This window comes from Mesorhizobium sp. WSM4871 (assembly GCF_055811295.1).
On sequence record NZ_JBVVPU010000008.1, the window covers coordinates 220,471 to 276,241 of the forward strand.

The window sequence follows — 55,771 nt, forward strand, 5'->3', positions numbered from 1 at the left end:
AGGCCGAAGCTGCCAATCTCCCCCCTTGAGGGGAGAATGTCCGGCAGGACAGAGGGGGGCCGCCTGGCGCGACGCAATTTCGTCGGCACGCCCTGATGTCACCAACGCCCCTCTCCACCGCCAAAACCGACTTCCCCTGGTGGCTTGCTGCGGCGATCGCACTCGCGCTGGCCGCAGCCGTCTTCATCGCCGCCAGCGATCTTTACGCCCAGGTCTTCGCCACCGTCGCCAAGGGCATCGGCATCACCGTCTTCGTCACCGTCGTCGCCTTCGCGCTGGCCTCGGCGATCGGGCTCGGCATTGCGCTGATGGGGTTGTCCAACTCGCGATGGCTGCGCCAGATCGCTCGCTTCTATGTCGAGATCATTCGCGGCGTGCCGATCCTGGTGCTGTTGTTCTGGATCGCCTTTGCCGGTGCGCCGGCCTTCGTCGCGGCGTGGAACGCGGTGACCGCGCCGCTGCAAAGCGCCGGCCTGCTCGGTGAACTCATGGTGCGCGACGTGTCGCTGCTGTGGCGCGCCATCATGGCGCTGACCATCGGCTATTCCGCCTTCATTTCGGAAGTGTTCCGCGCTGGCATCCAGGCGGTCGAGAAAGGCCAGATCGAAGCGGCGAAGGCGCTCGGGCTGACACGCGCGCAACGCTTTCGTCTGATCGTGTTTCCGCAGGCGATCCGCACCATCCTGCCGCCGCTCGGCAACGACTTCGTCGCCATGGTCAAGGATTCCTCACTGGTCTCGGTGCTGGGAGTGGCCGACATCACCCAGATGGGCAAGATCTACGCCGCCGGCTCGTTCCGCTTCTTCGAGACCTATTCCATCGTCGCCTATATCTACCTCATACTGACCGTCGGCCTGTCGCTGGCCTTGCGCGCGCTGGAGAAACGGCTACGCCGCCAGCACGAGGAATAGAAGACATCAGGGGGAAGCCAATGCGGGAGAATCCCATGATCATCGACAAGGCCAATGCCGCGCTGGATTCGGTCTACACCGCCGAGACGCCGGAAGCCTTGGCTGGCGCCTATGCCGCATGGGCCGCGACCTATGACAGCGAGACCGCCGCGCTCGGCTATCTCCTGCCGTTCCTGATCGCCGCTTGGGTGGCGCGCCATGTGCCGGCGGGCGAAGGGCCGCTGCTCGACGCCGGCTGCGGCACGGGCCTGTCGGGGCCATCTCTGAAGGCGCTCGGCTATGACGACATTGCCGGGCTCGATCTCTCCGACGACATGCTCAAGATAGCCGGCAGCCGGCAGGCCTACAGCGAGCTGAAGAACGCGATGCTCGGCGGACCGCTGCCCTGGCCGGACGGCCATTTCCGCGCCTTCTTCTCGACCGGGGTGTTTACCATCAGCCACGCCCCGGCCTCCGGCCTGCATGAACTGGTGCGCATCACAAAAAAAGGTGGCCACGCCATCTTCACCGTGCGCGACCAGGTTTTTGCGAGCGGCGGGTTTCAGGCTGTGTTCGGCGAACTGGAGCGGGCGAAGAAATGGCGGCCGGTCGAGGAAAGTCCGTGGTTCCGCTGCTATGCGATCGCCGAGCCGGACGCGTTGGTCAAGACGTTCGTGTTTGAAGTGGTTTGAGTAAGCCTGGCGGTTGTTCCTCTCCCCACTCCGCGGGGCGAGGAACCCAGGCTCTGCGAAGGCGGCCGCGATTGCCGAAAACCCAAAACATTGATATGAGCCACGCCATGGAAGAGCTTTTTGGCGATCCGGCCTACAAGGGTTTCGTGCTGCAGGACAGAAAACGCCTGCCGTCGCGTTTCTCCGCGCGCGTTTCTGGTGCGCTGACCAGTCGACTTCGCTGAACCGTTTTTCGCCGGGCCGGCCCGGCGCCTGCCCCTTCCCATTTTCATATCGACGGATTTACGCAAATGAGCGCACCGCGCACCCTCTATGACAAGATATTCGACGACCATGTCGTCGACCGCCAGGACGATGGCACCTGCCTGCTCTATATCGACCGCCATCTCGTCCATGAAGTGACCAGCCCGCAGGCCTTCGAAGGCCTGCGCATGAGCGGCCGGAAAGTCCGGCATCCGGAAAAGACGCTGGCCGTGGTCGACCACAATGTATCGACCTCGCCGGAGCGCAAGTTCGGCATCAAGAACGAGGAAAGCCGCATCCAGGTCGAGGCGCTGGCCAGGAACGCCAAGGATTTCGGTGTCGAATATTATTCCGAGAACGATATCCGCCAGGGCATCGTCCACATCATCGGGCCGGAGCAGGGCTTCACGCTGCCGGGCATGACCATCGTCTGCGGCGACAGCCACACCTCGACGCATGGCGCGTTCGGCGCGCTGGCGCATGGCATCGGTACGTCGGAGGTCGAGCATGTGCTGGCCACGCAGACGCTGATCCAGCGCAAGGCCAAGAACATGCTGGTGCGCGTCGACGGCGTACTGCCGGAAGGCGTCACCGCCAAGGACATCATCCTGGCGATCATCGGCGAGATCGGCACCGCCGGCGGCACCGGCTATGTCATCGAATATGCAGGCGAGGCGATCCGCTCGCTGTCGATGGAAGGCCGCATGACGATCTGTAACATGTCGATCGAGGGCGGCGCGCGCGCCGGCCTGATCGCAGCGGATGAAACGACCTTCGCCTATGTCAAGGACAAGCCGCGCGCGCCCAAGGGCGAGGCGTGGGATGCAGCACTTGCCTACTGGACGACGCTGCAGTCCGACGAGGGCGCGCATTTCGACAAGGTGATCGTGCTCGACGCGGCCAAGCTGCCGCCGATCGTCTCCTGGGGCTCCTCGCCCGAGGATGTCGTGTCGGTGCAAGGCATCGTGCCGAACCCGGACGACATCCCTGATGAGAACAAGCGCACCTCCAAGCAGCGTGCGCTCGACTATATGGGCCTGACGCCGGGAACCAAGATCACCGACATTTCGCTCGACCGCGTCTTCATCGGCTCCTGCACCAACGGCCGCATCGAGGATCTGCGTGCCGTCGCCAAGGTGGTCGAAGGCAAAAAGGTCAGCCCGCATGTCGCCGCCATGATCGTGCCGGGCTCCGGACTGGTCAAGGAACAGGCGGAGGCCGAGGGTCTCGACAAGATCTTTGTCGCCGCCGGCTTCGACTGGCGCGAGCCGGGCTGCTCGATGTGCCTGGCCATGAACGACGACCGGCTGAAGCCGCATGAGCGCTGCGCCTCGACCTCGAACCGCAATTTCGAGGGCCGGCAAGGTTTCAAGGGCCGCACCCATCTGGTGTCGCCGGCGATGGCGGCGGCAGCAGCGATCGCCGGTCACTTCGTCGACATTCGTGACTGGAAATAGATCTGGCGTGACTGGAAATAGATCTGGCGCGGCTGGAAACAGCTCCGAACTTCATCTGTGAGGCATGAACATGCAAAGACCCGAGCCGAAACCGGTTCGGGCGTTAGCCTCAGCCAGGGCGTCTGACGAATTCGTGGAATTCCTCGCGCCGGCCGGGCTCATCCTTGGCGACGACCAGCGCCAGCTCAAGTTCGTCGAACAGCCTGAACCATTCGTCCCATTCGACCAGTTCGTAGCCGCCGGCATTGATCGGTCGTTCGGCCTCGTCCTGGTCCTGATAGGCATGCTGGCCGAAGACCAGTCTTAGCATCGCCTGGGTTCCGGTTTCGGGCGACACGTCCACAATTGCCGGAAATCCAGCGCGAGCGGCAGTCCATGAACGAATTGCCTCGTGATCGGTCAGCATGATCGTGTCGGCCATCGAAGCTTCTCCCTTGAGGACAAATGATTGCTGTCGGGAAACGCCAACCGCCGTTCTCCAGTTCCGCGCGCGATACAAACTCGGCTTGCCGCATATTCGAATTTGCTTAACCGCTTGTTTGGTCTTCCGCCTTAAGGTCTTCGCGTAAGCGAGGGGAAGTCATAGTCCTTTGGACACCGGTCTGCTGATAGCGTTGCTCAACCCGACGATCGCGCTGGCGCTCGGCGCGTCGTTCCTCGTTCTATGGCTGTATCAACGCCATCGCCCCTATCTGATCGCACTTGCCGCGGCCTACTCGCTCTCGGCGGCCGGCTTCCTGTTTCAGGCCTTCACACTGCCCATCGGCCTGATGCCATCCAAGTTGCTCTCCATTACATGCTTCAGCCTTGCCGCCTGCTGTTTGTGCAGCGCGGTGGTGGCGCGCTATGGGCGGCGCGTGCCCTATGTGGGGATCGGCGTCCTGTCGGGCGGCGGGCTAGCCGCTCTCTGCTGGTTCATGTTCGCCCAGCCCGATCTCACCTGGCGGATCCTGGTGATCAATTTCGCGTTCGGCGGCCTCAGCCTGCTCGTTGCCGCCGAACTGCGCGTGGTGCGCAACGAGGGTCCGACGGAAATGATCCTGTTCGTGCTGTCGCTGCTTTCCGGGCTCAACTTCTTCGTGCGCACCTTGATCGTCATCATCGCGCATGGACGGTTCGACAACTATGCCGAGCTCTACACCTCGTCCTACTGGACGACGGCGCTTCTGTCGCATGCGCTGCTGTCGCTGCTGATTGCGCTTTGCCTGATCTGCGCGGCCGGGCTCGACGTGGTGAAGGCGCTGAAGACCGAGACCCACACCGATTCGCTGTCGGGCCTGCTCAACCGCCGCGGCTTCGAGGAGCGCGCGACGCTGGTCCTTCAGCACTGCATCACGGCCAGGTTGCCGGTTGCGCTGGTGCTTGCCGATCTCGATCATTTCAAGGCGCTCAACGACCTGCATGGGCATGCGGCGGGCGATCGCGTGATCGCCGATTTCGCCGCCAAGTTTCGGACGGCCGCCGGCGCGCGCGGCGTTGCCGGCCGTATCGGCGGTGAGGAGTTCGCGGTGTTGCTGCCGCTGAGCGACCTTGCCGCGGCAAGACTGTTCGCCGAAGCCGTGCGCACGCTGCATTCGGCGGGCAGCGTTGACGGCCTGCCTCTAGGCACCAGGGTGACCGCGAGCTTCGGCGTCGCGGCCCGCACCAGCCACGAAGGGCTGGAGTTGTTGATGCACCGCGCCGACGAGGCGCTCTACGAGGCCAAAAGAAGTGGCCGCGACAGCGTGCGCCTGTTCCAGGAGCGACCAGAAATGGTTGTCGTTCCGGCGGCGGCGCTCAAGGCCGGCTTATCCTCGGCCTAAAGCCGGATGATCTCAGGCCAAGTCGCCCTGAAATCTGAACCTGGCTCTAAATCAAAGAGATAGAGCATGATGTCGTCCGAAAGCCGCTTCACACTTTTCGGCGTCATGCTCCAGAGCTGCCGTTAACGTCTTTTTCGGCCATCGGTGATTTGCTGTCGCGCCTGGGGGCGTGGAAAACCATATGGGCGGCGCAAACTTCATCCTTGCAATCAACCTGTTCGTCGCAGGCATGCTGGCAGCGGCCTTCATGGCGATCACGCTCTACGATGTGGGGCGGGCGTCGGCGCGCTGGCTGGCCTTCGGATATCTGCTCGGGATGGCCTACTATGCCATCGAATTCGCCATTCCGGTCTTCGACAATGCGCGGCTCGCGGTCGTCGCGGGCTTCTCGGTTTTCCTGGGCGCCACCATCGCCTTCAATGGCGGGCTTGCCCATAAATACCAGGTGGCGCCGCCGTGGACGCCGATGCTGGTCTTTTTGGTAGCGGCCTCCATCGCCGTCTATGCCGTGCAGGATCTGCCGCGTCAGTCGCTGGTCCGCATGATGGCCTACCAGCTTCCCTATGCCGTCATGCAATTCGTCGGCCTCGGCGTCGTCTGGTCGTCCAGGCAAAGACGCGACCGGCTCGACCATGTGCTGATGGCCGTTCTGGGCGCCAGCGCCCTGCAATTCGTCTCAAAGCCGTTCATTGCCGCCGCGCTGGGCGGCTGGGGCGCCAATCCGCAGGCCTATCTGCGGAGCAATTACGCCCTGGTGTCACAGTCGCTCGGCACCATGTTCGCCCTGGCGATCGCGCTTCTCATCCTGGTCATCATGGTGCGTGACGTGCTGGCCGAGGTCAGGTCGCGATCGGAGATCGACACGCTGTCAAGGTTGCTCAACCGCGGCGGGTTCGAGCGCCATGCCGAGCGCGCCATGCGTGAGGCCGCGCGCAAGGGTATTCCGGTCACGCTGGTCATCGCCGATCTCGATCATTTCAAGAATATCAACGACAATTTCGGCCATGCATCCGGCGACCGGGTCATCGAGGCCTTTGCCGGTCTGCTGCGCGAGGCGGCAGCCGACCATCACGTCGCCGGCCGCCTCGGCGGCGAGGAATTCGCCATTATCCTGCCGGGAACCAACCTCGCCGCCGCCCGGCTCTTCGCCGAAGGCACGCGCAATACGTTCGGCACGCTGCCAGTCGAAGGGCTGCCGCGGAATCATCGCTGCACGGCAAGCTTCGGTGTTGCCGAACTTCAGCCAGGCGAAGATTTCGCCGGGCTGACGCAGCGCGCCGACGAAGCGCTCTATCAGGCCAAGCGCGGCGGGCGCGATCGCGTACGCATCTCGCTCGGCCCGGTCCAGCCGGTCGCCAATACGGGGTAGGGGCGTAGAGGTTAACGGCAGGGGCTGAGTTCGGGCATCTCGCCGTCGGAAAGGCCATACATATAGCTGCGGCCTTTCACGAAAACCGGCGGCCTGTAGCAGTCGCGGCCGGAGACATCGTCGGGCTCGTTTTCATAGACGACGCTCGGCTGGCCGGCGCCGGTGTAGTCCGACAATTCCTTGGCCAGCTTGCCCTCACCGACGAGGATGCGCTTGTAGCCGGCGGCGCTCTCAATGACGAGATTTCCGAAGGAATCGGCATAGACTCGGTCGCGATGGCCTTCCGCGAGCGCCGGCACGGCGAAGCCGGTGGCCAACGCCACCAGGACAAGCGCCGGAAGGCGCGATCTGCCTGAATTCAAACGCATGGCATCCCTCCTTAGTTAGGGGCAAAGCCTCCTCGAATCAGAAATTAACCTTTTATTAACCTTTGTTAAGAGGTTAACCTCGTTTGACCCAAGGTCTCGGCAAACATGGTTAATATCCGGCGGCCCGGATGGCTGCGGCCATCATTCGGCCATGCTTCCCCGCACCATCGCCGCCGGTGTCGAGGCGCAGAAGGCATGTCGCTGGGCGACCTTGATCTGGCATGGCCGCTGATGGCTGCGTGAGGAGGACAGCGTATGGCGTTATACCGGACGGTTCGGATGACGCTTTTTCTGTGCCCATTGCTGATCGCCGCGGCCTGCGTCCCGCAGACCAATGCGCCGAAGGCTGGAACCTCGGCTGCCGCTGCAGCCGATGTGACGGGGCCGCAGCCGCGTACCGCGACCTACAATTGCGCCGATGGCGGCAGGATGACCATCCAGAATCTCGGCTCGTCGCTGCGTGTGGTCGGGCCGGATGGCATCCCTGAAGAGTTTGCTGCTTCGCCCGCCAACCAGAACAGCCGCTACCAGGAACCGGTGACACATGACGCAGTTGTGATCGACGGACGAGAAGCGCTGGTGATGAAGAGCGGGTCGACACCCCGGACCTGCACAAGATAACGGCGGTTTGCCGCACTGCAGCGAACATTGCGTCGGCTCTCGGTCGCGCCCTAATCGATTGAAGCAAAGAGCGCCGCTTTTGTCAGACTAAATTACGTTTTCGAAACGGTTTTCTGGCTTTGACGCGGTGCAAAAAGAGCATTAGAAACCGGCTGTCCGAAGTCGCAACCGGAAGCGGTAATGCCGCATTTCCACCTGGGGCTCCAGAGACGCCGAACTGGGGGAGCCATGAGCAAATCACCAGCCACCCGCGCAACTGCCAGACGTGAACGGCCGCTTTCGCCGCATCTGAGCGTCTACCGGCCGCCGGTCACCATGACGATGTCGATCATCCATCGCATCACCGGCGGCGCGCTGTATTTCGGCACGTTGCTGGTTGCTGTCTGGCTGATGGCGGCGGCGAGCTCGCAAGCCACCTTCGACTGGGTCAACTGGGCGTTCGGCTCATGGCTGGGGCGGCTGGTGCTGTTCGGCTACACCTGGGCGCTGATGCACCACATGCTGGGCGGCGTGCGCCATCTGATCTGGGACACCGGCGCGGGCCTGGAAAAGCACACCGCGTCGAAGATCGCCTGGGCGACGCTGGCCGGCTCGATCTTGCTGACGCTGCTGATCTGGATCGCTGGCTACATGGCGCGGGGAGCCTGAGATGAGCGGCACCAACACCGACATGCGCACGCCGCTGGCCAAGGTCCGCGGCCTCGGCTCCGCCCGCGAGGGCACCGGGCATTTCTGGCGGCAGCGGCTGACGGCGATCGCCAACGTCCCGCTGATCCTGTTCTTCATCGGCTTCCTGATCGCGCTCAACGGCCATGGCTATATCGAAGTGCGCGCGGCGCTCGCCAATCCGTTCGTGGCGCTGGTCCTGGCGCTGGTGCTCATCTCCGGCCTCTACCATATGCGGCTCGGCATGCAGGCCATCATCGAGGACTATGTTCACGGCGAGGGCATGAAGCTGGCGTTGATCGCGCTCAACACATTTTTTTCCATAGCGGTCGGCGTCGGCTCGCTCTTCGCCCTGCTCAAACTGGCATTCGGAGGCTGATTTGGCCAAGGACGCGAAATCAGCCAACCCGGCAGGCTATACCTATGTCGACCACAAATTCGACGTGGTGATCGTCGGCGCCGGCGGCGCCGGCCTGCGCGCCACGCTCGGCATGGCCGAGCAGGGCCTGCGCACCGCCTGCATCACCAAGGTGTTCCCGACGCGCTCGCACACGGTTGCCGCGCAGGGCGGCATCGCCGCCTCGCTCGCCAATATGGGTCCCGACAACTGGCAGTGGCATCTCTTCGACACGGTCAAGGGCTCGGACTGGCTAGGCGACATCGACGCGCAGGAATACATGGTCCAGCAGGCACCCGCCGCCGTCTACGAGCTCGAGCATTACGGCGTGCCGTTCTCGCGCACCGAGGAGGGCAAGATCTACCAGCGGCCGTTCGGCGGCATGATGATGAATTTCGGCGAGGGGCCGCCGGTACAGCGCACCTGCGCCGCGGCCGACCGCACCGGCCACGCCATGCTGCACACGCTCTACGGCCAGTCGCTGAAGAACAACGCCCAGTTCTTCATCGAGTATTTCGCGCTCGACCTGATCATGGAGCCGGACGGCACCTGCACCGGCGTCGTCGCCTGGAATCTCGACGACGGCACCATCCACCGCTTTTCGGCCAAGATGGTGGTGTTGGCGACCGGCGGCTATGGCCGCGCCTATTTCTCCGCCACCTCGGCGCACACCTGCACCGGCGACGGCGGCGGCATGGCGGCACGCGCCGGGCTGGCGCTGCAGGACATGGAGTTCGTTCAGTTCCACCCGACCGGCATCTACGGCGCCGGCTGCCTGATCACCGAGGGCGCGCGCGGCGAGGGCGGCTATCTCGTCAATTCCGAGGGCGAGCGTTTCATGGAGCGCTACGCGCCGTCGGCCAAGGACCTGGCGTCACGCGACGTGGTCTCGCGCTGCATGACGCTGGAGATCCGCGAAGGCCGCGGCGTCGGGCCGAAGAAGGACCATATTTTTCTCCATCTCGACCATCTCGATCCGGCGGTTCTGCATGAAAGGCTGCCCGGCATTTCGGAATCGGCAAAGATCTTTGCCGGCGTCGACCTGACCAAGGAGCCGATCCCCGTGCTGCCGACGGTGCACTACAATATGGGCGGCGTGCCGACCAATTACTGGGGCGAGGTGCTCAACCCCACTGCCTTGAACCCGGACCAGGTGTCGCCCGGGCTGATGGCGGTCGGCGAAGCCGGCTGCGCCTCCGTCCACGGCGCCAACCGGCTGGGCTCGAACTCGCTGATCGATCTGGTGGTGTTCGGCCGCGCGGCGGCGATCCGCGCCGGCCAGGTGATCGACCGCACATCGGCGATCCCATCTCCCAACGAAGCTTCGGTCGAAAAGATCATGGATCGCTTCGACAGGCTCCGCCACGCCAACGGCTCGACGCCGACGGCGGTGTTGCGCGAGAAGATGCAGAAGGCGATGCAGGAAGACGCTGCGGTGTTCCGCACGCAGGACTCGCTGGACAGCGGCTGCAAGCGCATTTCGCAGATCTGGGGCGAGCTTGGGGATATCAAGGTGTTCGACCGCTCGATGGTCTGGAACTCCGATCTGGTCGAGACGCTGGAACTGGAAAACCTGATGGCCAATGCCATCACCACGGTCCAAGGTGCCGCGGCGCGCAAGGAGAGCCGTGGGGCGCATGCGCGGGAAGATTTCTCGGCTCGCGACGACGCCAACTGGCGCAAGCATACGCTCGCGCGGCTCAGCGAAGACGGCGAGGTGACGCTCAGCTACCGGCCGGTGCATACCGAACTGCTGCTCAAGGAAGCGGACGGCGGCATCAACCCGGCCAAGATCGCGCCCAAGGCCAGGGTATATTGAGATGGTGCCTAAGCTCGTCATCCGAAAGGGTTTGAGGTAATGGTCGAACTGACGCTCCCCAAGAATTCGCAGATCAAGCAGGGCAAGACCTGGCCGAAGCCGGAGGGCGCCACCAATCTCAGGGAATATCGCATCTACCGCTGGTCGCCGGACGACGACGAGAATCCGCGCATCGACACCTATTTCGTCGACATGGACGATTGTGGGCCGATGGTGCTCGACGCGCTGCTCTGGATCAAGAACAAGATCGACCCGACGCTGACCTTGCGCCGCTCCTGCCGCGAAGGCATTTGCGGCTCCTGCGCCATGAACATCGACGGTTCCAACACGCTGGCCTGCACCAAGGGCTGCGACGACATTTCCGGCGCGGTCAAGGTCTATCCGCTGCCGCATATGCAAGTGGTCAAGGACCTGGTGCCCGACCTCACCAATTTCTATGCCCAGCACGCGTCGATCGAGCCATGGCTGAAGACGGTATCGCCGCAGCCGGCAAAGGAATGGCTGCAGAGCCATGAGGACCGCGAAAAGCTCGACGGGCTTTACGAGTGCATTCTATGTGCCTGCTGCTCGACCTCCTGCCCGAGCTATTGGTGGAACGGCGACCGCTATCTCGGCCCGGCGACGCTGCTGCAGGCCTATCGCTGGCTGATCGATTCCCGGGACGAGGCCAAGGGCGAACGGCTCGACAATCTCGAAGACCCGTTCCGCCTCTATCGCTGCCACACCATCATGAACTGCGCCCAGACCTGCCCCAAGGGGCTCAACCCGGCCAAGGCGATCGCCGAGATCAAGAAGATGATGGTGGAGCGAAGGGTGTAGCCGGACCGGGTGCCTGGGTGATAACAGTCGCCAAGATAATCTCATCCGTAGCGATCCTTCGCACCCCCCTCTGTCCTGCCGGACATCTCCCCCGCAAGGGGGGAGATCGGCAGCTTCAGCGCTTCGCTTACTCCTGCAACGCTGGAGATTGGCGAAAGCCGCGATGACGGCCAATCTCCCCCCTTGCGGGGGAGATGCCCGGCAGGGCAGAGGGGGGTGCTGTCCCTCCAGCCTCAGAAGGATAGCCAATCCTATGACTGACACCGACCTTCCCATCCTCTCCCCCGCCGAAGCGCGTGTGCTCGGTTGCCTGATCGAGAAGAAGGAACTGACGCCCGACATCTATCCGCTGACGCTCAATGCCGCGCATCAAGCCGCCAACCAGAAGACGGCGCGCGAACCGGTGATGGCACTGGAGCTCGGCGAGATCGCCAGGGCATTTGGCCAGCTCGAGCAGAAAGGTCTGGTCAGGCGCGCCTTCGCATCGCGCGTCGAGCGCTATGAGCACACTGTCGCGCAGCACTTTTCGCTGACCTCGTCGCAGATCGCGGTGATCGGCCTGCTGCTGTTGCGCGGCGCGCAGACGGCGCATGAATTGCTGGCGCGGGCCGAGCGCATGGCGCGGTTCTCTTCCATCGAGGCGCTTCGCGGCGACCTCGACCTTCTGATCGGCCGCAGGCCACCGCTGGTTCAGTTGCTCGACCGGGCGCCGGGCCAGCGCGAGGAGCGCTACGTGCATCTGCTGAGCGGGCCGGTGGAGGTGTCGGCTGTAGCGGCGCCATGGCAAGCGCCTCGGCCGGCGTCCGATCTCGAAGGCCGGGTGCGTGCACTGGAGGATGAGGTCGCCGCACTGCGCGCGAAGCTGGAAGCGCTGAGCGGCGGAGGCTAACAAATCATTCGAGATGTCGGAGGGACAGCGCCCCCCCTCTGTCCTGCCGGACAGGGGGGCGAAGGATCGCCCACTCGCCGAAGGCTGGGCTTCAACCCAACCTGGCGTCGAGCGAGACATTTATGGCGCCGAGCGCCTTCGACACCGGGCAGCCCGCCTTGGCCATTTCGGCCAATTCCTTGAATTTCGCCGCATCGATGCCCGGCACCTTGCCGACCACGGTGAGCGCGCTGCCAGTGATCCCGGTGCCGGGAACCAGCGTGACCACCGCCTTGGCGTCGAGTTCGTCGGCGGGTGTGCCGTTCTCGGCGAGGAAGTGGGAGAATTGCATGGCAAAGCAGCCGGCATGGGCGGCGGCGATCAGCTCTTCCGGATTGGTGCCGGATTTGCCGCTCTCGTCCTCGAAGCGTGCCTTGAACGAATAGGGCGTGCCCTTCAGGGTGCCGCTCTGGGTGTCGAGCGTGCCCTTGCCCTCCTTGAGATTGCCTTTCCAGACGGCGTTTGCGGTGCGGTCCATGAAATCCTCCTTGATTGTCCGGGTTGCGCCGGCCGGGCGGCGGCGTTCTTCACGACTATAGCGCCGGCGCGGTCGAAGACCACCGGCTCTTTTGCGCAGTCGCGCAAAGCTGGGCGGCGGGGCTGAATTTTTTCTTAAAAAAATGCGCATGCAAAAATGTCGACTTCCATCGGCCTCGGCCGTCCTGCGGGCGGTCGCGGATTTCGCGGCCGGATGGAGGTCATATGGACAATCTGTTTTTCGCATTGTGGAAGAGCCCGGGCCGCAAGCCCGAACGACGGGAGGATTGCTGGTTGCATCCGCCGCCTTCCGGTCTCGGCCGGCTGCTGGCGGCGGTCGCCATCATCGGGGTCGCCGTATGTCTTCTTGACCATTCGGCAGGCAAAGGTGCGGCTGACACCGTGGTGTCCGCATCCTTTGGTTTCTCGCAACAAGGGAGATAGACATGAAATATGTTTGCCTGGTCTACGGCGAAGAAAAAGATCTTCACGCCATGACCCCGGACAGGTTGGCTAAGCTCGATGCCGATTCGCTTGCTTACGACAGGTCGTTGGACCAGCGGGGCAAGCTGATCATCGCGCAGGCGCTGCAGTCGGTGAAGACGTCGAAGTCGGTGCGGCGGCGCAAGGGCAAGCGTCTGGTCACCGATGGTCCGTTCACGGAGACCAAGGAGCAATTGCTCGGCTTCGTCATGATCGAGGCCGGGGATCTCGACGAGGCGCTGGAGATCGCCGGCGCGATTCCGCTGGCCGAGATCGGCACCATCGAGGTCAGGGCGATCTACAACGTGCCTGGTTCCTAGACAGAAGCCGCTTTGAAGGAACGCCCCGGATTCTTCGATGGGCGCAACTTTTGCGTGTTGAAGCCAAACGCCACTTCTCTTATCCTCACCGAGGCTTGGGGGAATTTGGCATGCCTTTCCTGATTGCAGTACTTGGCCTGCTGGGCGCGGCGGCGTTCTGGTGGTATCGGATGAAGGCCATGAACGACGCCGCACGTGAAGTTGCCGACGTCGTTGGGCGTGTGCAAGGCAATATCAGGCGCAAGAAGCTGCGCAAGCAGGCGGCGCTTTCGCCGCTGACGGCGATCGATGATCCCGTCGTGGCCGCCGCCACGCTGATTACCGCCATCGTGTCCGAGAACGGCCCCGTGCTGCCGGAGCGAGAAGCTATCATTCGTTCGGTGATTTCGGAGATCGCAGACACCAAGAAAAAGATGGACGAGGCGGTGGTCTACGCCAAATGGGCGGCATCGCAGATCGACGACACCACGATCGTCATCGACAGACTGGCGCCGTTCCTGCGCGAACGTCTCGACGTGGCTGAGCGAAACGATCTGCTGCAGATGCTGAACCGCGTGGCCCAGACCGGCGAGCAGCGACTGCAGATATCCGACCAACGCATGCTGCGGTTGCGTCAGAAACTCGGCTTCGAGGTCAACTAGGGTGTGCTGATATTCAGGTGATGCCGGCCTGCGAATGGCGGCTTCCTGCGCTTCCGGTGCTCACGTACCCAAAAGTACGCTCCGCTCCGGTTCTCGGAATCCGCCATTCTCGACTCGGCCTGACCTGAATCTCAACACACCCTGGCCTGTCGCGAGTCGGTCAGATGGCCTCGCCCTTCAGCAGCCTTGGCGTGTCGCCAGACAATCCCGATGCCTGGCGGATGAAAAAATCCTTCAGGCGCGGCATGCGCTCGACCAGGCCGAGGCCGATGTCGCGTACGGCGCGCAGCGGGCCGATGTCATTGGAAAACAGCCGGTTGAGCACGTCGGTGGTGATGCCCATCTGCACCGTGTCGAAGCGCCGCCACTGCTGGTAGCGCTCGAGCACGTCCAGCGCGCCGATGTCCTGGCCGAGCCGGTCGGCCTCGACCACCACTTCGGCCAATGCCGCGACATCCTTGAAGCCGAGATTGAGGCCCTGGCCGGCGATCGGATGGATGCCATGGGCGGCATCGCCGACCAGCGCGATGCGGGGTGCTGCGAAGGCGCGGGCAAGCGTCAGGCCGAGCGGCCAGGCGCGCGGCTTGTCGGCGACGCGGATTTCGCCGAGCTTCAGGCCAAAACGCAGTTCGAGTTCATGCTCGAAGACGAGATCGTCGCCATCGACCAGCTTTTGCGCATCCTCTGTCCGTTCCACCCAGACGATCGACGAGCGGTTGCCGTCCTTGCCAGGCTTCAGCGGCAATGTGGCGAAAGGGCCGGCCGGCAAGAAATGCTCTTCGGCGCGGCCATTGTGCGGGCGCTCATGGGCGACGGTGCAGACGATGCCGGATTGGCCATATTCCCATTTCACCGTCTTGATGCCGGCCATGTCGCGCAGCTTCGAATTGACGCCGTCGGCGGCGACCAGCAGCCGCGCCTTCAGCGTCGCGCCATCGGCAAGATGCACGGTGACGCCGGCGCCGCTCGGCTCGAAGGCGTTGACGGCGACGCCCTCGATAATGTCGATGCCGAGTTTTTCCGCACTGCCGCGCAAGGCGCCGTTCAGATCCCGGTTGGCAACCATATGGGCGAAGGGTTCGCCAGGCGCGACCTCGCCGTCGAAAGTGAGAAACACCGGGCGCACCGGATCTGCCGTGCGCGAATCGGTGACGATCATCTCGGTGATCGCCTGCGCCTCCGGCGCGATCTTCGCCCAGACGCCGAGCTGGTCGAGCATGCGGCAGGCGGCGGCGGCGATGGCCGAGGCGCGGCCGTCCTTTTGCCAGACGCCGGCTGGTGCGGCGTCGACGACGGCGATGGCGAGGCTCGGGCGCGCCTGTTTCAGCGATACCGCGGCGGCAAGCCCGACATAGCCGGCGCCGGCGACCAGAACGTCGAGCGAGTTTTTTGCGTTCGCCTTGCGGTCCACCATGGCAAATTCCCTTCCGGCCAAATTCGTTCCGGCCTTGACTGCCCGCCATTCCTGTCGGAAACCGCCATAACACTTTTGCTGCAAGGGCGCGAAACATGACGGCGGCCATGGACGAGCTTCTCGACATTCTCAACCTCGAGAAGCTCGAACACAACCTGTACCGTGGTCGCAGCCCCAAACTCGACTGGCAGCGGATTTTCGGCGGCCAGACCATCGCCCAGGCGCTGGTCGCGGCGCAGCGAACGGTCGAGCCCGAACGCCACGTACATTCGCTGCACGGCTATTTCATGCGGCCCGGCGACACCAAGGTGCCGATCATCTACGAAGTCGACCGCATCCGCGACGGCGGCTCCTTCACCACGCGCCGCGTCGTGGCTATCCAGCATGGCCAGGCGATCTTTTCGCTGGAGGCCTCGTTCCAGCAGGACGAAGTCGGCCTCGAACATCAGGTGCCGATGCCGCTGGATGTGCCGGCGCCCGACACATTGCTGTCGCAGCGCGAATTGCTGGGCAAGTTCGGCGAGGCCGTGCCCGACGGCATCAGGCGCTACTGGGAGCGCGACCGGCCGATCGAGATGAAGCCGGTGATGCTGAAGCACTATACCAGTCGCGAGAAACTGGAGCCGAAGCAGAACATCTGGATACGCACCACCGGCCCGGTGCCTGCCGACCGCGCTATCCAGGCAGCCGTGCTCGCCTACCTCTCCGACATGACGCTGCTCGACACCTCGACCTTCGCGCATGGCCGTGCCATCTTCGACCGCGACATCCAGGCGGCAAGCCTCGACCATGCCATGTGGTTCCACCGCACCCATCCGCTCGACGACTGGATCCTGTACACGCAGGACAGCCCCTCGACGCAGGGATCGCGAGGCTTCACACGCGGTTCGCTGTTTGCCCGGGACGGCACGCTGATCGCCTCGGTTGCGCAGGAAGGCCTTATCCGGCTGAGGCGCTCGCCTGCGCAATAGGCATTTTCAAAAAATTGCCTATTTTTTAATCAATCGCAGTGCCGCAACTCTGAACAGTCGGCTGCTGATGGCCGTCTAATCTCTTTGTTTACAACAGGTTAATTGGCTGCTTCGGCAATTGGCACGGAGCTTGAATCCTCGTGGGCACTCTCCGGCTCTCACGGGATCGGCGAAGTCGTGCAAACGCGGGGGACCCGCAACAGCAAAGGGTGAAACCTTATGAAAATCGTGATGGCAATCATCAAGCCGTTCAAGCTCGACGAGGTGCGCGAAGCGCTCACCGCAGTCGGCATCCAGGGCCTGACCGTCACCGAAGTCAAAGGCTACGGGCGTCAGAAGGGACACACTGAAATCTATCGCGGGGCGGAATACGCAGTCAGCTTCCTGCCGAAGATCAAGATCGAGGTCGCGGTGGGCGGCGACATGGTCGACAAGGCCGTCGAAGCCATCACCGCCGCGGCCAAGACCGGACAGATCGGCGACGGCAAGATCTTCGTCTTCGGCATCGACCAGGCCGTGCGCATTCGCACGGGCGAAACAGACACCGACGCGCTTTGAGCCGCGCACGTATTCCAATGGAGAGTTCAATGAATATTTCTTCCACCTTGAAATCAGCGGCGCGCACCGCGCTGCTGGGCGCCGCCACGCTCGCGGCGCTGGGCACGGTTGCGGCCTTCGCGCAGGAAGCAGCTGCTCCCGCAGCCGCCGCGCCGGCGGCGGCGCCGGCTTTCACCGTCGACAAGGGCGACACGACGTGGATGTTGCTTTCCACCGTGCTGGTGCTGTTGATGACCATTCCCGGCCTTGCGCTGTTCTATGGCGGCCTGGTTCGCGCCAAGAACATGCTGTCGGTGCTGATGCAGGTCTTCACCATCACCTGCGTGGTCATGATCATCTGGGTGTTCTACGGCTATAGCCTTGCCTTCACGCCCGGCAATGCCTTCGTCGGCGGCCTCTCCAAGATGTTTCTTGCCGGCGTCGACGTGACGACGCTGTCGGAAACCTTCACCAAGGGCGTCGCCATTCCCGAACTGGTGTTCGTCCTTTTCCAGATGACCTTCGCCTGCATCACGCCTGCCCTGATCGTCGGCGCCTTCGCCGAACGCATCAAGTTCTCCGCCGTGATCCTTTTCACCATCCTGTGGGTCACCTTCGTCTATTTCCCGATCGCGCACATGGTCTGGTTCTGGGGCGGCCCGAGCGCTTATAGCGACCCGACCGGGCTCATCTTCAGCTTCGGCGCCATCGACTTCGCCGGCGGCACCGTGGTTCACATCAATGCGGGCATCGCCGGCCTTGTCGGCGCGCTGATGATCGGCAAGCGCATCGGCTACCAGAAGGACGTCATGGCGCCGCACTCGATGACGCTGACCATGGTCGGCGCCTCGCTGCTGTGGGTCGGCTGGTTCGGCTTCAACGCCGGTTCGAACCTCGAGGCGAACGCCTATGCGGTGCTGGCCATGGCCAACACCTTCGTCGCCACGGCGGCGGCGGCATTGACCTGGATCGTGCTTGAAACAGTGCTGCGCGGCAAGGCGTCGATGCTTGGCGCCGTTTCGGGCGCCGTCACCGGCCTTGTCGCCGTCACGCCCGCCGCCGGCTTTGCCGGACCGATGGGCGCCATCGTGCTCGGCATCGTCGCCACTTGCGTCTGCTACTTCTTCGTCTCGGTGGTGAAGAACAAGTTCGGCTATGACGACAGCCTCGATGTCTTTGGCATCCACTGCGTCGGCGGCATCATCGGCGCGCTCGGCACCGGCATCCTGGTCAATCCCGCTCTCGGCGGCGCCGGCATCGTCGATTATTCGACAGCCGACTTCGCCGCTGGCTATGCCGGCACGGCGACCCAGTTGTGGTCGCAGTTCAAGGGTGTGCTGGTAACCGTGCTCTGGTCGGGCATCGGCAGCGCCATCCTCTACAAGATCGTCGACATGATCGTCGGCCTGCGCCCGACGGCCGATGCCGAGCGCGAAGGTCTGGACCTCACCTCGCATGGCGAAGCGGCTTACCATCCGTAAGCCTTGTTAGGGGCGGCCTCGGTCGCCCCCGCATCCTCCCATCCCGTCGTGATGCTCCCGAAAGGGGCTCACGCCTTGAGGCCCGGAGATGTTCCGGGCCTCTTTTTTGCGCCCGGTGGCGGGTGCCGCCGATCACAATCGCTTGATCCGGTGCCCGATCGGCCGAAGGCCATGAAACATCGCCGCCGCTGGTCCCGAACTGTGGTGGCGATCGTTGTCTGGGCGCTCGTGAAAACCAGGGAAGGAACCATTCCATGAACATCAGAAACAGCCTCAAGTCTGCCTGCCTCGGGGCACTTGCTCTTGCCATGGTCAGCGGCACGGCCGTCGCCGGCGCGCTCGATTCGCCGGACAATATGGCGCCGTTCTTCGCTGATACCGGCATGAAAACCATGAAGCCGATGGCGGAGTTCAAGTCCGCTTTCATGGCGATGCCGATGGAAAAGCAGGAAGCGATGAAGAAGGAATGCAATGATGCGGCGATGAGCAAGCCGTATGCCGAATTCTGCGCCAATGTGCAGGCGCTCGGCGGCGCCAACTAAATGCGGGACCAGGCTGAAGCCTGATTAATCTTGCTTCAGCTGCAGAGGGCGGGCCAGTGCCCGCCATCTGCAGCTGCCTGTGCCGTCGGTTCACAAACGACTCAAGCGATCGTGATTCCGCGCCCGCTGCGCTTGCTGGTAGAACCCATCGCGATCCACCCCCCGGATCGATCTGCGGGCGAAATCCCACTTTTGCCCGTTCAAGATAAGGCCTCGCTGGCTCCCGCCCGCGAGGCTTTCTTGTTTCACGGGGCACCTCGTGCAATGCGCCGCTCAACCGCCGGTGACAAGCGATAGCGCTCTCAACCTCTTATAGTTAATGCGGCTTTAACCTTCCCGCCGATACTCTGGTGTCCGAATCTGCCGGAGTGCGTCATACGCTCGGGCCGGGCAATGACAGACGGGGAAGAGCATGCGTTCAGGGGCTTCAGCACCGCTCGCGCTGGCCGATACGGGGCAGGGCATCCGGGCGTTCGCACGGCGTCAGGTCGGCCGGCTGGTCGGCGCCGGCCTGTTTGCGCTGGTCGCCTTCGGCGTCGCCAGCCTCGCCACCTGGAACGTCGCCGATCCGAGCTTCTCCCACGCCACCGGCAACATCGTCACCAACGCCATGGGCTATGCCGGCGCTGTCTTTTCCGACATTGCCATGCAGTTCTTCGGGCTGGCCGCCGTGGCGGCCCTGGTGCCGGCGGTAATCTGGGGATTTCTGCTGTTTTCGGCGCGCGGCGTCGACTGGCTGCCGAAGCGCGGGCTCGCCTGGTTCGGCTTCGCGCTCACTGCCGCCGCGATCGCCGGCTGCGTGGTGCCGCCCAAGACCTGGCCGCTGCCGACCGGCCTCGGCGGTGTGTTCGGCGACATGGTGCTTCATATCCCCGGCCTCGTCATCGGCGGTTATCCGACCGGCCTCATCGCCAGCGTGATCGCCGTGCTTCTGGCCGCGCCGGCGCTGTGGCTGTTTGCCTATGGTTCGGCGCTGATTGCGCGCAAGAACGGCTTTGCCGTCATGGAAGATGAGCCGGCCGCGCCCGATGCGCGCGAGGACGAATCGCTCTTCGACGATGACGAGGACGAAGACGACGAAGGTATACTGGCGCTTGGCGCCATCACCCATTGGTGGCTGTCGTTTCGTGGCTATCTTCGCCGCCGCGCCGCACGGCGCCGCGAGCATGACGATTTCGAACCCGAGATGGAACCGCGTCCCAGCGCCTGGCGACGTGCCGCCGAGCGGGTCGAGTCGGCCGAGTTCGCCGAGGCACGAATGAGCCCGGATGGCCGCGCCCGCGTCGAACCGGAATTCTTCGCCGCCATGGTCAACGACCGCACCGCCTCGCTCGACCCCGACGATGCCGATGTCTTCGACGATGACGACGATGTGGACTTTGCGCCGGAACCAATGGGCCAGCGCCGCGCCGCGCCCAATGCGAAGGTGCAGAACTTCCGCTCCGACGCGGCGACCCGCGTCGAGGCGCCAGCGCCGCGCCCGGCTCCGGGCGCCCGCGTCCAACGCGAGGCGCAAACCTCGCTGATCGGCTCCGACACGTTCGAGATGCCGTCGCTGCATTTCCTGTCCGAGCCGAAGAACGTCGTGCGCGACGCCAGCCTGTCCAAGGATGCGCTGGAGCAGAACGCCCGCCTGCTCGAAGGCGTGCTGGAGGATTTCGGCGTCAAGGGCGAGATCATTGCCGTGCGCCCGGGTCCGGTGGTCACGCTCTACGAGCTCGAACCGGCGCCAGGCATCAAATCGTCGCGGGTCATCGGCTTGTCCGACGATATCGCCCGCTCGATGAGCGCGATCGCCTGCCGCGTCGCCGTGGTGCCCGGCCGCAACGCCATCGGTATCGAACTGCCGAACGCCAAGCGCGAGACCGTCTATCTCAGGGAGATCATGGCCAGCCGCGATTTCGAGACCACCAAGGCCAAGCTGGCGCTGGCGCTGGGCAAAACCATCAATGGCGAGGCTGTCATCGTCGACATCGCCAAGATGCCGCACGTGCTGGTCGCCGGCACCACCGGCTCGGGCAAGTCGGTCGCCATCAACACCATGATTCTCTCGCTGCTCTACCGGCTGACACCGCAGGACTGCCGGCTGATCATGATCGATCCGAAAATGCTGGAACTCTCGGTCTATGACGGCATCCCGCATCTTTTGACGCCCGTCGTCACCGACCCCAAGAAGGCGGTGGTGGCGCTGAAATGGACGGTGCGCGAGATGGAGGATCGCTACCGCAAGATGTCGAAGGTGGGCGTGCGCAACATCGACGGCTTCAACGCCCGCGTCAGCCAGGCCGACAAGAAAGGCGAGAAGATCTCGCGCACGGTGCAGACCGGCTTCGACCGCCAGACCGGCGAGGCGATCTACGAGACGGAAAACCTCGATCTCGAGCCGATGCCCTATATCGTCGTCATCATCGACGAGATGGCCGACCTGATGATGGTCGCCGGCAAGGACATCGAAGGCGCCGTGCAGCGCCTGGCGCAGATGGCGCGCGCCGCCGGCATCCATGTCATCATGGCGACGCAGCGCCCCTCCGTCGACGTCATCACCGGCACGATCAAGGCCAATTTCCCGACCCGCATCTCCTTCCAGGTGACGTCGAAGATCGACAGCCGCACCATCCTCGGCGAGCAGGGCGCTGAGCAGCTGCTTGGCATGGGCGACATGCTCTACATGGCCGGCGGCGGCCGCATCCAGCGCGTGCACGGCCCCTTCGTGTCCGACGACGAGGTCGAGAAGATCGTCGCGCATCTGAAGCTGCAGGGCGTGCCGGAATATCTCGACGCCATCACCGAGGACGACGACGAGGACGACGACGAGCCGTCGGGCAAGGGCGGATCTAGCGGCGGTGGCGGCGGCAATTTCGAGGATTCCGACGATCCCTACGACCAGGCGGTCGCGGTGGTGCTGCGCGACGGCAAGGCCTCGACCAGCTACATCCAGCGCCGGCTCGGCATCGGCTACAACCGCGCCGCCTCGATCATCGAGAAAATGGAGAAGGAAGGTATCGTCGGCCCGGCCAACCATGCCGGAAAACGCGAAATCCTGGTGCCAACGGAGGACGACAAGTTCTGATTGGCTGGGGCGGTGCAATAGACCGCCGCCCGGCAACCTTTGGACCTTCCGGCGCGTTCAAGCGATCGAGCTCTGTTCGATCCGCCAAACTTAAGCCCAACTGGCGGTCCAGGACATCGACAACATTCAATTCGCGCATGATCCCTTCTGAAATTTCAGGGGTCATGCGCCGGAACCACAAGAGAGTGACCGGCATGAACAACTCATCTTTCGCCCCAAACCGCCGCCAGCTGCTTGGTCTCGGCCTGGTGCTCGCCGGCGCCGCTGCCATCAATGTCGTGCCCGGATTCCAGTTGCTGGCCTCGGCGCAAGCGGCGGTGCCACAGTCGGCGCAGAAGATCGCCGACCACTTCTCCTCGGTCAAATCGATGAGCGGCGAGTTCGTCCAGTTCGGGCCCAAGGGCGAACAGACCGGCGGCAAGTTCTTCCTGGAGCGGCCGGGCAAGATTCGCTTCAACTATGACGGAGCGTCGAATTTCAGGGTGATTTCCGACGGCAAGTCGGTGGTTATCCTCAACAAGAGGCTGAACACGTCCGACCTCTACCCGCTGTCGAAGACGCCGCTCAAGTTGCTGCTCGACAACAGGATCGATCTCTCCGGCGGCCGCGTCAAAAGCGTCAAGGAAGAGAACGACCTGACCACCATCCAGCTCGCCGACAAATCGGTGTTCGGCAATTCGAAGATCACCATGATGTTCGACCCGAAATCCTACGAATTGCGCCAGTGGACCATCACCGACGCGCAAGGCAAGGACACGACGGTGATGATCTTCAACGTCAAGGAAGGCGTCAGCTTCGCCGCCGACACCTTCGCCATCGACTATACGGCCAACCGCGAACTGAATACCAAATCCCGCTGAGCATCTCGATAGCTGTGGATAGAAGCGAGCCGCGCTGTGCAGGGCGCGGCTCAGCTTGTTTTTGAGGCCTGCGGCTGTCAGGTTCCGGCGCGGCCTCCTGGATTCTGCGCATGCCCTTTTCCGTTGCCACCTGGAACATCAATTCCGTCCGATTGCGCATGCCGATCGTCGAGCGCCTGCTGAGGGAGCAGGCGCCGGATGTGCTTTGCCTGCAGGAAACGAAGGTTCCCGACGAGCTGTTTCCCGAGAAGGCCTTCCGCAAACTCGGCTACGAGCACATCGCCTTCCACGGCCAGAAGGGCTATCACGGCGTGGCGACGGTGGCGCGCCGGCCGATCGAGGTGGTCGAAAAGCGCCGCTTCTGCGAGATCGACGACAGCCGGCATCTGTCGGTCACCGTGCGGGCCGGCGGCAAGGCGATCCTCATTCACAATTTCTATGTCCCGGCCGGCGGCGACGAGCCCGATCCGGAGATCAACCGCAAGTTCAGGCACAAGCTGGATTTCGTTGCCGAAATGAACGCCATCCGCGCCGAGCATGACGAGGTGTCGGCGTCGATCCTGGTCGGGGATCTCAATATCGCGCCGCTCGAGCACGATGTCTGGTCGCACAAGCAGCTCCTGAAGGTGGTCAGCCACACGCCGGTCGAGACGGAAAGTTTCGAGGCGATGCGGCTGGCCGGCAACTGGATCGACCTGATGCGGCTCAACGTACCGCATGAGCAGAAGCTCTACACTTGGTGGAGCTATCGCGCGCAGGACTGGGAAGCGTCGGATCGCGGCCGGCGGCTCGACCATGTCTGGTCGTCGCCAAACCTGGTGCCGAACTTTGCCGGCTACGAAATCCTGCGGCTGGCGCGCGGCTGGGACCGGCCCTCGGACCATGTGCCTGTGATTGCGCGGTTCGACCTGGAATAGGCCTTCACAGCTTCGTCATCCTCGGGCGGAGCGGGAACGAAGCGAACCGCGCAGACCCGAGGATTCATGCCGTTCCTCTTGAGCGCCGCGACGGTACAGAATCTGGCCAGATGTCGGCGGACAGCGCCCCCTCTGTCCTGCCGGACATCTCCCCGACGACGGAGGAGATTGGCAGCTTCACCGCCCCCGCTCGTTACTCCCTCAGCCTTCGAAACGCGTTGCCAGTTTCTCGATGCGGCGGATCATCGCCTGGAAATCCTCTGATATGCGCTGGTGCAGATGCGCCGCGATATCGGGATACTCCTCCAGGATGCGGCGGAACATCTTGCGGCTGAGCCGCAGCACTTCCGAATCGATTTCGGCGAATGCGCTGGTCAGCCGGTTGGTGTCGGCGATCAGCGCCAGCTCGCTCAGGATCGTGCCGGGGCCGGCCGTGCCGATCGGGACGCGGTCGCCATTCTGCTCGCGATAGAGCACGATGCGCCCGCTGACCACGATATAGGCGGAATCCGCCACATCGTCCTCCCGGTAGAGCTTATGGTCGGCCTGCAGCAGGGTGGTTTCAGCGCCGAAGGCGAGCAGACGCAACTGTTCTTCCGTGAAGTCTTCGAAGAGCCTCACGGTGGACAGGATGCGGATATCGTCATCCAGCGCCATCTAGCTATGTCCCCGAACCGACAGTCCGACTCCTCCCTCTAGAGTTCGACCCGGAACCACCTCCAGTTTCAGGATCGTACCGGAAACGCAGTCCTCGCCCCGACCGCTTAATAGATGATGAAATGTTTAAGGAACCAGCTTGTAGCCGCCGCTTTCTGTCACAAGAATTTCCGCATTGGAAGGATCGCGCTCGATCTTCTGGCGCAGCCGGTAGACATGGGTCTCCAATGTGTGCGTGGTGACCCCGGAATTATAGCCCCAGACTTCCTCGAGCAGCACGTCACGCGTCACCACCTTCTGGTCGGCGCGGTAGAGATATTTGATGATCGAGGCTTCCTTCTCGGTCAGCCGCACCTTGGCGCCGCGCTGGTCGATCAGAAGCTTCTGGCTTGGCTTGAAAGTGTAGGGACCGACCGAAAAGGTGGCGTCCTCGCTCTGCTCGTGCTGGCGAAGCTGGGCGCGGATGCGGGCCAGAAGCACGGCGAAGCGGAACGGCTTGGTCACATAGTCGTTGGCGCCGGCTTCGAGACCGAGGATCGTGTCGGAATCGGTGTCGTGCCCGGTCAGCATGATGATCGGCGCCTTGTAGCCGCCCTTGCGCAGGATCTTCACCGCCTCCCGGCCATCCATGTCGGGCAGGCCGACATCCATGATGAGCAGATCGATGAGGCCGCCGCGCGCCGCGGCGACGCCTTTGGCGGCGTTTGCTTCCTGCAGGACATCGAATTCCTCGTAGAGGGATAATTGCTCGACGAGTGTGCCGCGCAGGTCGTCATCATCGTCAACGATCAGAATGGTGCGTGAGGTCATGGATCAATCCGTTGTTTTGAAAAGAAAATTCAGTTGACCGTCCCCCGTTTATGCTGAAGTTGACCGGCACAACAGCCGATCACAGTGATTTGTTCCGTGACACGATCATACAAGAAAAAACGTCAGCGCAATGCAGCCGGCGCATTTTTGCCAAAAGGGCTTCGCGTGCTCACCGTGCGTGCCAGGCCCGGCAATGCTGCCCAAGGGCTCCTGCAGGCCGGCAAATTGGTGTTCCCATGCGCGCTGGGACGCGGCGGCATCTCGGCCGGCAAGCGCGAAGGCGACGGCGCTACACCGCTCGGCCAGATGCGGATATTGTCGGGATATTTTCGTGGAGATCATTTTTCCGGCGCCCGCAAAACCCGGCTGGCGATGGCGCCGATCGGACCCGATCTCGGCTGGTGCGAAGTGCCCGACGACCGCAACTACAATCGTCCGGTGAAGATCCCCTATGGCGCCAGCCATGAGCGGATGCGGCGCACCGACCGGCTCTATGACGCCTGCCTGGTGCTCGACTGGAACATCGCGCCGCGCCGGCGCGGGCGCGGCAGCGCCATCTTCTTCCATCTGGCACGCGCCGATTTCACGCCGACGCAAGGCTGCGTGGCGGTGACGGCATGCACGATGGCGCGGCTGTTGCCGCTGCTGTCGGACAGGACGGTGGTGAGGGTGGTGAGGTAGGGAAAGGCAGTAGGGAATAGCAGTATTCTCTCCTTCCACTGCCTATTCCCTACTGCCTACTGCCTTTCCAGTTCCGTGGCTTCTGCCAGCCGATGTCGAGCAGTCCCAGCCGGCCCAGCTCCCGGTCCATGGCGCGGGCGACATCCTTGCGCTCGGCGCCGATGTCGCGCAGTTGGCGGTCCGAGAGGTCCTCGACATTTTCACGCGGAAGACTGGGCTCTCGCGGGAGGCTGATCGCGACTTTCGCGTGGCGGAGCCACTCAATTGCCGCGCGCAGCCAGATCGGCCCGGCGGCGGGGGACTTCAAAGCAATGTGTGACATGACGTGATCCGTTTCATCCGGATATCAAACCCGGTTTGATAGTTTCTCGATGGTCACATCATGCCGGGTTGAAATTTAAGAGGGAAACGAGTAGTTTTTTTCAGATCATCAAGTTTTATTTGTGGATCCGGGGCAATGATGCTGCCAGAAATCATCCCGCGCTGATGGCCCGCCTGCTGCCGGGAACGCGTGCCCTGAGGACGCTGGAGGCGGCGGCACGGCACCTCAATTTCACCCGAGCTGCCGACGAGCTCGGCCTGACGCCGGCGGCGGTCAGCCACCAGATCAAGGAAATCGAGGACCAGCTCGGCATCGTGCTGTTCACGCGCACCAGCCGCACCATCAGGCTGACGGAGGCGGGCGCGGTGCTGTTCGAGGCCTCGGCCGACGCGCTCGACCTGCTAGGCCGGGCCGTTTCAAGGGCGAACAAGATGGCGCGCGGAACGGCGCAACTGAAAGTGACCCTCGATGCGCACTTCGCGACAAAATGGCTGATGCGGCGCCTCGACAATTTTCGCAGGCACCAGCCCGATATCGAGCTGCGCTTCGACATCACCTATGACGTGCGCGATTTCGATCGTGACGACGTCGATGTCGGCATCCGCTTCGGTACCGGGAAATATCAGGGGCTTTGCAGTCACCGTCTGTTCGACAACGTCATCATTCCCGTCTGCAGTCCGGCGCTGCTCAAGGCGGGACCGCCGCTGAAGGAGCCGCGCGACCTTTTCCAGCACACGCTTGCCCATATCGTATGGGCGCGGCAAGGCGTGACCTGGCCGAACTGGCGCATGTGGATGGCAGCGGCCGGCGTCGACGATTTCGACGACAGCCGGACGGTCGTCTTCGGCAATTCCTCGGATGCCGTGCAAGCCGCGCTTGACGGCAATGCGGTAGCACTCGCCGACTTCGCCATGGTGGCGAACGATCTCTCCGAAGGCCGACTGGTGCAGCCGTTCGCGCTGGGCATCAAGGTCGCCCCCGACTTCGCCTATCACCTGGTCTACCCGCAGGCAGCCGCCGATGATGCCAGGATTGTGGCGTTCAGGGACTGGCTGATGAGCGAAGTCCATAACCCACAGCCAGATCCGACACGCCGAAGCTGGGACGAGCTTTAGTATCGCCCCATTCTCGGCAGCAACGCTCAGCCCAGGACTTCAGCCACGCCGAACCAGCCGATTACGGCGCCGATAAGCAGCAGCACGCCAAGCCAATGGCCGGCGTCGATCAGGGTCAGATCCCAGCCGAAGCCTTCATAGCGATGGTTGACGGAAAGCGTCGTGGCGACGAAACCAAGCCACAGCACGAAACCGAAAACGAGCCCGGCGACCAGGCTCGGCTCGCCGCCGGTCATCGCGCCGACGATCAGGGCGGTGACAAGCGCCATCAACAGTTCGGCGATGAAGGAGATGACGAAGGGCAGCGGCGTTTTTTTCATCGTTGCCGGATCAAGCTTGGCGGCCTTCAGCCACGGCTTGCTCAAACCCATGTACCAGACCGCGCCGAACAGCCACGCCACCACGGCGGCGACGACCACCGCCAGCCAGTTCACTGCAGAAAAATCCATGCAATTCCCTCCCCGCAAGCATGTCGCCCAAAAGCATGCCCTCGGTCTTGAACCGAGGGTGCCCAGCGGTTTTGGGACAACGACATTCTCATGATCGATGCGCGATGGAACGCCTGTTCGGCGCTGCCGTCAAGCAAGACGCCAGACGGTGGTGCGCTTGACCTCGGCGTCCTCTAGGGCCCGCGTCACCGCCACCTCGTAGACGGCAAGCGGTTCCAGTCCGGCCTTCGGCAGATAGGCGCGGCCGGGGTCGCCGACGAGGATCTCGGCGCCGCGCGCTTTCAGAGCCGCGAACCACGGCATCAGCCTGTCGGCGAAAGGCTTGTCGTAAAAGACGTCGCCAGCCAGAACCACATCCCAGCCGGCATCGGTCCCGACGCAGTCAGTGCCGAGGAAATTTATCGCGACCCCATTGGCTTCGGCATTGAGGCGGATCGCGGTTGCGCAGAACGGGTCGATGTCGGCGGCGATCACCTCCGCCGCGCCGGCCTGCACGGCTGCGATGGCGACAAGGCCGGAGCCGGAAGCGAAGTCGAGCACACGCTTGCCGCGCACTGTATCGGGATTGTCGATGATATAGCGGGCAAGACCCTGGCCGCCGGCCCAGGCAAAGGCCCAGAAGGGCGGCGGCAGGCCGATTTCGGTCAGCTCGTCCTCGGTGCGCAGCCAAAGATCATGCGCCTCGTCGGCCAGATGCAGGACAATCTCCGGCACATGCGGCGGCGCCATAAGCGCCGTGTTGTCGAGGATGAATTTCTTCGCGCTGTCTGGCGTCAGCGCTGTCACGGAGCGGGCGACAGGCCGCCCATGCGGCAGACCTCTTTCCATTCGGCCGGGGTCACCGGCTGCACGGAAAGCCGCCCGAGCCGGACCAGCGCCATTTCGGCCAGCTTGGGATTGGCCTTGACCTGTTCCAGCGTCGGCGGGTTCGGCACGTCCTTGAAGGCGCGGATGTCGACGCCTTCCCAGCGCGGATCGTCAGTGGTGGTGTCGGGATGGGCAAGCGCGCAAACCTCGGCGACGCCGACCACGTTAAGCCCTTCGTTGGAATGGTAGAAGAAGCCGAGATCGCCGATCTGCATCGCCTTCATGTTGTTGCGCGCCGCATAGTTGCGTACGCCGTCCCATTGCGTGCCGGCCTTGCCCTTCGCCTTCAACGCCTCGAAGGAGAAGACCGAGGGCTCGGATTTGAACAGCCAGTAGTTCATCGGTGTCGTCCTGTTGTCATTGCCGGTTTATCGTTGCCGAGCGTCGGCGCTGCCCCTCACCCTTACCCTCTCCCCGTATAGAGACGGGGAGAGGGGGTCACCAGCGTTGGAGCGCGTCCCTTCTCCCCGTTACTATACGGGGAGAAGGTGCCGGCAGGCGGATGAGGGGCGGCGCAAACCGAAATTATCATAAGCCCGCCGGCTTGTTGAAGACCCAGTTCCACTGCCGGATTTCGACGCTCTCGAACAGTCCGGCCTTGGCATAGGGATCGGCGGCCGACATCGCCTGAGCACCGGCCAGATCGGGTGCCTCGACCACGACGAGACTGCCGTTCGGCTTGCCGTCGGCGTCGAGGAACGGACCGGCGAAGGCCAGTTTCTTCTCGCTATTCAGCCCTTCCAGGAAGGCGACATGTTCGGGCCGTGTATCAAGCCGCACCTGCAGCTTTCCAGGCTTGTCCTTGCAAATCCACGCAAACAGCATCTTCTTCAGCTCCGGATCGTTCGAAAATAGAAATTAAATGTCGGTTTCGGTCTTCAGCGGTCGCGTCATCAGCGCCGTCACAGCCTGGCTTATGGTGACCGTGCCGTCCAGTATCGCGGCGACGGCTGTGATGATCGGCGCGTCGATGCCGCGCTCGGCCGCGATGCGGGCGGCGATCGCCGCCGTCGGCACGCCTTCGGCCAGCGGCAGGCCGGCAAGCGGCTTGCCCTGGCCCAGTGCCAGCCCGTAGGCGAAATTGCGCGACTGGGCGGACGAGCAGGTGAGCAAGAGGTCACCGAGGCCGGAGAGCCCCATCAGCGTCTCCGGTTTCGCACCGAAGGCGCCGCCGATGCGGCGCAATTCGACGAAGCCGCGCGTCACCATGGCGGCCTGGGCGCTGGCGCCGAGCCCGGCGCCGGTGACCGCGCCCGCGGCGATGGCAAAAACGTTCTTCAGCGCGCCGCCGATCTCGACGCCGATCAGGTCGTCGCTCGAGTAGCAGCGCAGGTTTTCCGCCGAAAAGCGGGCGGCAAGGTCGGCGGCCAGATCCGCGTCGCGGGCGGCGACGACCACGGCCGTCGGCAGGCCGCGCGCGACGTCGGTGGCAAAGCTTGGCCCCGACAGAGCGGCGACCGGATTGTTGGGCAGGATCTCCCAGGCGATGGCCGACAGCAGCGCGCCGGTGTCGCGCTCGATGCCCTTGGCGCAGAGAACCAGCGGGACGCCTTGCGGCATATGGTCTTTCGCGGTGGCCAGCATCGTGCGCAGCGACTGCGCCGGCGCCACTGCCAACACACAGTCGGCGCCGTCGAGCGCGGCCTTGATGTCGCTGGTCGCCACGATGCCGGGTTCGATCGCGATACCCGGCAGATAGCGCGGATTTTCGCCGTGGTCGATCGCGGCGACGGTCTGCGGGTCTCTCGCATAAAGGCGGACGAAATGGCCGGCGCGCAGCATGGCCAGCGCCAGCGCCGTGCCCCAGGCGCCGCCGCCAAGCACGGCAACGCGCCAGCCGCTTGGTGTCCTATTCTCGCCGCCGGTCATGCCCCGCTCGGTCATGCTTTGGCTCCACGCCGGCCCGAACCGACCATCGGGGCGGAGACGCTGTCGAGTGGCCAGCGCGAGCGCGGCACGAAATCGGCGGCGTTTTCTTGCGCGATGCCGGCGCGCAGCCGTTCGATGCCGGCCCAGGCGATCATCGCGGCGTTGTCGGTGCAGAGCTTCAGCGGCGGCGCGACGAAGGCAAAGCCGGCCTCGGCGCACAGGGCTTCCAGTGTTGCCTTTATCGTGCGGTTGGCAGCGACGCCGCCGGCGACGACCAGCGCCGGCTCGGCCTTGCCAGGAAACTCCTGACGGAACCGGCTCAGCGCTCGCGAAACACGGTCGCCCAGCGCATCGGCCACCGCCGTCTGGAACGAGGCGCAAATGTCGGCGACGTCCTGGTCGCTCAGCGGGGCAATCGCCGTCGCCGCCTGGCGCACGGCGGTCTTGAGGCCAGAGAAAGAGAAATCGGGCTGCGCTGAACCCTTCATCGGGCGCGGAAAGGCGAAACGCGTGGCATCGCCGGTTGCCGCCGCCTTCTCGACATTCGGTCCGCCGGGATAGGGCAGGCCGAGCATCTTGGCCGTCTTGTCGAAAGCTTCGCCAAGCGCATCGTCGATGGTCGTCGCCCAGCGCTGATAGTCGCCGACGCCGCGCACCGCGACGATCTGCGTGTGGCCGCCCGACACCAGCAGCAAGAGATAGGGGAAATCGAGCCCATCCGTCAGCCTTGCGGTCAGCGCGTGGCCCTCGAGGTGGTTGATGGCAAGCAGCGGCTTGTGCGCGGCCGCGGCAATCGCCTTGGCCGTCATCAGCCCGACGATCAGCCCGCCGACGAGGCCCGGACCGGCGGTCGCGGCGATGGCATCGATGTCGGCGAGTTTTGCGCCCGAATCGGCAAGTGCTGCTTCAATGATGCCGTCCAGCGCCTCGACATGGGCGCGCGCCGCGATCTCCGGCACGACGCCGCCGAAGGCGGCATGTTCCTCGATCTGGCTGAGCACGATGTTGGACAGGATTTTTGGCGCGGCATCGCCCTCCAGCGTCACCACGCTGGCGGCGGTCTCGTCGCAACTCGTCTCAATGCCCAGAACGCGGATCAATTCGTCGCTTCCCTAGTGATTGTGCAACCAGCCTTTCCCCGTTAGGAGAAAGCCCGGAAAACGACCTCAATCTGCCGGGGGGTTACCACGGACGGCGCGCCATGCAAACAACCTTGAAAATCGGAACACGCGGCAGCCCGTTGGCGCTTGCGCAGGCGCAGGAAACGCAGGCGCGGCTGATGGCGGCGCATGACATGCCGGCTGAGGCGTTCGAGATCGTCGTCATCTCGACCAGCGGCGACCGTATCCAGGACCGGCCGCTGTCGGAAGCCGGCGGCAAGGGCCTGTTCACCAAGGAGATCGAGGAGGCGCTGCTCGAGCGCCGCATCGACATCGCCGTGCATTCGTCCAAGGACATGCCGACGCTGTTGCCCGACGGGCTGGAACTCAGCGCCTTCCTGCCGCGCGAGGATGCGCGCGACGCTTTCATCGGCAACGCGGCGAAGGCGATTGCCGACCTGCCGCAAGGCGCCAAGGTCGGCTCGTCGTCGCTCAGGCGCCAGGCGCTGATCCGGCGCATGCGGCCCGATCTCGACGTGGTGATGTTTCGCGGCAATGTGCAGACGCGGCTGCGCAAGCTGGACGAAGGCATCGCCGACGGTACCATTTTGGCCTATGCCGGGCTGAAGCGGCTCGGGCTCGAACATGTCGTCACCGACCTGATGCCGCTCGATCTCTTTCCACCGGCGCCCGGGCAAGGCGCGATCGGCATTGAAACCCGCATCGGCGACCGGGAGGCGGAAAAGATGCTGGCAGCGGTCCATGACATACCGACCGGCCAGGCGCTGGCCTGCGAGCGCGCCTTCCTCGCGGCGCTCGACGGATCCTGCCGCACGCCGATCGCCGGCCATGCGACGATATCAGGTGGGATACTGTCCTTCGCCGGATTGATCATCTCGCCGGATGGCATGGACTGGCATGAGGTCAAGGCGCAAGGTCCGGCCGGGGATGCAGCGCTGATCGGTGCGGACGCAGCCGGGACGGTGCGGACCAAGGCCGGCGAGAAATTCTTCGACGGCTGGGCCTGACATGGTCCGCGTTCTGGTAACGAGACCGGAACCGGGGGCGTCGCGCACCGCACGGCAACTGCGGGACATGGGTTTTAAGCCGATCCTGCTGCCGCTGACCGAAACGGTTTCGGTCGATGTCGGCGCGGTTCCGGACGATGCCGTGGCCGTTGCGGTCACCAGCGCCAATGCGCTGCGCCATGCGCCGAAGGCGTTGACTGCGGCGCTCGCCGTCTTGCCTTGCCATGCCGTCGGCAGACGGACGGCGCAGGCCGCGCGGGAGGCCGGGTTTGTGTCCGTCAGCGAAGGGTCGGGCAATGCCGAAGCGCTGGCCGATGCGCTTGCGGGCAGCCTGTCCGGCAAGACGATCGCCTATCTCTGCGGCCGCGTGCGCTTTGCCACCTTCGAGGAGCGGCTCGAGGCGGCTGCGGTGCATGTCCGCGCCATCGAGACTTACGACACCATTGCGCTGGACTGTTCCGACGCTGATATCATCGAGCGGCTGGCCGGCCAGCCGGTCGGGACGGCCCTGCTTTATTCGGCCAAGGCAGCGGCAGCGATGCGGACCATGATCGAGCGACCAAAGCTGAACCAGCTTTTTAAAAAAGCTCGCTTTTTGACCTTGTCAGGGCGTATTGCCGCGGCGCTTGGGGATATTTCCAGCGAAAGAATGCAGATTGCGAAAGAGCCCAGCGAAGAGGCGCTGCTGGCGCTTTTGCGGCAGCGGCGCTGAGCCGCGTCATCACACCGCCCCTTTTCACCGCTTGGTGATGTGCTAGACCCATCCTGAACCATCCCGAAGCGGATTTTGCGGAGCCCAAGCATGGTCAAGACGCCGAAGATGCGACATTCGAAAAGCCGTCGCGAGCCGGTGACCATCGAACTCGAGCCTGGCTCCGTCTCGCGCATCGTCGAGGAGGATGCGGCCAAAGCAGTGGGCGATGCGGCGCAGACCGACGAGGCGAAGGCGGAGGAGGCGGCGAATGCGTCGCAACCGGAAATGCCCGAAGAGCCGGTGCATGCCGACCAGACCGACCTCGAGCCGTGGGAGCATGCCGATGCGACGCAGGCCGGGCAGGAGGCTATCGGAACAAAGGGTCCCGGAGACTCGGAGCTTCCCTATCCGGCTGGCTCGGACGCGCCGCCGAACCGCGCTTTCGACTACGGTTTCGATGACGCGACCGGCAAAGCCAGCGAGACCGGGGCCAGTGGAACAGAGTCCCGCACTACCGAAGACGCGCCGAAAACAACCCAGACGAGGAACGCGGACATGGCAACGCAGCCGAAGCGTGGCGGCATCAACGGCATCGCTGCCGGCATCATCGGCGGTGTCATTGCGCTCGCCGGGGCGGGCGGGCTGCAGTTTGCCGGCCTGCTCGGCGCGCCGGGCTCTAATGCAGGCACAGTGTCGCTTGATGGCGTCAATGGCGAAATCGCTTCGCTGAGGAGCGAGATCGCCGGGCTAAAGGAGACGGCTGGCAGCAGCGACGCATCGGCCAAGGTGGACGGGCTGGCGTCGGCGCTGGATCAGGTCAAGACGGATGTCGCGGCGCTCAAATCGGCGGTCGAGCAGGGCGGAGCAGGCGACACTGCCGGGCTTGCGGCGCTGGGCGACAAGGTCAAGCAGATCGAGACGGCGGTCGCGGCACTTGGCCAGGCCGGCAATGCGGCGCCGGTCGATCTCGGCCCGCTGAACGAAAAGCTGGCCGGGCTCGATGCGGCGCTGAAATCCGCCGGCGAGGCGGCGACGGCGCAGGAAGGCCGGCTTGCCGCGCTGGACCAATCGGTGTCGCAGCTTTCAGGCAAGGTCGAGGCGCAGTCCTCGCAGCCGAAGATCGCGCTCGCCATAGCGGCGTCGGCGCTGAAGGCGGCGCTCGACCGTGGCGCGCCGTTCGCCGCCGAGCTCGAGACCTTCGCGGCGATCTCGCCGGATGCGCCGGAGCTGGCCGCGCTACGGCCCTATGCCGAAAAGGGCGTTCCGAAGCGCGCCGATATCGCCGCCGAAATGGAGGCCGCGGCCAATGCCATGGTCACTGCGGCAACGCCTGTCGACCAGAATGCCGGCTTCCTGCAGAACCTTTTGTCCAGCGCCGAATCGCTGGTCAAGGTCAGGCCGATCGGTGCCGTCGAAGGCGCTGGCGCGCCGGAAACCGTGGCGCGCATGGAGGTGGCGGTCGACCAGGGCGACTACGCCAAGGCGCTCAGCGAATACGCCACGCTGCCGGAAGCGGTCAAAGCCGCCGGCGCTGACTTTGCCGGCAAACTGAAGGCGCGCATCGAGGTCGAGACGCAAATCGATTCGCTTATCGCCGGGGCAATGAAGGCGTGAGATGAGGAAAACAAGATGATCCGCATTCTCTTTTTCCTCGCCGTCGTCTTCGCGCTCGGGCTCGGCTTCGCCTGGCTGGCCGACCGGCCGGGCGAGATGGTCGTCACCTTCAGCGGCTATCAGTATCAGGTCAGCCTGATGGTGGCGGCGGTGGCGGTGGTTGCCGTCGTTGCCGCGGTGATGATCGTCTGGTGGCTGATCAAGTCGCTGTGGAACAGCCCCTACACCATCTCGCGTTACCTTCGCGTGCGCCGCCGCGACCGTGGCTATCAAGCGCTGTCGACCGGCATGATCGCCGCCGGCGCCGGCGACGGTGCGCTGGCCCGCAAGAAGACCAAGGAAGCGGCAAAGCTGATCCGCTCCGACCAGGAGCCGCTGATCCATCTGCTGGAGGCGCAGGCATCGCTGCTCGAAGGCGACCATGAGGGCGCGCGTGAGAAGTTCGAGACCATGCTCGACGATCCCGAAATGCGGCTGCTCGGCCTGCGCGGGCTTTATCTGGAGGCCGAACGCCTCGGCGACCGCAACGCGGCACGGCACTATGCCGGGCGCGCCGCCGTCATGGCGCCGCAACTGGCCTGGGCGGCCGAATCGACACTGGAGGACCTGACCGGTCGCGGCGACTGGGACGGTGCGCTGAAGCTGGTCGAGGCGCAGAAATCGACGCGACAGATCGAGCGCGACGCCGCCAACCGCCGTCGCGCCGTGCTGCTCACCGCCAAGGCGCAGGCGCTGGCCGACAGCGATCCCGACGCCGCCAGGACCGCGGCGCTGGAGGCCAACCGGCTGCGGCCCGATTTCGCGCCGGCGGCGGTCGCCGCCGCCAAGGCGCTGTTCAGGCAGAACGACATGCGCAAGGGCTCGAAGATCCTCGAAGCGGCATGGAAGGCCGAGCCGCATCCCGAGATCGCCGAGCTCTACACGCACGCCCGGCCCGCCGATGCCGTGCTCGACCGCCTGAGCCGGGCCAGGAAGCTGCAGGAGATGAAGAAGAACCATGCCGAATCCTCGCTGACGGTGGCGCGCGCCGCGGTCGACGCGCAGGATTACAAGACGGCGCGCCAGGAGGCGGAGGCTGCCATCCGCATGGATCGTCGCGAGGGCGCCTATCTGCTGCTGGCCGATATCGAGGAAGCCGAGACCGGCGACCAGGGCAAGGTGCGCCAGCTTTTGTCCAAGGCGGTGCGCGCACCGCGCGATCCGGCCTGGGTTGCCGATGGCGTCGTCTCCGAACGCTGGGCGCCGGTGTCGCCGATCACCGGCAAGCTCGACGCCTTCGAATGGCGCGCGCCGATGGAGCGGCTCGGCCAGCTCATCGACAGCGACGAGGACAGGCCGGAGGCGCCGAGCATTGCGGCGCCAGAGAAGCCGGCGAAGGAAAAGATGATCGAGCTGACGCCGTCTATTCCGGCCGAAGAGCCAACCGTCGCCACCAGCGCGGCGTCGGAACGAAACAAGGATCAGGTCGCGCCGGTCACGGCAGCGGCCTTTGCCGCCGTGCCGGAGGATGCCGAAGGTGTCGAGCCGGCCGAGGAACTGGCCCGGCTTCCTGACGATCCCGGCGTCGATCCGGACGACAAGGAAAAATCGCCACGCCGGTTCCGTTTGTTTTGATCTGGCCTGAAATTGATCATTCCGGTCTGTTGGGAATAGCCATATGTTCGAACGTGTTCTGTCATTTCTGAGGGATCTGCCGGCTGGCGGCGGCGCTCGCAACAATGGCGATGACCCGCGCATTGCCGCCTCGGCCCTGCTCTACCATGTGATGAGCGCCGACGGCGTGCGCCAGGATGTCGAGTGGGAGCGGTTCAAGGAGGTGCTGGCCGAGACCTATTCGATCAGCGGCGACGAACTCGAGGCGCTGGCCGCGGCCGGCGAGCGCGCCGACAATGAGGCGATCGACCTCTACGCCTTCACCAGCGTGCTGAAGCGCCATCTCGACGCGGATGCGCGCAAGGCCTTCATCGGCCTGATGTGGGAGATCGTCTATGCCGACGGCGAGCTGCATGAGCTCGAGGACAACACCGTCTGGCGCGTCGCCGAGCTGATCGGCGTCGACCGCCGCGATCGCGTTGAGGCGCGCCGCAAGGCGGCGGCGCAAGCGCCGGGCGCCACCGGAACATCGAGCGACGAGTAGACAGGACGAGCCCGAGCATGCCGCGAAGTCCAAGGCCAAAGATCCTGATCGTGCTGCATCAGGAGAATTCGAGCCCCGGACGTGTTGGCCATATGCTGATCGAGGAAGGTTTCGACCTCGACATGCGCCGCCCGCCGCTCGGCGATACCTTGCCGGAAACGCTGGACGGCCATGCCGGCGCGGTGGTGTTCGGCGGGCCAATGAGCGCCAATGACGAGGACGAGTTCGTCCGCCGCGAGACCGACTGGCTGAACGTTCCGCTGAGGGAGAACCGGCCTTTCCTCGGCATCTGCCTCGGCGCCCAGATGCTGGTCAACCATCTCGGCGGCAAGGTCGAGGGTCATGGCGAGGGACTGGTCGAGATCGGCTGGTATCCGCTGAAGGCGACGGAGGCGGGCCGCGAGCTGATGCACTGGCCCGAGATGGTCTACCAGTTCCATCGCGAGGGCTTTTCGCTGCCGAAGGATGCGACGCTCTTGGCAACGGCCGACACCTATCCCAACCAGGCCTTCCGCTATGGCGACAATGCCTGGGGCATCCAGTTCCATGGCGAATTGACCAGGGCGATGATGCAGCGCTGGGTGGTGCGCGGCGCGCATCGCTTCGAACTGCCCGGCGCCCAGCCCGGCCGCGACCATCTCGGCGGCCGGCTGATCTGGGACATGCATCTCAAACGCTGGCTCGGCGAATTCCTGCAGACGATCTTCGGCAAGCCGGCAACGCGATAGGGAGGTCCGCGTCAGTTTCGCCCGTCGAGGTGGCGCACCTTGCGCAATTGCGGGAACAGCACCGCCCACAATCCCGCGACGATCACGGCGCCGACACCGCCGATCACCACCGCCGGCACCGTGCCGATCAACGCCGCCATGGTGCCGGCGCGAAATTCGCCGACCTCATTGGAGGCGCCGACGAAGACCTGGTTGACGGCGTTGACGCGGCCGCGCACCTCGTCCGGCGTCCACAACTGGATCAGCGTCTCCCGGATATAGACGCTGAACATGTCGGTGGCGCCGAGGAAAGCGAGTGCGACAATCGACAGCCAGGTGATGGTCGACAGGCCGAACAGCACGGTGAAGGCGCCGAACGCCGCGACGAAGCCGAGCATGATCACGCCCGCATGGTTGCGGATCGGGTGTCCGGCCAGCCAGACCGCGACGCAGATGGCGCCAATTCCCGGCGCCGAGCGCAGCAGGCCAAGGCCCCAGGGGCCGAGTTCGAGGATATCGCGCGCATAGACCGGCAGCAACGCCGAGGCGCCGGACAGAAGCACGGCGAAGAGGTCGAGCGAGATGGCGCCGAGCACGATCTTCTCGCCCCAGATGTAGCGGAAGCCGGCAAACAGCGTCTCCATCGACGGCTTGTCGGTGGCGGTTCGTTGGGCCGGCTTCGGAATGGTGAAGACCAGCAGGGCGGCCACCGCCATCAGGACGGCGGCGGTGGCGTATGCGACTTCGGCCGAAAGACCATAGAGCAGGCCGCCGGCAACCGGGCCGACAATGGTCGCCGTCTGCCAGGCGGACGAGTTCCAGGCAATGGCGTTGCCGAAATCCTCCGGCGGCACCAGATTTGCAAACAGCGAGGACGAGGCCGGTCCGTAAAAGGCGCGCGCCACGCCGAACAAAGCGAGCACCACGAAGATCGGCAGCGGACTGACGAGACCGCGCAGCGTCAAATACAGCAGGACGAGCGCGCAGGCGGCCTCGACCAATGTCGACAGCGCCATGATCAGACGGCGGCCGAAGCGGTCGGCGACGACACCGGTGACCAGCACCAGAAGCAGCGACGGCAGGAACTGGACGATGCCGACAATGCCGAGATCGAAAGGATCGCGCGTCAGGTCATAGACCTGCCAACCGACCGCGACGGAGACGATCATGGTCGCGAAAGTGGTGAGGAAGCGCGCCGCCCAATAGCTCAGGAATGCTCTGTGCCGGAAGGCGGCATAGCGCTGGTCGGGTGAGGTTTGTTCGGCTGTCATGGAGTATAGGCCCCGTTGCGATGTCGGCGGGGCACTTCCACGATGGGCGCTGGTCCGACCAATGGAACTTGACAAGTTCGCGGGGGATGTGCGCCAAAATCGACGCTGGATCAAGGATTTTCGGCTCGCATGGCCGATCACATGAGAAAAATTACTGCCGCAGCGCGGCGGAAATGGCGTCGAGGCCGCCCCTTAATTCGGCCTCCTTCGGCCAGCCGAACCCGACACGGAAGAAGCGCTTCGGCATGTCGAACCAGTGGCCGGGTCCGACATAGGTGCCATGGTTCTCCAGCAGGTTCACATAGAAGCGGTCGAGATCGAAACCGGCTTCGACATTGAGGCGTGGGAAGCCGACGACGCCGCCTTGCGGGCGGACCCAGTCGACCAGCGGCTCGCGGTCGATCCAGGCCTGGACGATGTCGCGCCGCTTCGCCATCTGCGGCAGCAGCGCCGCCAGGAAATCGTCGCGGCGCTGGAGCATGCTGCGTGCGATGGCCTCGTCGATGACGCTGCCGCAGATGCCGATCTGTTCCTTGGCGGCGAGGAATTGTTCCTGAAGCGCTGTATCCCTTGTGACCAGCCAGCCGATGCGGATGCCGGGAATGCCGAAGGCCTTGGATAGCGACGAGACACTGATCGCCCGTGCGCTCAGCGACGCCGCCGAAGGCAGGCGCCGTCCATAGGAGAGATCGCGATAGGTCTCGTCGACGAGCAGATGGCAGTTGCGGCTTTCAGCGAGGCCCACCAGCGCATCGAGGTCGGCCTGGCTCATCATCGTGCCGGTCGGGTTGTGCGGGCAAGTAACGCTGATCAGACGGGTGTCTGGTCGCATCTGGGCCGCGACACGCTCGACGTCGACGGCGAAGCCCTCGTCGAAGTCCAGATCGACATAGGAGATGGCGCAGCCGATCGCCTTGGGCGTCTCGATGTTGGTGGCGTAATTGGGCCTGACGACGACGAGGTGATCGCGTTCGGACAACAGCGCTGTCGAGATGATGAACAGCGCGCCCGCGGCACCGGCGGTGACCAGCACGTCGTCGGGCGAAAGCCCCTCGTCCTGCGCCGCTATCAGCACCCGCAAATCCTTGTCGCCCCGGTGCTCGCCATAGAAAAGCGTAAGGTCGGGCAACGACAGGCCGATATCGGAAAGCTTCTGGTCGGCGATCGAGCTTTCGGAGAGGTTGAAGCGGATACGGTCATAGCCGTATTCCTCCGGCGCCTCTTTCTCGATCACCATCCTGGTGTAGTTCATGGCCGCGCTCCCCCCGTCCGCCGACGCGAGATCGTCGGCAGAACGACTAAATCCGCTCTCGCCTTGGTCAGGCCGTGGTCTTGGATTTCCTCGTCTTTTTTACGGGCGCCGGCGGCGGGGCGGCCTTGCGGCCAAGGCCGATTGCCTTCGCCAGTTGCGAGCGCGATGCCGCATAGTTGGGAGCGACCATCGGATAGTCGGACGGCAAGCCCCATTTGGCGCGATAGGCGTCCGGCGTCAGTCCGAAATGAACGCCGATATGACGCTTCAGCGATTTGAACTTCTTGCCGTCTTCGAGGCAGATGATGAAATCCGGCGTCACGGACTTCTTGGGATTGACCGCGGGCGTCAATGGTACCGGAGCCGGAACGGCGGGTTGTCCGAGCCCGCCTATCGAGGCACTGACGCTGGCGATGAGATCGCCGAGGCCGGAAGCGGGCAAGCGGTTCTTTTCGACGTAGGCGGACACGATGTGGGCGGTCAGCTCGAGAAGGTCAATGTCCTTGCGAGCGGCGTTGCTATCGTCGGTCAATCTATTTTCTCCATCCGTGGGGGTGGCAGAATTCCTAGTCGGCAAATCCGCGCAATGCAATGACGCCGCGCCACGTCACACATTATTTTGAATAACAATACTAACGGCAGGACCAGATCAACAGGCCTGACGCGGGCCGTCACAATATCAGACGATCAGTGATTTGTCGCGCCACAGTCGAAATCCGCCTTCAAAGGCGCGCGTGTTGTCGCCGCGTCTGGAATCAACCGGCAATTCGTCAAGTTTGTCGACATTGCCGCCGCCGATGACCACGTAATCGGGTTGCATGGCGACGCGTAGCCGATCGACCACGTCGAATACGTGTTTGCGCCATTTCTTCTTACCGCGCTTTTCCAGCCCGCGTTCGCCGACGTAATCCTCGAAACTGCCGCCCTTCCTGTAAGGCAGATGCGCAAGCTCCATCGGCTGGGCGACATTGTCGACGATCATCGCCGCGCCCAGGCCGGTGCCCAGGCCGAGAAACAGCATGCGGCCGCCCTCATAGCTGCCGATGGCCTGCATCAGCGCGTCGTTGACGACTTTCACCGGCTTGCCGAACGCCGCCGCGAAATCAAAGCCGGCCCAGCCCTTGCCGAGATTGGCGGGGTCCATCAGCGGCCTGTTGTGGTTCACCGGGCCGGGATAGCCGATCGAGACGGCATCGTACGGCAAATCCTTTGCCAGTGTCTTCACCGCTTGGATCATCTGTTGCGGCGTCAGGCCGGGTCCGGAATCGGCGCGGCGCTCCTCGCCGCCGGCGCTGGTCAGGATCTTGACGTGAGAGCCGCCAATGTCGATCGACAGTACGATCTTTTCGCTATTCGCCGCGGCCGGCTTTGCCGTCTTGGCCATCTCTTTGTCTCTCCGGGACTTATTTCGATGGGTTGATCCAGCCATTCGGCGGACCGAAACCGTTCATGGCGTCTTCCGGGCCCCAGGTCTTGGGCTCATAGACATGCGGCGGCGTCGTGTCGCCAAGCACCGGGCCGACGATGCGCCAGGCGAGCTCGCTGGCATCCTGGCGGGTGAACAACTGTCGATTGCCGTTCATGGCGTCGCCGATCAGCCGCTCATAGGGCGGCATGTCGCCTTTCGAGTCGTCGAGCGCGGTCAGTTCGACCTGTTCGCCGATCATGTCGTCGCCGGGCTGCTTGCGCTGGGCGCCGATCGAGATCGCCACTTGCGGGTTGATGCGGAAACGGACGTGGTTGGCGTCGCCTGGCTTGATCGGGTCGAAGACGTCGAGCGGCGGCCGCTTCAGCCGTACGATCACTTCCGTGGCATGCACCGGCATGTTCTTGCCGGCGCGGATGAAGAAGGGCACATCCCGCCAGCGCCAGGTGTCGACGAGGAAGCGCACCGCCGCGAAGGTCTCGACTGGCGAGTTCGGCACGACACCGGGCTCGGCGAGATAGCCCTTGAATTGACCGCGCACGACATCGTCCCTGGTCAGCGTGCGGATGGCTCGCAGCACCTGCACCTTCTCGTCGATCAGGTCGTCGGCCGAGCGCCCGACCGGCGGCTCCATGGCGAGCAGCAGCAGGATGTTGAGGAGATGGTTCTCGATGACGTCCCTGATACAGCCGACCTCGTCGTAGAAGCGGCCGCGACCCTCGACGCCGAAATCCTCGGCCATGGTGATCTGCACGCTCTCGACGTAGTTGCGGTTCCAGATCGGCTCGAGGAAGGAATTGGCGAAGCGGAAATAGAGCAGGTTCTGGATCGCTTCCTTGCCGAGATAATGGTCGATGCGGAAGATCGACTGCTCGTCGAACACCAGATGCAGCACCCGGTTCAGCCAGCGCGCCGATTGCAGATCGTGGCCGAAGGGCTTTTCGATCATCAGCCGCGCGCCATGCGCCGTGCCGGATTGCTCCAGGCCCTGGACGACGGTCTCGAACATGGTCGGCGGCACCGCCATGTAGTGGAGTGGCCGCTGCGCCGATCCAAGCGCAGTCTTCAGCTTGTCGAAGGTCGCCCCGTCGCGGTAATCGCCGCTGACATAGCGCAATTGCGAGGCGAATTTGGCGAAGATCTTTTCGTCGATCTTGCCGATGGCGTTGACGATGCCGTCACGTGCACGCGCCTGCAGCTTGCCGAGATCCCAAGGGTCGAAGGCGACGCCGATTACCGGCTCGGTGAGGCTGCCCTTGGCGACCATCTGGTAGAGTGCGGGAAATATCTTCTTGTGGGCGAGATCGCCGGTTGCCCCGAAAAGCACCAGCGTGTCGGACCGTTCCTGGCTCATCCTGTCTTCTCCGCTCACACGCCGGTCTTCGGCTTCTCGACATGGCCGCCGAAGGCAAAGCGCATGGCGGACAACAGCTTGTCGGCGAATTCGGATTCGCCTTGCGAGGAAAAGCGATCGAACAGCGCCGAGGACAGCACCGGCGCCGGCACGCCGGTGTCGATGGCCGCTTTCAGCGTCCAGCGGCCTTCGCCGGAATCCGAAACCCGGCCGCCGAACTGGGTCAGCGCGGAATCGCTCTTCAGCGCGCCGGCCGTCAGGTCAAGCAACCACGAGCCGATGACGCTGCCGTGCCGCCAGACCTCGGCCACCTCGGCAAGGTCGATGTCGAACTGGTAGTATTGCGGGTTTTCCAGTGGGCTGGTCTCGGCGTCCGCCGTGCGCTTCCGCTTGCCCGCATTCGCCGACTTCAGGATGTTCATGCCCTCGGCATAGGCGGCCATGACACCGTATTCGATGCCGTTATGGACCATCTTGACGAAATGGCCGGCGCCGCTCGGCCCGCAATGGAGATAACCGAAGGGCGCGGTTCCGGCATCCTTGGTCGGGGTGGCGCCGGCGTCGGCGCCCGGCGCCAGCGTCGCGAAGATCGGATCGAGATGCTGGACCGCGCTATCGGGGCCGCCGATCATCAGGCAGTAGCCGCGCTCGAGGCCCCAGACGCCGCCGCTGGTGCCGACATCGACATAGTGCAGGCCCTTGGCCGCGAGCTCAGCGGCCTGGTCGACGGCGTCGTGGTAATAGGAATTGCCGCCGTCGATGATGATGTCGCCGGGCTCCATCAGCGCCGCCACCTGATCGGCGATCTTGCCGGTGATCGCCGCCGGCAGCATCAGCCAGGCGCTGCGCGGCTTGGTCAGCTTGCCGACAAACTCCTCCATGGAAGCGGCGCCGATCGCGCCATCCTTGACCAGAGCCGCGACGCTGGCCGGGTTGATGTCGTAGACGACGCATTCGTGGCCATCGCGCAGCAGGCGCCGCACCATATTGGCGCCCATCCTGCCCAGTCCCATCATTCCTATCTGCATGGTCTTGTCCCGATCGTTTGAGGAATCGAAATCACTGGCTGTCGATGCCGACGGAAAAGTTGACATTCTCCCATCGGCCGGCATCGGACCAGAGAAAAGTGAAGACGATCGTCGTGCCCGGCGGAGCGTCGGCAACCGGCAGATCCGTGAGATGGATGCCAAAGGCGTTCCCGGTGGTCCGGCTGTCCTGGGCGGTCGCCCAGTCGTCGCGGCTCCAATGGACGATCGCCGGCGCCAGCAGTTCAAGCCGCAGCACCTTGCCGACGGGTATAGTGCGGACTTTGTGGTTGAAGCGCCATGTCCGCAACGGCGACACTGTGTTGTCCTTGATATAGCGCTTCACGCCCTGCGGCGGCATGTCGAAGACCGCGCCGTCGCGCAGCGAACGCAGCAATTTGATATGCTCCGAATGCGCCCAGACCAGCGGCATGGCACTGCCAGACGGCCCGCCGCGCCGCAATTCGCGTTCCGGCATGTCGGGGCCATCCCAGACCTGTTCCGGCAGCAGGCCACCATGCCCGGCCGAGGCCTCGAGCGCCTGGAGCAGACTTGCCGCTCCGCCCTTGCGCCCCGCGGCCAGCTCGTAATGGGCGCGCTCGCCAGTCAACAGCGGCCAGGCGCGGCCCTGGCCGGTGCCGTCGAAGGGCGCGCCATCTTCATGTTCGCCGTAGCCGTCGCCGGTATAGCGGTACCAGACCGGCCCTTGCGGCAGCTCGCAGCGCAGTGTGACGTCGATGATTTTCAGCGTGTCGACGATGCGCGGATCATCGGCGGCTCTCAGGCCGAAGCGAACCAGCGCCAGCGCGTCCGGGCTGACGATCGCCTCGGCCGGCCGGTCGGTATCGCCAGGCGGCCGGTTCTTGATCGGCACGTAGCCGTCCTTTGGCGACGCAGCGCCCGCGGCGTCGCGTGGCGCGATACGGACGTAGTAGCCGCTGACGCCGACCTCTTCACAGAGGGATGTGCCGGTGACATAGGTCCAGCGCTCGATCTGGTCGTTCCAGACATCGGCGGTTTCGCGAAGATAGTTTGCCGGTTGATGATTATCGCAGGCGTCGAACATGTCGGCAGCGGCGAGCAGTGCCGATATTTCGACGGCCAGCGTGAACGGGCTGTAGCCGGCATCCTCCTCCCAGCGGTCCTCGCCGGTGACGGGGCCATTGCGCAGGACATAGGAAGCAGCCCGCTCGATCATCGGCATGAAGGCCGTCAGTTTGGCGCGCGGCAGGTGGCCGGCGCGGCGCAACGCGTCGGCAAGCAGCAATGGAAAGGCACATTCGTCCATCTGGATGCCGGGCCAATAGGCCGACCCGTTGAGCCAGGCGTTCTGCGGCCAATGGCCGTCGGGCTGCTGGATGGAGCGGAGATAGCCGAGAATCTCCAGCGCCTGTTCAGGGTCGCCGGCGGCCAGAAAGCCGCCGGCGGTTTCGACCAGGTCGCGCGGCCACACCAGATGATAGCCGCCGAGATCGTCGTCACCCTTGTTGAAACCCCAGGGGATCGACAGGCTGGCGACGGCAGCACCCGGCGTGGCGATCGACCGATGCGCCGCCAGAACCGCCGTGCTGACGCGGTAGCTGTTGAGCCCGGACGCCGTGTGCCGGTCGAGCGGCAGCAATCCCGCCTGCCATTTGCGCCATTTCTCGACATAGGCCCTGGCGGCGACCTCGAAGCCTTGCTCCAAGCTGGCGAAGGCGACCTCCGCCGCCTCTTGCGGCGTCGCGCCAAAGCCCAGCGCCAGCAAGACCTTCGGGTTCCCGGCCGAAAAGCCGATCTCGCCGGTCAGCGCCACGTTGCCGTCCTCAGCCCTTTGGCAGGCCGGATCGAGCCGGCCGCCGTTCTGCAATTGCTGCCAGCCGTCGGAGAAGCCGACATAGCCGGCGGAGCACGTGCCCCAGGGCAGCGAGGAAGCGAGCGCCAGGCAGACACCGCGCCCCGAGGCGAACAGGACAGTCTTTCCCTCGTGGTCGCCGACCCAGGCGGAATTGCCCATGCCGGCGTTGACGAGATGCGGCGCCAGCAGCGCATAGACGCTGTGGTCAAAAGCTCCGCCCTTCAGCGGCGTGAAGGCGATTTCCTGCAGCAAAGTGGGGCGTTTCGGATCCGTAATGATCCGCTTTTCGATCCGGTACGCGCCGTCGGCCGCTGTGTTCAACAGTTTGTAGGCGGGCACGCCGTCCTCGAATGGTTCGATAGCATGCTCGGCATCGCGCTTTTCCTCGGAGAAATAGCCGCCGGGGCCGGTGACGATCAGCCCCATATCGCGCGTGCAGGCGCTGTCGAGATGGGGATAGTAGATCTCGTTGAGGATGCCGTGGCTGATCGTGAACCAGACACGGCTGGCCAGCGAAAGCGCGGTGCCGACACCGCTCTTGGCGCTTGAAGTCCAGCGCGCCGGAATTCCGGGCGCGCCCGGCGCAACTGTCGGCGTCACTGCCATCCGATTTTGGCCTCCGGCCTCTTCCCTAGCCCATGAGCCGAGGGCTTTTCAATCTTTGCACCGAGAGTTGATCGCCAATCCAGCTCGTATTGCGGTTGACAGCTTGCGAGCCATCTGCATTTGTCTGACAATAGATAAAAAACAGAGACGTGGATTTTTAACCGCCATCAGCAGTCACTTAAGACCAACACTCAGGGAGGAGTATGACATGAAGAAAATGCTTGTTTTGGGTGCATTCGCGGCGATGCTAGCGTCAGGCACCGCGCTTGCCGACACCAGCGACAAGAAAATCGCTTTCTCCAACAATTATGCCGGCAATTCGTGGCGCCAGGCGATGCTTGACAGCTACGGCATCGTCACCAAGAAGGCGGTCGAGGACAAGGTGGTCGCCGCCGCCGACGTCTTCACCACGGCCGACAAGGAAGTGCCGACCCAGGCGGCGCAGGTGCAGAACCTGATCCTGCAGGGCTATGACGCGATCGTCATCAACGCCGCCTCGCCCGATGCGCTCAACGGCGCCATCAAACAGGCCTGCGATGCCGGCATCGTCGTCGTTTCATTCGACGGCATCGTCACCGAACCCTGCGCCTACCGCGTGGTCGTCGACTTCAAAGACATGGGCAGGCAGGAAGTCGAGCAGATGGCCAAGTTCCAGCCGAAGGGCGGCAATCTGCTGGAGATCCGCGGCCTTGCCGGCACCTCGATCGATGACGCCATCCATGCCGGTATCCTGGAAGGCGTCGCCGCCCATCCCGAGTTCAAGATCGTCGGCTCGGTCACCGGCGACTGGGACCAGACAACGGCGCAGAAAGCCGTCGCGACGATCCTGCCGTCATTGCCCGAGATCGTCGGCATCGTCGACCAGGGTGGCGACGGCTACGGCGCGGCACAGGCCTTCGCCGCCGCCGGCAAGCCGCGCCCGACCATCATCATGGGCAACCGCCAGGATGAGCTGAAGTGGTGGAAGGAGCAGAAGGACAAGGATGGCTACCAGACCTGGTCGGCTTCGATCGCGCCTGGCGTGTCGTCGCTTGCCTTCTGGGTGGCGCAGCAGGTGCTCGACGGTCGCACCGATATCCCGCACGATCTTCTGGTGCCGTATCTCGCCTTCACCCAGGACGATTTCGAGGCCGCGCTGCCGAAAATCAAGGAGGGTGGCGTCGCCACGCACGAATACAGTCAGGAAGACGCGATCGCGGCCATCAAAGCCAACATCAAGTAATGGCGGACATGTTGCCGCCGGCATCGCCGACCGGATATCGTTGAGCATGCTCAAGGCGAACACCGACATCATCAGACTGGACGGCGCCGAAAAACATTTCGGCGCCGTCCGCGCGCTTGCCGGCGTCGACTTTCATGTCGGCGCCGGCGAATGCGTCGGTCTCGTCGGCCACAATGGCGCGGGCAAATCGACGCTGATGCATATGGTGGCGGGCACGCTGATGCCCGACAGCGGCCGGATCGCCGTGCGTGGCGGCATCGAGGACCACTATTCGGTGCCGCGCGCGCTTGAGCTCGGCATACGCTGCGTGTTCCAGGAACTGTCGCTCTGCCCCAATCTCAGTGTCGCTGAAAACACGCGCATCAACCATGCCTCGCTCAGCGGCTTCGGCTGGCGGCGCAAGGCGGCCGATCTCATCACCGCCAAGCTCGACGAGATCTTCCCTGGCCACAGCATCTCGGCCGCCGACATTGCCGGCGACCTTTCCATCGGCAGGCGGCAGATGGTGGAGGTGGCGCGCGCCTTCACGGTGACGCAGGATCCGCTCGACCTGGTCATCCTCGACGAACCGACGTCCTCGCTCGACGCGCATACGGCAGGCCAGTTGCTGGCCTTCGTCCGGCGCTTCGTCGCCAGCGGCAAAAGCTGCATCCTGATCTCGCATCTGCTGGGCGAGGTGCTCGGCAATGCCGACCGCATCGTGGTGATGCGCGACGGCAAGATCGTCGCGTCCGATGCGGCGAAGGCCTTCGATCGCGACAGGCTGGTCACGGCCATGGGCGGCGCGGAAGCGCGCGAGAAGGCTGTGGCCGGGACCGCCAGCAGGCCGGAGGCCGGGCCTCTGCGGGTGCGGGCGCGGCCGGCCAGGCAGGAGGATGGCAAGGAGCTTGTGGCGCATGCCGGCGAGATCATCGGGCTGGCCGGACTTGCCGGCCATGGCCAGACCGATCTGCTGCTGGCGATCTTTGCCGCGGCGTCGCGGGCCAGAACCGGCATCGAGGTCACCGCGCCGGTGGCGCTGGTGGCCGGCGACCGCCAGTCGGACGGGATCTTCCCGCAATGGTCGATTGCTGAGAACATCGGCATCCGCTCGCTGGCGCGACTGCGCAGCGGCCTCTTGATCTCGCCGCGGCGCGAAGCCGAACTCGCTAGTTTCTGGCGCGAGAAAATCGGCATCCGCACACCCGACATGAACAATAACATCTTCTCGCTGTCCGGCGGCAACCAGCAGAAGGCGCTGTTTGCCCGGGCGCTTGGTTCCGACGCCGGGATCGTGCTGATGGACGACCCGATGCGCGGCGTCGATATCGGCACCAAGCTTGAGGTCTACGACCTGGTGCGCGAAGAGGCTCGCAACGGCCGCACCTTCCTCTGGTACACAACCGAAACCGAAGAGCTCGACAATTGCGACCATATCTATGTTTTCAAGAACGGCCGGATCGTCGCCAATCTTCGCCGCGACGAGCTGACGGAGGAAAAGATCATCCAATCCTCATTCGGCGACGCGGCCTGAGATGACGGCGGCATCCGTCGAGAGTGGGCTCAGGGGGTCTGCCGAGCGCGACAAGCTGGCGCGGGCGCGCATGCTGCGCGGCCTGCTGCCGGCCCTGTCGCTGGTGCTGGTGCTGCTGGCGATCGCCTGGCTCAACCCGCGCGCCATCAGCTATTTCGGCTTCAGCCTGATGCTCAACCTGGCGATCCCGATCGCGCTGGCGACGATCGCGCAGATGTTCGTCATCGCCGGCAATGAGCTCGATCTCTCGATCGGCACCTTTGTCGGTTTCGTCGGCTGCGTCACGGCGACATGGCTGAAGGATGCGCCGCTCATCGGCGTCCTGATCCTGCTCGGATCGATCGGCGTCTATGCGCTGCTCGGCGCGCTGATCCACCTGCGCAATCTGCCCTCGATCGTGGTGACGCTGGGCATGAGCTTCGTCTGGCAGGGACTGGCCATCCTCGTCCTGCCGAAACCCGGCGGCAAGGCGCCGGACTGGCTGCTGTCGCTGATGGCCTTCAAGCCGCCTTTGATTCCGTTCCCGATCATCGCCGCATTGCTGATCGCAGCGGTCGTCCATTTCGGGCTGATGCGCACCTCCTATGGCGTGATCCTGCGCGGTTCGGGCGGCAATGCAGCGGCACTCGAACGCGCCGGCTGGTCGCTGCTTCGCACCAAGATCGTGCTATTTGCGCTGGCCGGCCTGTTCGGCGTGCTGTCCGGCATGGCGCTGATCGGCATCACCACCTCGGCCGACGCCAATATCGGCAATGGCTATACGCTGCTGGCGATCGCCGGCGTCATCCTTGGCGGCGGTGAATTCGTCGGTGGCCGGGTGTCGCCGATCGGCGCGGTGCTCGGGGCGCTGACGCTGGCGCTCGCCGCCTCGCCATTATTGACCTTCATGCACATTCCGCCCGACTGGCAGGTGGCGGCCAACGGCGCCATCCTGATCATCGTGCTGGCGGCCCGGGTGCTGATCAGCCGCAGGGAGAGGTGAGCGATGGCTTCGCTGCGATTGCTGCTCGCCAAACCCTGGATCTGGTCGTTCATCGGCGCCTTGCTGGTATGGCTGGCGACCATCGCCTTCACCGGCGGCTATGGCGGCGGCGGCATGATCACGGCAGCCCTTTCGCTTGCCGTCTTCACCGTCATCGTCGGCGTCGGCCAGATGTTCGTCATCACGCTCGGGCCGGGCAATGTCGACCTGTCGCTGCCGGCCAACATCGGCCTTGCCAGCGCGGTGGCCATGAAGGTCATGGACGGCAATGACGCGATGATCGCCGTCGGCCTGCTCGCAGCACTCGCCTGCGGCATGGCGATCGGCGCCGCCAACTATCTCCTGATCTGGGCGCTACGCATTCCGCCGATCATCGCCACCCTGTCGGCCAGCTTCATCATCCAGTCGATCGACATCAGCTATGGGCGCGGCCTGCAGATCAAGCCGCCGCCGGGCTTTGCCGATTTCACCAACTGGCAGATTCTAGGCATTCCGGTTCTGGCGATCCTCACGGTGCTGTTCACCATAGGTGCCGCGATCGCGCTGCAGCGCATGATCTATGGCCGCTCGGTGCTGGCGATCGGCCAGAACATCCGCGCCGCGTGGCTGGCCGGCATCAATGTCGGCCGCATCCGCTTCCTCACCTACACGCTGTCCGGTGCGCTCGGTGGTCTCGACGGGGCGCTGCTCGCCGGCTATTTCCGCGGCGCCAATGTCGATATCGGCAATGAATATCTGCTGGCCTCGATCGCCGTGGTCGTCATCGGCGGCACGTCGGTGGCGGGCGGCAAGGCCAATGTGCCGGGCGTCTGGGGCGCGGCGCTGTTCCTGGTACTGCTTTTGACCATGCTCAACACATTCGGCGTCAGCGCCGGCGTCCGGCTGTTGTTGACCGGGCTGATTATCGTCGGTGTGATTACGGCAGCGGGTGGGCAGAAGGCGCTGCGCTAATCGTAACGGCGCAAGCTGCGAAGGCTGGCGGGACAGCACCCCCCTCTGTCCTGCCGGACATCTCCCCCTCAAGGGGGGAGATCGGCAGCTTCGGCGCTGCGCTCATTTTGCAACGCTGGAGAATAGCGAAAGCGGCTGAGCGCGCAATCTCCCCCCTCGTGGGGGAGATGCCCGGCAGGGCAGAGGTGGGCGCGAAGGGTCACAGCAGTTCTCATTATCTGCATTCGCTGCAGTGGGACTTGCAGGATTCACCAGCAAGACCGGATCGCCTGCGTGAAAACATCCGGTTCCCATCTGGACATCGGCCCTGTAAATCCCATCGGCGCCCACATCATTGCGAGAGGTTTTGCGTGTCCAACTTCGTCAGCGTTACCAGGGATGGCGGCGTCGCGGTCGTCAGCATCGATAACCCACCGGTCAATGCGCTGAGCTTTCATGTCCGCGAGCCGCTGATGCAGGCGCTGGTTGCCTTGCGGGATGAGCCTTCGGTCGACGCCATCGTGGTCGCCTGCGCCGGGCGGACCTTCGTCGCCGGCGCCGACATCACCGAGTTCGGCAAGCCGGTGCAGCAGCCGGACCTGCGCGCCATCATCGCCGTGCTGGAGGCCATCGCCAAGCCGACGGTCGCCGCCATTCACGGCACAGCGCTCGGCGGCGGCCTGGAACTGGCGCTCGGCTGTCATTTCCGCGTCGCGGATGCGGCCGCCAGGCTCGGCCTGCCCGAGGTGAAACTCGGCCTGCTGCCGGGCGGCGGCGGCACGGTGCGGCTGCCGCGCCTGGTCGGCGCGGTGAAAGCGCTCAGGATGATCGTGTCCGGTTCGCCGATCGGTGCGGATGAGGCGCACGCCGCCGGTTTCGTCGATGCCGTCTTCGAAGGCGATCTGATCACGCATGCCGTGAACTTCACCAGAGAAATCGCCCGCAAGGGTGGTCCCTTTACGCCGGTACGCGATCGCAACGACGGGCTTGGGGAAACCGACCTGGTGGGCTTCGACGCCGAGGCTGCGGAGCTTGCCAAGAAGGCACGGGGCCTCGAAGCACCGATCGCCTGCGCGCAGGCGGTGCGCAATGCCATCACGCTGCCCTTCGACGAAGCGCTGGCGGCGGAGCGTGCGCTGTTCCTGAAACTGGTGGGTGGCGACCAGTCGCGCGCCCAGCGGCATCTGTTCTTCGCCGAACGTGAGGCGGCAAAGATTCCCGGCAAGGATATCGTCAGGCGCAGGATCGCTCGGATCGGCGTCATCGGCGCCGGCACGATGGGCGGTGGTATCGCCATGGCCTTCGCCAATGGCGGGTTTCCCGTGACCCTGCTGGAAACCAGCCGCGAGGCGCTGGATCGCGGGCTGGCGACGATCGACAAGAATTATGCCGTTTCCGTCGCGCGCGGCTCGTTGAGCGAAGAGGCCAAGCGCCAGCGGCTCGGCCTGTTCAAGGGCACGACGGATTATGGCGATCTCGCCGATTGCGACCTGATCGTCGAGGCGGTGTTCGAGGAGATGGCGGTCAAGAAGGATGTGTTCGGCAGGCTCGACGCAGTGGCCAGACCGGGCGCGATCCTCGCCACCAACACCTCCTATCTCGACGTCAATGAAATCGCCGCCGCGACCTCGCGGCCGCAGGATGTGCTCGGCCTGCATTTCTTTTCGCCGGCAAACGTCATGAAGCTGCTGGAGATCGTGCGCGCCGAGAAGACCGCGCCCGATGCGCTTGCGACGGTTGTCGAGCTGGCGCGGCGCATCGGCAAGGTGCCGGTCGTCGTCGGCGTCTGCCATGGTTTCGTCGGCAACCGGATGCTCGCCGCGCGTGGTGCCGAGTCCGAGGCGCTGCTGCTCGAAGGCGCGACCCCCAGCCAGATCGACCGGGCGTTCACCGATTTCGGCTGGCCGATGGGGCCGTTCCAGATGGGCGATCTTGCGGGTCTCGACATAGGCTGGCGCAATCGCAAGGCGCGCGGCCAGACGGCGGTGATTGCCGATACGCTCTGCGAACAAGGGCACTTCGGCCAGAAGACCGGCAGCGGCTTTTACCTATACGAGAATGGGTCTCGTATACCGGTAGCCAATCCGAGTGTCGAAGCGCTGATCCGCGCCAAGGCGACGGAGAAGGGCATCGCACCGCGCACGATTGGTGCTGACGAGATCATCGAGCGCACGCTCTATCCCCTGGTCAACGAGGGCGCCAAAATCCTGGAGGAGAAGATCGCCGCCCGCGCCTCCGACATCGATGTCGTCTGGGTCAATGGCTACGGCTTTCCGGTCGGCAAGGGCGGGCCGATGTTCTGGGCCGGCCTCGAAGGGGTGGACAAGATCGTCGCGCGGCTCGACCATTGGCACGAGCGGACCGGCAAGGATGTGTTCAGGCCGGCTCCGTTGCTCAAGCGGATGGCCGAGACCGGTTCGTGGGGAAGCGGCGCCGAAACCGCCTGAGCGAGGCCTGTGCTTTTCGTCATCGACTCCTCTTGTTCAACACCTTTCCGGCACATCATCCACGACCCTAACCCGTGCTGTGGCCGACCATAGGACTATGGTCTGGCGGACATAGGACTTCAGTACCACGGCGATTCAAGGCGTCGATTTGTGTTTAATATCAAACGGTTATGCAGCACTTGGTTGTGAGATCGCGTGTTGTGCCGCATTTGTCTAAAGTTCGCTCTATACAATTAGCGATTTCTCATACGATGGTTCCCTAGCGGTTGTGGCGAAGGGTGGCGATTCCCCGAGGAGGTTACCATGACAAATCGAAAGACTCTGTTCGCGGGGCTTGCCGCATTGGCGCTTCTGGCGTCTCCCGCGCTCGCCGGAGCCGGCGGCAACGGGCACGGCGGTGGCGGTGGCAACGGGCATGGCGGCGGTGGCGGCCATGCCGGCGGCAACGGTGGAAACAGTGGCCATGGCAATGGCAAGAGCGGCGCTTCGCACGGCAAGTCGTCGGCGCCGGGGCAGGCAGCCAAGGCGAAAACCACGGTCGATACGACCACGCAGGTCTCGTCCGTGCAGAAGGAGAAGAACATCCACGCCAAACTCGGCCGGCTGAACTCGCTGCAACGCAACATCAATGCCTATATGAACTCGAAGAGCAAGAAGTTCGCTGCCATACAGGCTTTCGTGACGCAGTCCGCGAAAGCCAAGGTCGCCCAGGCCGCGGCTGACACGGCCCAGGCTCAGCTGGATGCGCTGAATTCGCAGTTGAGCGCGCTGACGTCGCTGACGCCCGATCAGATTGCCGCCATGTCGCCCGAGGACCAGGCGGCCCTGCCTGGGAAGATATCGGCTCTGCAGGCCGAGGTCACCGCCCAGGAGGCGGTGGTCGACGCCGCCGATGACGCGGCTGAGGCGGCATCCGTCGGCACCGATGATGCATCGCTCGATGCGGCGCTGACCGACATGGCAAACAAGCCCGTCGACGCCGAGGTCACGGCCTGGGCCCAGGGCGTCCTTGCCGACAAGATCGACCAGACAGCTGCCGCGATGCAACCGACGCCGTAGCGAATCGCCGCCGAAACGGCAGCAGCCAGTCAAGGAAGATGCAGCCTGGTTTCTCCCGGCGGCATTGCTGGTTTACTCCTCACACGTGCTTGCGGCCGCCGGTGTCGCGGAACCAGCTGTCGGGATAGGGATACCACCAGCCCTGGATCTCCGGTTTGTGATCGATGATCACCATCTTGGAGCGGCGGAAGGCGTCGAGGCCCTGGCGCCCGAGTTCGCGGCCGAGGCCCGAGGCCTTCCAGCCGCCGAAGGGCAGCGCATCATTGTCGATCAGCGGGTTGTTGACCCAGACCATGCCGGCCTCGAGCCGTTCAGCGGCTTCATGCGCCTCGGCGAGATCGGTGGTGAACACCGAGGCGCCGAGCCCGAACGGGCTGTCATTGGCGAGCCTGATCGCCTCGTCGAAATCCTTCACCCGGCAGATGGCGGCGACTGGCCCGAAACATTCCTCGCGCACGATCGCCATGTCGGGCGTGACGCCGGTCAGGATCGTCGGCTCGTAGAACCAGCCGGTGTTGTGCGCCGGCGGAATGCGCGCGCCGGTGATGGCCCTGGCGCCATGGGAGATCGCATCGTCGACCAGCCGCATGACTTTCGCCCGCGCCGCCTCACTGACCAGCGGTCCGATCTCGCTCTTGTCCAGCCCGTTGCCGATGCGCAGCGCCCGCGTCCTTTCGGCGAACAGCTCGACGAAGCGGTCATGCACGGCATCGACAACGAAGAAGCGTTCGGCCGAGGTGCAGACCTGGCCGGTGAGGTGGAAAGCGGCGGTGACGGAGCCGGCTGCCGCCACCTCGAGCGGCGCGTGTTCGCTGATGATCAGCGGATCGCTACCGCCGGCCTCGATGACGCAAGGCTTCATGCGTTCGGCGCAAGCAACGGCGACGGCCTTGCCGGCGGCGGCAGAGCCGGTGAAGGCAACCGCATGGGTGCGGTCGGAAGCGATCAGCGCCTGCGCCGTCGCCGCGCCGCCGGGCAGACAGGAAACCAGGCCCTCCGGCAGTGAGCGGAAC

General features: G+C 64.3%; 56 protein-coding genes (1 of these 56 cut by a window edge). 35 read left to right on the plus strand and 21 right to left on the minus strand.

From position 1 onward, the window contains the following. Positions 1–95 precede the first annotated feature (95 nt). From AC0L2H_RS18220 to leuC, 3 genes are all read left to right on the plus strand, one after another. On the plus strand, positions 96–911 hold the full coding sequence (locus AC0L2H_RS18220; RefSeq protein WP_473591495.1) for an amino acid ABC transporter permease: 816 nt from the start codon (positions 96–98) through the stop codon (positions 909–911). Positions 912–946: 35 nt separating this feature from the next. Beyond that, positions 947–1,582 (plus strand): class I SAM-dependent DNA methyltransferase, encoded by a 636-nt coding sequence (locus tag AC0L2H_RS18225; RefSeq protein WP_473591496.1) that lies wholly within the window; start codon positions 947–949, stop codon positions 1,580–1,582. 290 nt (positions 1,583–1,872) lie between these two features. Next, on the plus strand, positions 1,873–3,282 hold the full coding sequence (gene leuC / locus AC0L2H_RS18230) for a 3-isopropylmalate dehydratase large subunit (RefSeq protein ID WP_473591497.1): 1,410 nt from the start codon (positions 1,873–1,875) through the stop codon (positions 3,280–3,282). A gap of 109 nt (positions 3,283–3,391) precedes the next feature. On the opposite strand, the gene AC0L2H_RS18235 is transcribed toward leuC, so the two are convergent. After that, complete coding sequence (locus tag AC0L2H_RS18235) at positions 3,392–3,703, minus strand: hypothetical protein (protein ID WP_473591498.1); 312 nt, start codon at positions 3,701–3,703, stop codon at positions 3,392–3,394. Between the two features lie 169 nt (positions 3,704–3,872). On the opposite strand from AC0L2H_RS18235, the gene AC0L2H_RS18240 reads away from it, so the two are divergent. After that, on the plus strand, positions 3,873–5,084 hold the full coding sequence (locus AC0L2H_RS18240; RefSeq protein WP_473591499.1) for a GGDEF domain-containing protein: 1,212 nt from the start codon (positions 3,873–3,875) through the stop codon (positions 5,082–5,084). Between the two features lie 181 nt (positions 5,085–5,265). Further along, positions 5,266–6,453 carry a GGDEF domain-containing protein gene (locus tag AC0L2H_RS18245; RefSeq protein WP_473591500.1) on the plus strand — a complete coding sequence of 396 codons (1,188 nt, stop codon included), beginning with the start codon at positions 5,266–5,268 and terminating at the stop codon, positions 6,451–6,453. An 11-nt stretch (positions 6,454–6,464) separates the two neighbouring features. Here AC0L2H_RS18245 and AC0L2H_RS18250 read toward each other — a convergent pair whose 3' ends face one another. After that, complete coding sequence (locus tag AC0L2H_RS18250; RefSeq protein WP_473591501.1) at positions 6,465–6,821, minus strand: hypothetical protein; 357 nt, start codon at positions 6,819–6,821, stop codon at positions 6,465–6,467. Between the two features lie 255 nt (positions 6,822–7,076). Between AC0L2H_RS18250 and AC0L2H_RS18255 the strand changes: the two genes are divergently transcribed. From AC0L2H_RS18255 to AC0L2H_RS18280, 6 genes are all read left to right on the plus strand, one after another. After that, complete coding sequence (locus AC0L2H_RS18255; RefSeq protein WP_473591502.1) at positions 7,077–7,442, plus strand: hypothetical protein; 366 nt, start codon at positions 7,077–7,079, stop codon at positions 7,440–7,442. A gap of 228 nt (positions 7,443–7,670) precedes the next feature. Beyond that, positions 7,671–8,090: a succinate dehydrogenase, cytochrome b556 subunit gene (gene sdhC / locus AC0L2H_RS18260; protein ID WP_473591503.1), complete on the plus strand. Its 420-nt coding sequence runs from the start codon at positions 7,671–7,673 to the stop codon at positions 8,088–8,090. Between the two features lies 1 nt (position 8,091). Further along, the gene (gene sdhD, locus AC0L2H_RS18265) at positions 8,092–8,487 is read left to right on the plus strand and encodes a succinate dehydrogenase, hydrophobic membrane anchor protein (protein ID WP_473591504.1); all 396 of its coding nucleotides are present in this window, start codon (positions 8,092–8,094) and stop codon (positions 8,485–8,487) included. 1 nt (position 8,488) lies between these two features. Continuing rightward, positions 8,489–10,324, plus strand: a complete 1,836-nt coding sequence (gene sdhA / locus AC0L2H_RS18270; RefSeq protein ID WP_473591505.1) for a succinate dehydrogenase flavoprotein subunit — start codon at positions 8,489–8,491, stop codon at positions 10,322–10,324. 39 nt (positions 10,325–10,363) lie between these two features. Beyond that, positions 10,364–11,143: a succinate dehydrogenase iron-sulfur subunit gene (locus AC0L2H_RS18275; RefSeq protein WP_097575611.1), complete on the plus strand. Its 780-nt coding sequence runs from the start codon at positions 10,364–10,366 to the stop codon at positions 11,141–11,143. Positions 11,144–11,396: 253 nt separating this feature from the next. Continuing rightward, positions 11,397–12,032 carry a YceH family protein gene (locus AC0L2H_RS18280; RefSeq protein ID WP_473591506.1) on the plus strand — a complete coding sequence of 212 codons (636 nt, stop codon included), beginning with the start codon at positions 11,397–11,399 and terminating at the stop codon, positions 12,030–12,032. Between the two features lie 91 nt (positions 12,033–12,123). On the opposite strand, the gene AC0L2H_RS18285 is transcribed toward AC0L2H_RS18280, so the two are convergent. Then, positions 12,124–12,549, minus strand: a complete 426-nt coding sequence (locus tag AC0L2H_RS18285; protein WP_473591507.1) for an OsmC family protein — start codon at positions 12,547–12,549, stop codon at positions 12,124–12,126. A gap of 224 nt (positions 12,550–12,773) precedes the next feature. Here AC0L2H_RS18285 and AC0L2H_RS18290 point away from each other — a divergent pair, with 224 nt between their 5' ends. From AC0L2H_RS18290 to AC0L2H_RS18300, 3 genes are all read left to right on the plus strand, one after another. Further along, on the plus strand, positions 12,774–12,992 hold the full coding sequence (locus AC0L2H_RS18290) for a hypothetical protein (protein WP_473591508.1): 219 nt from the start codon (positions 12,774–12,776) through the stop codon (positions 12,990–12,992). A gap of 2 nt (positions 12,993–12,994) precedes the next feature. After that, complete coding sequence (locus tag AC0L2H_RS18295) at positions 12,995–13,351, plus strand: YciI family protein (protein WP_107651524.1); 357 nt, start codon at positions 12,995–12,997, stop codon at positions 13,349–13,351. Positions 13,352–13,461: 110 nt separating this feature from the next. Continuing rightward, complete coding sequence (locus AC0L2H_RS18300; RefSeq protein ID WP_473591617.1) at positions 13,462–13,992, plus strand: hypothetical protein; 531 nt, start codon at positions 13,462–13,464, stop codon at positions 13,990–13,992. A gap of 160 nt (positions 13,993–14,152) precedes the next feature. On the opposite strand, the gene AC0L2H_RS18305 is transcribed toward AC0L2H_RS18300, so the two are convergent. Next, on the minus strand, positions 14,153–15,406 hold the full coding sequence (locus AC0L2H_RS18305; protein ID WP_473591509.1) for a ubiquinone biosynthesis hydroxylase: 1,254 nt from the start codon (positions 15,404–15,406) through the stop codon (positions 14,153–14,155). Positions 15,407–15,501: 95 nt separating this feature from the next. Here AC0L2H_RS18305 and tesB point away from each other — a divergent pair, with 95 nt between their 5' ends. The 7 genes from tesB (at position 15,502) to AC0L2H_RS18340 (ending at position 23,784) form a co-directional block, all read left to right on the plus strand. Beyond that, positions 15,502–16,377: an acyl-CoA thioesterase II gene (gene tesB, locus AC0L2H_RS18310; protein WP_473591510.1), complete on the plus strand. Its 876-nt coding sequence runs from the start codon at positions 15,502–15,504 to the stop codon at positions 16,375–16,377. Between the two features lie 219 nt (positions 16,378–16,596). Next, positions 16,597–16,935 (plus strand): P-II family nitrogen regulator, encoded by a 339-nt coding sequence (locus tag AC0L2H_RS18315; RefSeq protein ID WP_097575604.1) that lies wholly within the window; start codon positions 16,597–16,599, stop codon positions 16,933–16,935. Positions 16,936–16,964: 29 nt separating this feature from the next. Next, positions 16,965–18,395, plus strand: a complete 1,431-nt coding sequence (locus AC0L2H_RS18320; protein ID WP_473591511.1) for an ammonium transporter — start codon at positions 16,965–16,967, stop codon at positions 18,393–18,395. A 254-nt stretch (positions 18,396–18,649) separates the two neighbouring features. Beyond that, positions 18,650–18,937: a hypothetical protein gene (locus tag AC0L2H_RS18325; RefSeq protein ID WP_473591512.1), complete on the plus strand. Its 288-nt coding sequence runs from the start codon at positions 18,650–18,652 to the stop codon at positions 18,935–18,937. Between the two features lie 412 nt (positions 18,938–19,349). Next, positions 19,350–22,007: an FtsK/SpoIIIE family DNA translocase gene (locus AC0L2H_RS18330; protein ID WP_473591513.1), complete on the plus strand. Its 2,658-nt coding sequence runs from the start codon at positions 19,350–19,352 to the stop codon at positions 22,005–22,007. A 194-nt stretch (positions 22,008–22,201) separates the two neighbouring features. Further along, a complete protein-coding gene (locus tag AC0L2H_RS18335; RefSeq protein ID WP_473591515.1) occupies positions 22,202–22,867 on the plus strand; it encodes an outer membrane lipoprotein carrier protein LolA in 666 nt (221 codons plus the stop codon). Between the two features lie 110 nt (positions 22,868–22,977). Further along, the gene (locus tag AC0L2H_RS18340) at positions 22,978–23,784 is read left to right on the plus strand and encodes an exodeoxyribonuclease III (protein WP_473591516.1); all 807 of its coding nucleotides are present in this window, start codon (positions 22,978–22,980) and stop codon (positions 23,782–23,784) included. Positions 23,785–23,985: 201 nt separating this feature from the next. Here AC0L2H_RS18340 and AC0L2H_RS18345 read toward each other — a convergent pair whose 3' ends face one another. Then, positions 23,986–24,441, minus strand: coding sequence for a cyclic nucleotide-binding domain-containing protein (locus AC0L2H_RS18345; protein ID WP_473591517.1), 456 nt, complete (start codon positions 24,439–24,441; stop codon positions 23,986–23,988). 126 nt (positions 24,442–24,567) lie between these two features. Next, a complete protein-coding gene (locus AC0L2H_RS18350) occupies positions 24,568–25,251 on the minus strand; it encodes a response regulator transcription factor (protein ID WP_473591518.1) in 684 nt (227 codons plus the stop codon). Between the two features lie 165 nt (positions 25,252–25,416). On the opposite strand from AC0L2H_RS18350, the gene AC0L2H_RS18355 reads away from it, so the two are divergent. Next, positions 25,417–25,932 (plus strand): L,D-transpeptidase family protein, encoded by a 516-nt coding sequence (locus AC0L2H_RS18355; protein WP_473591519.1) that lies wholly within the window; start codon positions 25,417–25,419, stop codon positions 25,930–25,932. 49 nt (positions 25,933–25,981) lie between these two features. Here AC0L2H_RS18355 and AC0L2H_RS18360 read toward each other — a convergent pair whose 3' ends face one another. After that, positions 25,982–26,254, minus strand: a complete 273-nt coding sequence (locus AC0L2H_RS18360; RefSeq protein WP_473591520.1) for a hypothetical protein — start codon at positions 26,252–26,254, stop codon at positions 25,982–25,984. A gap of 164 nt (positions 26,255–26,418) precedes the next feature. On the opposite strand from AC0L2H_RS18360, the gene gcvA reads away from it, so the two are divergent. Next, positions 26,419–27,369 (plus strand): transcriptional regulator GcvA, encoded by a 951-nt coding sequence (gene gcvA, locus AC0L2H_RS18365; protein WP_473591521.1) that lies wholly within the window; start codon positions 26,419–26,421, stop codon positions 27,367–27,369. Between the two features lie 26 nt (positions 27,370–27,395). On the opposite strand, the gene AC0L2H_RS18370 is transcribed toward gcvA, so the two are convergent. The 6 genes from AC0L2H_RS18370 to tsaD form a co-directional block, all read right to left on the minus strand. Next, positions 27,396–27,818 (minus strand): DUF1761 domain-containing protein, encoded by a 423-nt coding sequence (locus AC0L2H_RS18370; protein ID WP_473591522.1) that lies wholly within the window; start codon positions 27,816–27,818, stop codon positions 27,396–27,398. 129 nt (positions 27,819–27,947) lie between these two features. Continuing rightward, complete coding sequence (locus tag AC0L2H_RS18375; protein WP_473591523.1) at positions 27,948–28,646, minus strand: class I SAM-dependent methyltransferase; 699 nt, start codon at positions 28,644–28,646, stop codon at positions 27,948–27,950. Further along, positions 28,601–29,026, minus strand: a complete 426-nt coding sequence (locus AC0L2H_RS18380; protein ID WP_473591524.1) for an EVE domain-containing protein — start codon at positions 29,024–29,026, stop codon at positions 28,601–28,603. Before AC0L2H_RS18380 ends, AC0L2H_RS18375 begins: the two co-directional genes overlap by 46 nt. 187 nt (positions 29,027–29,213) lie before the next feature. Continuing rightward, on the minus strand, positions 29,214–29,510 hold the full coding sequence (locus AC0L2H_RS18385) for a YciI-like protein (RefSeq protein WP_473591525.1): 297 nt from the start codon (positions 29,508–29,510) through the stop codon (positions 29,214–29,216). A 33-nt stretch (positions 29,511–29,543) separates the two neighbouring features. Continuing rightward, the gene (locus AC0L2H_RS18390) at positions 29,544–30,569 is read right to left on the minus strand and encodes an NAD(P)H-dependent glycerol-3-phosphate dehydrogenase (RefSeq protein ID WP_473591526.1); all 1,026 of its coding nucleotides are present in this window, start codon (positions 30,567–30,569) and stop codon (positions 29,544–29,546) included. Next, the gene (gene tsaD / locus AC0L2H_RS18395) at positions 30,566–31,651 is read right to left on the minus strand and encodes a tRNA (adenosine(37)-N6)-threonylcarbamoyltransferase complex transferase subunit TsaD (protein ID WP_473591618.1); all 1,086 of its coding nucleotides are present in this window, start codon (positions 31,649–31,651) and stop codon (positions 30,566–30,568) included. Before tsaD ends, AC0L2H_RS18390 begins: the two co-directional genes overlap by 4 nt. A 104-nt stretch (positions 31,652–31,755) precedes the next feature. On the opposite strand from tsaD, the gene hemC reads away from it, so the two are divergent. The 6 genes from hemC to AC0L2H_RS18425 all read left to right on the plus strand — a co-directional run bounded on the left by hemC (position 31,756) and on the right by AC0L2H_RS18425 (position 37,855). Next, on the plus strand, positions 31,756–32,682 hold the full coding sequence (hemC, locus tag AC0L2H_RS18400) for a hydroxymethylbilane synthase (protein WP_473591527.1): 927 nt from the start codon (positions 31,756–31,758) through the stop codon (positions 32,680–32,682). 1 nt (position 32,683) lies between these two features. Further along, complete coding sequence (locus AC0L2H_RS18405; RefSeq protein ID WP_473591528.1) at positions 32,684–33,394, plus strand: uroporphyrinogen-III synthase; 711 nt, start codon at positions 32,684–32,686, stop codon at positions 33,392–33,394. Positions 33,395–33,484: 90 nt separating this feature from the next. Next, on the plus strand, positions 33,485–34,990 hold the full coding sequence (locus tag AC0L2H_RS18410; RefSeq protein ID WP_473591529.1) for a COG4223 family protein: 1,506 nt from the start codon (positions 33,485–33,487) through the stop codon (positions 34,988–34,990). Between the two features lie 15 nt (positions 34,991–35,005). Next, positions 35,006–36,604, plus strand: a complete 1,599-nt coding sequence (locus AC0L2H_RS18415) for a heme biosynthesis HemY N-terminal domain-containing protein (protein ID WP_473591530.1) — start codon at positions 35,006–35,008, stop codon at positions 36,602–36,604. Between the two features lie 43 nt (positions 36,605–36,647). After that, a complete protein-coding gene (locus tag AC0L2H_RS18420) occupies positions 36,648–37,127 on the plus strand; it encodes a tellurite resistance TerB family protein (RefSeq protein WP_473591531.1) in 480 nt (159 codons plus the stop codon). 17 nt (positions 37,128–37,144) lie between these two features. Continuing rightward, on the plus strand, positions 37,145–37,855 hold the full coding sequence (locus AC0L2H_RS18425; protein WP_473591532.1) for a glutamine amidotransferase: 711 nt from the start codon (positions 37,145–37,147) through the stop codon (positions 37,853–37,855). 11 nt (positions 37,856–37,866) lie between these two features. Here the strand turns inward: AC0L2H_RS18425 and AC0L2H_RS18430 are convergent, their stop codons facing one another. From AC0L2H_RS18430 to AC0L2H_RS18460, 7 genes are all read right to left on the minus strand, one after another. Beyond that, positions 37,867–39,105: an MFS transporter gene (locus AC0L2H_RS18430; RefSeq protein ID WP_473591533.1), complete on the minus strand. Its 1,239-nt coding sequence runs from the start codon at positions 39,103–39,105 to the stop codon at positions 37,867–37,869. A gap of 151 nt (positions 39,106–39,256) precedes the next feature. Next, positions 39,257–40,357, minus strand: a complete 1,101-nt coding sequence (locus AC0L2H_RS18435; RefSeq protein WP_473591534.1) for a pyridoxal phosphate-dependent aminotransferase — start codon at positions 40,355–40,357, stop codon at positions 39,257–39,259. Positions 40,358–40,424: 67 nt separating this feature from the next. Further along, on the minus strand, positions 40,425–40,889 hold the full coding sequence (locus AC0L2H_RS18440; protein WP_473591535.1) for a Ros/MucR family transcriptional regulator: 465 nt from the start codon (positions 40,887–40,889) through the stop codon (positions 40,425–40,427). 147 nt (positions 40,890–41,036) lie between these two features. After that, on the minus strand, positions 41,037–41,741 hold the full coding sequence (locus AC0L2H_RS18445; RefSeq protein WP_473591536.1) for an ROK family protein: 705 nt from the start codon (positions 41,739–41,741) through the stop codon (positions 41,037–41,039). Between the two features lie 19 nt (positions 41,742–41,760). Then, on the minus strand, positions 41,761–43,137 hold the full coding sequence (gene zwf, locus AC0L2H_RS18450; RefSeq protein WP_473591537.1) for a glucose-6-phosphate dehydrogenase: 1,377 nt from the start codon (positions 43,135–43,137) through the stop codon (positions 41,761–41,763). A 14-nt stretch (positions 43,138–43,151) separates the two neighbouring features. Further along, complete coding sequence (gene gnd / locus AC0L2H_RS18455) at positions 43,152–44,165, minus strand: phosphogluconate dehydrogenase (NAD(+)-dependent, decarboxylating) (protein ID WP_473591538.1); 1,014 nt, start codon at positions 44,163–44,165, stop codon at positions 43,152–43,154. 31 nt (positions 44,166–44,196) lie between these two features. Continuing rightward, positions 44,197–46,605 (minus strand): glucan 1,4-alpha-glucosidase, encoded by a 2,409-nt coding sequence (locus AC0L2H_RS18460; protein WP_473591539.1) that lies wholly within the window; start codon positions 46,603–46,605, stop codon positions 44,197–44,199. A 208-nt stretch (positions 46,606–46,813) separates the two neighbouring features. Here AC0L2H_RS18460 and AC0L2H_RS18465 point away from each other — a divergent pair, with 208 nt between their 5' ends. The 6 genes from AC0L2H_RS18465 to AC0L2H_RS18490 all read left to right on the plus strand — a co-directional run bounded on the left by AC0L2H_RS18465 (position 46,814) and on the right by AC0L2H_RS18490 (position 54,758). Further along, on the plus strand, positions 46,814–47,827 hold the full coding sequence (locus AC0L2H_RS18465; protein ID WP_473591540.1) for a substrate-binding domain-containing protein: 1,014 nt from the start codon (positions 46,814–46,816) through the stop codon (positions 47,825–47,827). 46 nt (positions 47,828–47,873) lie between these two features. After that, the gene (locus AC0L2H_RS18470) at positions 47,874–49,340 is read left to right on the plus strand and encodes a sugar ABC transporter ATP-binding protein (protein WP_473591541.1); all 1,467 of its coding nucleotides are present in this window, start codon (positions 47,874–47,876) and stop codon (positions 49,338–49,340) included. Between the two features lies 1 nt (position 49,341). Then, positions 49,342–50,322: an ABC transporter permease gene (locus AC0L2H_RS18475; protein WP_473591542.1), complete on the plus strand. Its 981-nt coding sequence runs from the start codon at positions 49,342–49,344 to the stop codon at positions 50,320–50,322. A 3-nt stretch (positions 50,323–50,325) separates the two neighbouring features. Continuing rightward, positions 50,326–51,273, plus strand: a complete 948-nt coding sequence (locus AC0L2H_RS18480; protein WP_473591543.1) for an ABC transporter permease — start codon at positions 50,326–50,328, stop codon at positions 51,271–51,273. A gap of 350 nt (positions 51,274–51,623) precedes the next feature. Continuing rightward, complete coding sequence (locus tag AC0L2H_RS18485) at positions 51,624–53,699, plus strand: 3-hydroxyacyl-CoA dehydrogenase NAD-binding domain-containing protein (protein ID WP_473591544.1); 2,076 nt, start codon at positions 51,624–51,626, stop codon at positions 53,697–53,699. Positions 53,700–54,002: 303 nt separating this feature from the next. Next, entirely contained in the window at positions 54,003–54,758 is a 756-nt protein-coding gene (locus AC0L2H_RS18490; RefSeq protein WP_473591545.1) for a hypothetical protein, read from the plus strand. Positions 54,759–54,837: 79 nt separating this feature from the next. Here the strand turns inward: AC0L2H_RS18490 and AC0L2H_RS18495 are convergent, their stop codons facing one another. After that, positions 54,838–55,771, minus strand: the 3' portion of a protein-coding gene (locus AC0L2H_RS18495) for an aldehyde dehydrogenase family protein (RefSeq protein WP_473591546.1). Its footprint extends 575 nt past the window's final position; the window shows 934 of its 1,509 coding nt (coding positions 576–1,509); its start codon lies off the right edge, out of view — the gene reads right to left on this strand; it ends in the stop codon at positions 54,838–54,840.

Excerpts from the sequence above, each read along its gene's own strand:
- AC0L2H_RS18220 (WP_473591495.1), top strand. The coding sequence starts at position 96 with ATGTCACCAACGCCCCTCTCCACCGCCAAAACCGACTTCCCCTGGTGG.
- AC0L2H_RS18225 (WP_473591496.1), top strand. The coding sequence starts at position 947 with ATGATCATCGACAAGGCCAATGCCGCGCTGGATTCGGTCTACACCGCC.
- leuC (WP_473591497.1), top strand. The coding sequence starts at position 1,873 with ATGAGCGCACCGCGCACCCTCTATGACAAGATATTCGACGACCATGTC.
- AC0L2H_RS18235 (WP_473591498.1), bottom strand. The coding sequence starts at position 3,703 with ATGGCCGACACGATCATGCTGACCGATCACGAGGCAATTCGTTCATGG.
- AC0L2H_RS18245 (WP_473591500.1), top strand. The coding sequence starts at position 5,266 with ATGGGCGGCGCAAACTTCATCCTTGCAATCAACCTGTTCGTCGCAGGC.
- AC0L2H_RS18250 (WP_473591501.1), bottom strand. The coding sequence starts at position 6,821 with ATGCGTTTGAATTCAGGCAGATCGCGCCTTCCGGCGCTTGTCCTGGTG.
- AC0L2H_RS18255 (WP_473591502.1), top strand. The coding sequence starts at position 7,077 with ATGGCGTTATACCGGACGGTTCGGATGACGCTTTTTCTGTGCCCATTG.
- sdhC (WP_473591503.1), top strand. The coding sequence starts at position 7,671 with ATGAGCAAATCACCAGCCACCCGCGCAACTGCCAGACGTGAACGGCCG.
- sdhD (WP_473591504.1), top strand. The coding sequence starts at position 8,092 with ATGAGCGGCACCAACACCGACATGCGCACGCCGCTGGCCAAGGTCCGC.
- AC0L2H_RS18275 (WP_097575611.1), top strand. The coding sequence starts at position 10,364 with ATGGTCGAACTGACGCTCCCCAAGAATTCGCAGATCAAGCAGGGCAAG.
- AC0L2H_RS18280 (WP_473591506.1), top strand. The coding sequence starts at position 11,397 with ATGACTGACACCGACCTTCCCATCCTCTCCCCCGCCGAAGCGCGTGTG.
- AC0L2H_RS18285 (WP_473591507.1), bottom strand. The coding sequence starts at position 12,549 with ATGGACCGCACCGCAAACGCCGTCTGGAAAGGCAATCTCAAGGAGGGC.
- AC0L2H_RS18290 (WP_473591508.1), top strand. The coding sequence starts at position 12,774 with ATGGACAATCTGTTTTTCGCATTGTGGAAGAGCCCGGGCCGCAAGCCC.
- AC0L2H_RS18295 (WP_107651524.1), top strand. The coding sequence starts at position 12,995 with ATGAAATATGTTTGCCTGGTCTACGGCGAAGAAAAAGATCTTCACGCC.
- AC0L2H_RS18300 (WP_473591617.1), top strand. The coding sequence starts at position 13,462 with ATGCCTTTCCTGATTGCAGTACTTGGCCTGCTGGGCGCGGCGGCGTTC.
- AC0L2H_RS18305 (WP_473591509.1), bottom strand. The coding sequence starts at position 15,406 with ATGGTGGACCGCAAGGCGAACGCAAAAAACTCGCTCGACGTTCTGGTC.
- tesB (WP_473591510.1), top strand. The coding sequence starts at position 15,502 with ATGACGGCGGCCATGGACGAGCTTCTCGACATTCTCAACCTCGAGAAG.
- AC0L2H_RS18315 (WP_097575604.1), top strand. The coding sequence starts at position 16,597 with ATGAAAATCGTGATGGCAATCATCAAGCCGTTCAAGCTCGACGAGGTG.
- AC0L2H_RS18320 (WP_473591511.1), top strand. The coding sequence starts at position 16,965 with ATGAATATTTCTTCCACCTTGAAATCAGCGGCGCGCACCGCGCTGCTG.
- AC0L2H_RS18325 (WP_473591512.1), top strand. The coding sequence starts at position 18,650 with ATGAACATCAGAAACAGCCTCAAGTCTGCCTGCCTCGGGGCACTTGCT.
- AC0L2H_RS18330 (WP_473591513.1), top strand. The coding sequence starts at position 19,350 with ATGCGTTCAGGGGCTTCAGCACCGCTCGCGCTGGCCGATACGGGGCAG.
- AC0L2H_RS18335 (WP_473591515.1), top strand. The coding sequence starts at position 22,202 with ATGAACAACTCATCTTTCGCCCCAAACCGCCGCCAGCTGCTTGGTCTC.
- AC0L2H_RS18340 (WP_473591516.1), top strand. The coding sequence starts at position 22,978 with ATGCCCTTTTCCGTTGCCACCTGGAACATCAATTCCGTCCGATTGCGC.
- AC0L2H_RS18345 (WP_473591517.1), bottom strand. The coding sequence starts at position 24,441 with ATGGCGCTGGATGACGATATCCGCATCCTGTCCACCGTGAGGCTCTTC.
- AC0L2H_RS18350 (WP_473591518.1), bottom strand. The coding sequence starts at position 25,251 with ATGACCTCACGCACCATTCTGATCGTTGACGATGATGACGACCTGCGC.
- AC0L2H_RS18360 (WP_473591520.1), bottom strand. The coding sequence starts at position 26,254 with ATGTCACACATTGCTTTGAAGTCCCCCGCCGCCGGGCCGATCTGGCTG.
- gcvA (WP_473591521.1), top strand. The coding sequence starts at position 26,419 with ATGGCCCGCCTGCTGCCGGGAACGCGTGCCCTGAGGACGCTGGAGGCG.
- AC0L2H_RS18370 (WP_473591522.1), bottom strand. The coding sequence starts at position 27,818 with ATGGATTTTTCTGCAGTGAACTGGCTGGCGGTGGTCGTCGCCGCCGTG.
- AC0L2H_RS18375 (WP_473591523.1), bottom strand. The coding sequence starts at position 28,646 with ATGGAAAGAGGTCTGCCGCATGGGCGGCCTGTCGCCCGCTCCGTGACA.
- AC0L2H_RS18380 (WP_473591524.1), bottom strand. The coding sequence starts at position 29,026 with ATGAACTACTGGCTGTTCAAATCCGAGCCCTCGGTCTTCTCCTTCGAG.
- AC0L2H_RS18385 (WP_473591525.1), bottom strand. The coding sequence starts at position 29,510 with ATGCTGTTTGCGTGGATTTGCAAGGACAAGCCTGGAAAGCTGCAGGTG.
- AC0L2H_RS18390 (WP_473591526.1), bottom strand. The coding sequence starts at position 30,569 with ATGACCGAGCGGGGCATGACCGGCGGCGAGAATAGGACACCAAGCGGC.
- hemC (WP_473591527.1), top strand. The coding sequence starts at position 31,756 with ATGCAAACAACCTTGAAAATCGGAACACGCGGCAGCCCGTTGGCGCTT.
- AC0L2H_RS18405 (WP_473591528.1), top strand. The coding sequence starts at position 32,684 with ATGGTCCGCGTTCTGGTAACGAGACCGGAACCGGGGGCGTCGCGCACC.
- AC0L2H_RS18410 (WP_473591529.1), top strand. The coding sequence starts at position 33,485 with ATGGTCAAGACGCCGAAGATGCGACATTCGAAAAGCCGTCGCGAGCCG.
- AC0L2H_RS18415 (WP_473591530.1), top strand. The coding sequence starts at position 35,006 with ATGATCCGCATTCTCTTTTTCCTCGCCGTCGTCTTCGCGCTCGGGCTC.
- AC0L2H_RS18420 (WP_473591531.1), top strand. The coding sequence starts at position 36,648 with ATGTTCGAACGTGTTCTGTCATTTCTGAGGGATCTGCCGGCTGGCGGC.
- AC0L2H_RS18425 (WP_473591532.1), top strand. The coding sequence starts at position 37,145 with ATGCCGCGAAGTCCAAGGCCAAAGATCCTGATCGTGCTGCATCAGGAG.
- AC0L2H_RS18430 (WP_473591533.1), bottom strand. The coding sequence starts at position 39,105 with ATGACAGCCGAACAAACCTCACCCGACCAGCGCTATGCCGCCTTCCGG.
- AC0L2H_RS18435 (WP_473591534.1), bottom strand. The coding sequence starts at position 40,357 with ATGAACTACACCAGGATGGTGATCGAGAAAGAGGCGCCGGAGGAATAC.
- AC0L2H_RS18445 (WP_473591536.1), bottom strand. The coding sequence starts at position 41,741 with ATGGCCAAGACGGCAAAGCCGGCCGCGGCGAATAGCGAAAAGATCGTA.
- zwf (WP_473591537.1), bottom strand. The coding sequence starts at position 43,137 with ATGAGCCAGGAACGGTCCGACACGCTGGTGCTTTTCGGGGCAACCGGC.
- gnd (WP_473591538.1), bottom strand. The coding sequence starts at position 44,165 with ATGCAGATAGGAATGATGGGACTGGGCAGGATGGGCGCCAATATGGTG.
- AC0L2H_RS18460 (WP_473591539.1), bottom strand. The coding sequence starts at position 46,605 with ATGGCAGTGACGCCGACAGTTGCGCCGGGCGCGCCCGGAATTCCGGCG.
- AC0L2H_RS18465 (WP_473591540.1), top strand. The coding sequence starts at position 46,814 with ATGAAGAAAATGCTTGTTTTGGGTGCATTCGCGGCGATGCTAGCGTCA.
- AC0L2H_RS18470 (WP_473591541.1), top strand. The coding sequence starts at position 47,874 with ATGCTCAAGGCGAACACCGACATCATCAGACTGGACGGCGCCGAAAAA.
- AC0L2H_RS18475 (WP_473591542.1), top strand. The coding sequence starts at position 49,342 with ATGACGGCGGCATCCGTCGAGAGTGGGCTCAGGGGGTCTGCCGAGCGC.
- AC0L2H_RS18480 (WP_473591543.1), top strand. The coding sequence starts at position 50,326 with ATGGCTTCGCTGCGATTGCTGCTCGCCAAACCCTGGATCTGGTCGTTC.
- AC0L2H_RS18490 (WP_473591545.1), top strand. The coding sequence starts at position 54,003 with ATGACAAATCGAAAGACTCTGTTCGCGGGGCTTGCCGCATTGGCGCTT.